The organism is Gluconacetobacter diazotrophicus PA1 5, from assembly GCF_000021325.1.
Taxonomy (GTDB): domain Bacteria; phylum Pseudomonadota; class Alphaproteobacteria; order Acetobacterales; family Acetobacteraceae; genus Gluconacetobacter; species Gluconacetobacter diazotrophicus.
This window is the reverse complement of the sequence record NC_011365.1, coordinates 857347-914299: the sequence shown is the minus strand read 5'-3', so window position 1 is coordinate 914299 and position 56953 is coordinate 857347. Positions and strand designations below refer to the sequence as shown.

Genomic DNA, 56953 nt, shown 5'->3' with positions numbered 1-56953 from the left:
AACTGCGACGCGCCAATCGCGTGGCCGCGGCCCTGACGGTGGTCTTTCCGGCCTGGGCATTCGCGCTGTTTTCCTATGGCGACGCGCTGGAACAGAGCCACGTCGCGTTCTTCCTGGTGATTTCCATCCTGGGCACGATGTTCTGCCTGATCCACCTGCGCTCGGCCGCCCTGATCGTCGCCGCTGTCGCCGGGAGCGCCTTCGTGGTCTTCTTCGCTTCGACGGGACAGCCCGTGTTCATCGGCATGGCGGTCAACGTCGTGTTCGTGATCGGGGCCTCGGTGGTCGTGGTGCTGATCCAGAACCGCGACTTCGTCCGCATGGTCAACGCGTCGATCGCGGCACGGTCCAAGGAACAGGCGCAGAACCGGCTGCTGCGCATGATCGACGACATGCCGGTCGCGGTGATGACGGTCGAACCCGATACGCTGAAGATCAATTACGTCAACGAGACCTCGAAACGCCTGGTCCGGCGGATCGAGCACCTGCTGCCGATCAAGGCCGACGACCTGCCGGGCACCTGTATCGACGTCTTTCACAGGCACCCGCAACACCAGCGCCGGATTCTGGGCGACCCCGCGAACCTTCCGCACAATGCCCGCATCAGCCTCGGTCCCGAGGTCATCGACCTGAAGGTTTCCGCCGTCACGGACACGGACGGGACGTATATCGGCCCCATGCTGACCTGGGCGCTCGTGACCAAGGAGGCGGAGTCCGAACGGCGCATCTTCCAGATGGCCCATTACGACATCCTGACCGGGCTTCCGAACCGCATCACGTTCCACGAGGAACTGGACAAGCGCCTGGGCACGCCCGGGAACCGGGTCGGACTGCTGTTCGTGGATCTGGACGGCTTCAAGCTGGTGAATGATACAAGGGGGCATCGGATCGGCGATATCCTGCTCACCCAGGTGGCAAGCCGCCTGCGCGCGACGTGCAACAGCCCGGCGACCGTCGTCGGACGGCTGGGAGGGGACGAGTTCGCCGTCCTCGTTCCGCACGACAACGCGGAAGAGGCCGCGTTGCTGGCCGCGCGTGTCGTCGCCTTCCTGAGCGAGCCCTATGACCTCGATTACGACCGGAGCATCCAGATCACCGCGTCCGTCGGCATCGCCCTGGCGCCGCTCCATGGCGAGGACGGGGAAACGCTGCTGAGCCGGGCGGATATCGCCCTCCATGTGGCCAAGACCGCCGGAAAGGGAGAGTTCCGGATGTTCCAGCCCGAGATGGAGGCCCGCATCCAGGAGCGTATGCGCCTGGAAGCCAGGCTGCAGGCTACGCTGAAAAGCGAGGAGGGGCTGTTCGTCTTCTACCAGCCGATCATCGGCATCGACAGCGGCACCGTGACGGCCCGCGAAGCCCTGGTGCGGTGGTACCATCCCGAGCGCGGCTGGATTTCGCCCGGCGAGTTCGTGCCGGTGGCCGAGCAAAGCGGCCTGATCGACCAGCTCGGCGGTTTCGTGCTGAATACGGCCTGCCGCGACGCGGCCCGCTGGACCGATGGCGCGCGCGTCGCGGTGAATATTTCCGCCAGCCAGATCGGCAAGGGAACGCTCGTCCCGTCCATCCTCGCAGCCCTGGAGGCCTCCGGCCTGCCGCCCGAGCGGCTGGAAATCGAGGTGACCGAAACGGCCCTTCTCTACGACGAACGGGATACGACCGCCGAACTGCAGCAATTGCGGAACCTGGGCGTCCGGGTGGCGCTCGACGATTTCGGGACGGGCTATTCCTCGCTGGCCCATCTGCGGGCCTTCCCGTTCGACAAGATCAAGATCGACGGCTCGTTCGTGCGCGATGCCGTCGACCGGCCCGACTGCGCCGCCGTGGTTCAGGTGGTGGCCAGCCTGGGCAAGCGTCTGGGCGTGACCACGGTTGCCGAGGGTGTCGAAACCCAGGCCCATCTCGACCGGGTCCGCGAGGAAGGCTGCACCGAGGTCCAGGGCTACCTTTTCGGCCGGCCCAAGCCGGACGAACGGGACGCCCCGCTGGTCGAGGAACTGAACCGGCGGGCGCGCGAAGCCGCGACGGCCTGACCCGGACGATCCCGCGCCAGAAAGACGAGGAACCTCCGCTGTCGGTTGAACCGTTATGCCCGATATCGTCCCCATTCCGGGGGCCGGGTGTATGGGTTCTTCCACGGAGATGCATGTGACGCAGCAGCCCGGTCCGACCGATGCCGATCGTGGCCGGCGCTTTTGGCAGACACGCAATTTCATCCTGTTTTTCGTTGCCACCAGTGCCTCGACGCTGGGATCGGCCATGGTATCGGTCGCGTTGACGTTCGCGGTGCTGTCGCACGGGCATTCGGCATCGATCCTGGGCCTGGTCCTGGCCGCGCAGGCGGCCCCGGTCGTGGTGCTGATGGTTCCGGCGGGGGCGATCGCGGACCGGTGGGTGCGGCGGTCCCTGATGGTGGGCGCGGACCTGCTGCGCTGTGCCAGCCAGGGTCTGACCGCGATCCTGATGGCGGGTGCCCATCCCTCGGTCGCCGTGCTGATCGGCCTGGTCACGCTGGTCGGGGTCGGCAACGCATTCTACGGCCCTGCGGAAAGCGGCCTGATTCCGGTTCTGGCGCGGCCCGAGGATCTGCGCCGCGTCAACAGCCTGCTCAGTCTTTCCGGCTCGATCACCGCGATACTGGGGCCGTCGCTGGGCGGCATGCTGGTTGCGATCGGCAGCGCACCGATCGCGATCGGCTGCGACGCGGTGACCTATGCCATCAGCGCCATCTGCCTGACGGCGATAAGTACCCTGCGCCCGGCGCGCCGGGCGACCGCACCGTTCCAGACCCAGTTGCTGGCCGGCCTGCGCGAGTTCCATCAGCGGCGATGGCTGATCCTTATGACGGCGCAATACGGGTTCCTGAATCTGGCGGCGTTCGCGCCGTTCCTGATCCTCGGCCCCGTCTCACTGGCCCATGTGGTGCGTGGCGCCCAGTCCTGGGGCATCATTTCCTCGGCCATCGGCATCGGCGGCATTTTCGGTGGGGGCGTCAGCCTGTTCTGGCATGTTTCCCGTCCGTTGGTGCTTTATGAAACGGCGGCTGCCGTCCTGGTGATTCCGCTGGTCCTGCTGGCCGCGCAGGCGTCGGTTCCCTACCTGGCCCTGGGCGGCGTCGCCTTTGGCGCGGGGATCGTGATCCTGAACCTGGTCGCGCAGACCACCATTCAACGGCAGGTGCCCGAGGAGGCGTTATCGCGGATCAACGCCCTGTTCGGCCTGGTCGCGCAAGGCCTGACACCGCTGAGCTACGCCATGTGCGGCTTCCTGGCCCGTGCGGTCGGCATAAAGCCTGTTCTGGCGGCCAGCAGCGTCGTGGTCGGGGTCAGCGTCGTGGTCCTGCTGATGCGCAGGGAAACCTGGGACCTGCGGGATGCGCCGGCCGTCGCCGACGGCCGAAGTCAGGATAAGGGGGGCAGGACAAGGGGTCAGGATAACCGGTCCAGCCGGTAGCCGTCATGGTACGCGGTGACGGTCACGGCCAGCCCCCGGTCGCGGCAGCGCGCGACGAAGAGGGCGGCGGCGTCATCGCCGCCGCACGGCGTATCGGTCGGCCCCGTCCAGTTGGCCAGCACGATCGGACCGCCGGGCCGCCGCACGGCGAGAACCCGGTCCGCCAGGCGGCGGATGTCGGCCGGCGAGAGGAAATAGAGCAGCTCCGATATCACCACCAGATCGCAGGAGCCCGGACGCAGGGCCGGAAATTCCGCCGGCAGGAAGGCGCGGTGAAAGGTGATCCGGTTGCAGTCCGCGCAATGGCGTCGGGCGTGGTCCAGGGCCGTGGCGGCCGTGTCCACCGCGACCAGGCGGTCGCATCGTGCGGCAAGGGCGCGGCTCATGATCCCGATCGCGCACCCCAGTTCCAGCGCCAGCCCGAACGGGCCGCGTCCCACATGATCGAGCGTCGTGGCGTATTTCCGCCGCTCGTAGGCCGATGTCGTCACGCGCCAGGGGTCGGGATCGGCCCGGTACAGATCCTCGAACAGGGCCGTGGGCCAGGTTTCGACCATCGCCGGCTTACGCGACCGAACGTCCATGCCCCATCCCCATGACAAGATCGTCTATCATGGCCTGCGCCATGGCGTGTTGCTCGGCCAGATCGCATCGCAGCACCCGCCGCCGGTGCAGCGACGGGCTGCATCGTTCCAGGCTTTCCCATGCCGCGCCGAAGGTGTGCCCGGCCAAGGGGCGTGCCAGGGCATCGGCCGGAATGCGCAGCATGTCCGCAAGCTGCCGCGCCGTATCGGCACGGTCCCGGCCGCATACCGACAGGTCGCGCAGCCTGCGCAGGGCCGCCCGGGCCATGGCACGGCGCAGGCAGTCCGCCGCCGGTTCCAGCGCGTCGTCCAGTCGGCTGTCCTGGCGGATCACGCGCCGGGCCATCGTATCCGCCATACCGCCCCTTGCGCGGCCCGCCAGGCGGCCGGAAACGGTGACGGTCACGCCGGGGGCGTGGCGGATCGGCGCGTCGATCCGGCGCAGGGCCGCCATGAAGCCGCGATCCTCGCCCAGCGGCTGGGGCGGAATGCCGCCCGCCCGGCGCCAGGCCCGCGCCGTGACGGCGATGCTGGCACCCGAATGTTCGGTATGACGCGGCCAGGGATCATGGGGGTCGGGATCGAGCAGGTGATAGAGCCTGTCCAGCAGGGTGCCGTAGGCGATTTCCTCGGCCTCCTGCCGGTGAAGGTACGCCGGTATGGCGCGTGCCTCCTCGGGGTCGATCTCGGCGCGGCCGCAGACGACATCCACACCGGTATCGAAGGCCGCGAAGGTCTGGCTGATCCAGTCCGGGGCGACGACCCCGTCGGCATCCGTCGTCAGCAGGATGCCGTCCGGCCCCGCGATGCGGCCCGCGATCTCCATGGCTTCCCGCCGCGCGGTGCCGACATGGGCGACGGCCGGGGAAAAGATGCGATGGGCGACGGTCAATCCGAAGGGCAGCACGGGGGCCAGGTCGTCCACGCGCGCCGCCGTCCGGTCCGTGCAGTTGTTCAGAAGCAGGACGACATGATCGACGGTCCGCCCCGTCTGCGTGGCCAGGCCGTACAGGCAGGGTGCGATGCGGTCCTCTTCGTCCCGAACCGGTATCGCCACGACGACGGGGCAAGCAGCCGACGCGCTGGACACGGCAGGCTCCGCATTCGATCGACCCCTCATGCCATCATAACACGGGGCGGGGCAGGGGGTTGCGCCGTGCCCGTGGCGGGACCGGCATCCTTTTTCGGCACGATGCGTTTGAATCTGTCGGGCAGACTGTCCTGCGGATGGTTCCGTCCTGCCTTGCGCCATCATCTGCCGTATCGGAGGACGATTCAATGAGACTGATATTACTTGTGATTGTCGTATTGTTGCTGATCGGGGCCCTGCCGACATGGCCATATAGCGGCGGGTGGGGATACTATCCGGCGGGCGGCCTGGGGCTGATCCTGCTGATCCTCGTGATTCTGGCCGTCATGGGCAATATCTGACCCTGCCCCTACAGGTCCGGCGTCAGGAATGTCTCGAAGGCGGTCTCGAACGCCGACAGAAGGTCCGGGGGCAATTGAAAGCCCTGCGGATCGTCGGTGATCAGACCGCCGTACTGGCTGCGATGGGCAAGGATGGCCTGTCGCTTGGCATCGCGATAGGCGCTGATGTCCAGGCGCATTCCGGTGGCCTCCGTGCAGTCCAGCTCGGTATCCGGGGCGATGGTCCAGCCCCATACCGGATAGGCCAGCAGCGCGATGCCCAGGCGCCGGTGCAGGGCTACGCCCATTTTCCAGGTGGCTTCATGATCGCAATGCGGGTCGTGGCGCCACGGGGCCAGGATCGTCGTGCAGCCCTGCCGCCGCGCGATGTCGGCCAGGCGGTCCAGCGCGGCGTCGAAGGCGGGCCCGTCATGGGGGGCCGCCGCGTCCGGCAGGCCGAGAAAGGTCAACCATTCCGCATCCAGCCCCAGTCGCCGCGCGGCCTCCGTGGCCTCGGCCTCGCGCAGGCGTTTCAGGCGCGGCGCGGGCCATGCGCGGGATGCGGGATGCGAGGCGGCGCCGTCGGTGATGATGACGACGGCCGGCGGCCGGCCGGCGGCACAGCACGCGGCGATCAGGCCGCCGCAGCCCAGGCTTTCGTCATCGGGATGCGGTGCCAGGATCAGCGCCCGGCCCGGCACGATGTCCGCCAGTTTCCTGACAGGCAGGCCGCGGAATGCGTGCTGCAGGCGGCCGGCCTTCATGACGGATATCCGGGTTCCGTGCTTTCGGGTTGTGGCGGGTCGCGGTCCGTGAACCATCCGGCTGCGTCGACCAGCGTCTCGTCGGGGGCCGGTTGCCGCAGATAGGTTGCCAGGTCGCGCAGGACGCGCTCGACGGGATTGGTCTGCACGAAAGCCGACAGCCCCAGGCCGCGCTGCACCCGTTCGATGATGTGCAGGGCCGCGTGTTCCACGGCCAGGCGCGCCAGGTTGACCGTCTGCGCGACGTCGCCGGGGTCCATGTCCGGCTCGCCGGCGGCCAGTGCCGCGCGGCGCGTCCAGAAGAAGGCGGTTTCGCGGGCTATCAGGGCTTCGCCGATGCGGGTCCGCTGATGCGGATCGCCGTCGCGGGACCGGGCCACGAGCTGCTGCCGCAACAGGTCCACCAGCCGGTCCATCCCGCCCAGCGCCACGGCCATGCCGCGCCACGCACCGGCGGAAAATTCGGGCTGTCGCAGATAGTCGCCGGCCTGCCCGATCAGCGATGCGGTGGATAGCGTCAGGCCGTCAAGGTCGCACCGGCCGGTTTCGGCGCCCCGCATGCCCGTCAGGCCGCCGATGGACGACACGGCCCGCCGGTCCGCGCCCAACGGGACCAGGATCATGCGGGATACCCCTTCCGGGTCGGTCGCGGTGATCAGCGGGTGGGTGACATGCAGCGCGCCGGAGGTGAAGGATTTTCCGCCCGTCAGGCTGACCCGGTCCCGGTCCACGGTCATGCGGACGGGGACCGGCCCGTCGGACGTCCATACGCCCAGCAGTGCGCCGGCATGGATGGCGGTGGCCAGGCGCCGCGTCTGTTCCGGTCCGCCATACCGCGTGACCAGCCGGACGGCATTCACGTGGCCCTCCAGCAGCCGGCCCAGGGCCAGGCTGGCCCGTCCGGTCAGGCGCAGCAGATGCAGCAGGGCCGGTTCGCCCCCTGCCTCGGTCCCCCACCCCCGTCCACCGGACGACCGGGGCAGCGGCAGGGCCGTCACGCCGAGGCGCGCCAGGGTCGCCATTCCTTCGCCGGGGAACGCGGCGGCCGGGTCGTTGGCCGATGCTTCGGCCTCCAGACAGTCCAGGACGGCTTCCAGGCGGGAGAAGGAAAATGTCGGTTCGCTGATCAAGCCTTCGTGCATGGGGACCCCTCCGGGCGTCGGCGCCCTGGCGGGCCGGGACGAGTTGCCTGTCATGGAACCGCTTTTTGCGGTTCCGGTTCCGGACCAGCAATCGAATCCGGCGCAGGAACTCATGCCCCGACACGTCGTTGACTCCATCCCGGACTGGTCGGTCCGGGACATTTTCCTCGTGAAAAATCCTGATAGGAATTGAGGAAAGACAGAGATCTGCCGATATCGAGGCGATCTCCTGGAGGACCGAAATCATGGCTTACATCATCAAGGCAATCGAAGGCGAACTCGCCTTCGTCCTGGCGCAGGCTGACAAAAGCGGTGGCAGCGGCGCCAAGCACAATCCCGGCAACTTTGCCAATAATCCCCAAAAAGCGTCCGAGGCAGGACACAAGGGCGGCCAGCACAGTTCGGGAAGTTCCGCACGCGAGTCGGACAAATCGTCCGAGACCGGACATAAGGGCGGAACCCAGCACAATGCGGGAAATTTCGCCGAAGATCCGGAACGGGCGGCGGAAGCCGGCCGGAAGGGTGGGCAGCACAGCCACGGCAAGACCTGACATCCGGCAAGGGCGGGACCAAAAGGGTCCCGCCCGCGCGTTAATCTCGCGTACTGGTGATCTCGCAAGGAACCCTTCCGATGGCGTCAAGTTACCGTCGCCCGGCGTCAAGGGGATTACCAAATGGGCAGGACACATTTCCCAGGCCGGGGATTCGGAACATTCTGGCATGGAATGGCTCTATCGGGTCTCGAAAGGGCATGCCTTGCTTCGTTCGCGTCCCGAGGCCATGACGTGACGCTGTTTTCCTTCGGACCCCTTGCCGATCTTCCGGATGGAGTCAGGAACGCCGGCGCCCAATCGATCGTATCGCCTGAACTGTCCTCGCGTTTCTATTATGACGGTGCGCCGCATATGGGACATTTTTCGGATATTTTTCGCTACCGCATGATGAAGACGGGCTTGGCCTGGGTCGACATGGACGTCCTGATGATGTCGGACGACAAGATATTCGACAAGCCGGCCATCGTTCCGCTGGAGGACGACAGGACCATCAACGGTGCGATTCTTTATATCGAAAATGTTCCGATATTGAGACATCTTATAGATGAAACGATGAAGAGCATGGACCGGACGCTGAGATGGGGAGAAACTGGTCCATTGCTTCTGACGCGCATTCTGTTCGAGCAGATGAACCCGTCGGGGTTCACGGACATGGCCGTGTTCTATCCCATTCCCCATTACGATATCTACAAGGTATTGCTGCCGGAATTCCGGGACGAATGCGCCGAGGCCTGCCGGGACGCCATCACGATCCATTTGTTCAATAATGCCATCGTCAGGATGGGATATTGGAAAGACATGGCGCCCCCCATAGGGTCGTTCCTGCATGAAAAGCTGGGAGAAGGCGACCTTCTGAGGTATTTCGACGAGACCTATCCCGTGCAGGTCATGAGGAATATGCTGGATAATTTCCGGCTTCGCATGAGCGGGCAGGCGCTCGGCATCAAGAGCATTGTCCGGGAATTCGTGCCGAGCCTGATGCGGACGTACAGGCATTATCATCCGAAACAAAATTGAGGGGCTGTTTCCGAAGCGCCGCTTGCGGCGATCCCGCGGCGTTTTGAAACAGCCGCTGAGCACCGATCGGCGGAGGGAGACGGGCGATGCGCGGAAAACGGACGAAGAAGCGGGATGCCGGCGGACAACGCTGGTCGGCCGACGTCAACCGGACGAGCGATGCGCTGGACCTGGAGCCGGATATCTTCACATCCGGCGATCCGCATCATATCGCGGAATCCCTGAAACATTCGGCCGAGGCCAGCACCCGTCGCAAGACAGACCCATTTCGCTCGGCCATGTCCATGCTGGTCTTCTACATCAACCGGGCGGGCAGGGCGCTTCCAGCGCCGCGCCGCCGGATCCTGGAACGCGCGAAGGACGAATTGCGCCGGGTCTTCGGGCGGCCATCCTGACTGCCCGAAGACCATCCCGGACGGGCGTCAGCCTCTCGTCTCAATGTGTCTCATGCCGGCGGCGGGTTTCGGCGGCTTTCTGTGCAGAAGCCGACCGGGCCGAGTCCGAGCGGCTGGCCGACGCGGCGCCGCCGGTCCGTCCGCCCTTGCGTGACGGTTCATGCGAGACCGCATGCCCGCGTCCCGAGCCGCTCTTCTTGCCGCCGCCGGTTTTCTTGTTCACGGTCGCCCAGGCCCGGCGTTCGGCTTCCTTTTCGCCGATGCCGCGATCCTCGTAGCCTTCGGCGATATGGTCGGCCTGTCGCTTCTGCTTGTCGGTATAGGTGGATTTGTCCCCGCGTGGCATGGCACATGCTCCCTGCTTGAGCGGCCCGTCCGTCCGACGTTGCGTCTTGCGGCGAGATTGCAAGGGGTCTTAGAAATACCGTTCATAGATTGTGATGACGTCGCCGGGCTGCAGCATGGAATCGCGCTTCACCCGTCCCTCGACCGCATGGCCCCCCGGGTCGCTGCGCACGTCGCCCGCGTAATCGGTGATCGCGCGATAGGTGTATCCGCCGGCGAGCGCCACGGCGCTGAGGGTGGTCATGCCGGGCATGTAGGGATACTGGCCCGGATGCGCGACTTCGCCCAGCACAAAGATGGGACGATACTGTACGATCTCGACCGACACGCTGGGGTGCGTCAGGATGCCGCTGCTGCTCAGCCGCCCTGCGATCGTGGACGCCAGGTCATGCGTCGTCAGCCCGGCGGCGGCGACCGAGCCGATCAGCGGAAAGGCGATCTGCCCGTTATCCCCAACGGTAAACGTATTGCTGAGCTGCAGGTCGTTATAGGTCAGGACCCGCAACTGGTCGCCCGCCCCCAGGCGATAGGCCGTGCTGGCCGGCGGCGGCAGCGGGGCCAGGTCGCTGCCCGGGGCACAGCCGCCCAGGACGGACAGCGCCACCACCAGCATTCCGGCACCCAGACGTGTGCGATGGGGCCGTGCGCGATGGGGGTGCGCGCGACGGCGGATCGCGGGGCGGCAGTCCGTGTGGGGCGGGCGGTGCGTCGGCGCGGTCATCATTATCCTCCGGTCATGGCACGGGTCATTCGGCGAAGCTGACCCCGAGTGCGATATAATTGCTGGCGAAAGTCGATCTCTGGTCGGCAAAGAGCGGGTCGGGCGCAGCACCCCCGTGGGCGTAGTCGTTGACGTGGCTGTAGGACAGGCTGGCCGTGACCGTGCGGTTGACCTTCCAGTTCGCGGAAACGCCGAACTTGAACAGGGTCTGCGTGCGGGACCGGGTTCCCTGGACGGTCTGCCCGGTCTGGCTCATGCCGCCCTCGGCATAGCCGCGCAGGAAGATATTCCGCCGCAATTCGTGATCGACCTGGATGCGCCCGTCCGTCACCGTCTGGTTGCGCGCGAAGGGCGAGGCAGGGTCCAGGATCCGGCGATAGAAGAAGACACTGACCGTATCCAGCCGCGTCGGCGTCCAGATCGTATCGATCTCGAAGGTGGGGGTGGTGACGGACGGTGCCGCGCTGCGGGTGAAATGGCGCGTCTCGCCCCCCGCCAGCAGCCGGTAGCGGACGGGCGAATCCGTATTCAGGTCCAGGCCCGCGAAGGCCGCGCCATCGACGTAGTCGTTGGGGGTGCCGCCCGGGGTCGTGACGAATTGCGCCGTCGATCCGCGCAGGATCATGACCGCCGCATTGCCGGTGGATATTTCGAAGCGCGAGGTCAGCGATCCGGTCTCCAGCCGATGGCTCAGGCTGTCGTAGTTGGTATCGAATCCCCCGCCCGTGGCCCGGCCGAATGAATAGTTCTCGAAGATCGCGGACGGAATCAGGCTGAATCGGCCGAACAGCTTGGTATAGGTCAGGCGCACATCGTCGGCGGCGTAGGGCACCGGGCGCGATACGCCGAAATTGCCCAGGTCCATCGACGACAGGTGCATCAGGTAATGCGTATATCCCAGCGACAGCGTGTCGTTTCCCAGGTTCAGCAACCCGCCCGCCCCGGTCGCCCAGTTTGTGTAGTTGGCGACCGGGATCTGGGGAAAGCGGCGGTCGCTGACGTTGGCGAAGATGCCCAGCGCGTGGCGGGACCAGTTCGAATTGATCTTCAGGCCGCCATCCATCTCGAATTCCGCGCTCTGGGTATGCGGGGTGGCCAGCGTATTGGTGTTGTACCCGGCGTTGAGCGCGGCGGATGGACGCACGATGAAGCTGCCCAGTGGAATTCCCGTCGGCTGCTGGCCCAGCAACTGGCGCATGACGACGGAATCGGCCTGGTCGGACGATGCGTAGCCCGGCAGGTCCGATGGGAAATATTGCGCGATCAACTGGGCCCGGGCCGGATGGCTTCCTGCCGCCATCGTCGCCATCGCCAGCGTGGCCAGTACCGCCGGACGGCGGGAGGAGCGCATATACAAGCGGGCTTTCAGGACAGGGAGCCCCCTTGCGCCGTGTCCAGCGAGATCGGGGGGGCTGGATTCTTGCCGGCGGACATCAGCACCGTCCCGTACATGTCGGTATAGCGGCGGGCGACATCGTTCCAGTCATAATGGGCTGACTCCCTGATCGCGTGCGTGCGCAGGCTGCGCAGTGCCTCGTCGCCGCGCGCATGAAGCGCCAGCATCTCCTCTGCCAGCCCGTCCACGTCATCGGCCGGCCGGATGATGCCCATGCCGGTCTGCCCGACCAGGCGGCGGAAGGGGACGATATCGCTCAGCACCGGGATCAGTCCCGCCGACAGCGCCTCGACCGCCGCCAGGCCGAAACCTTCGTGCCGGGACAGGCACCCGTAATAACTCGCCTGACTGAAAAGGGTTTTCAGTTCGTCGTCGGACGGCGCGATGACGAAGCGCACCGCATCGGCCACGCCGGCGGCGCGGGCGGCGGCGGCCAGGTCGGCCTCCGACTGGTCGGCGGGGCGGCCGGCCACGATCAGCCGCCAGTCCCCGCCGCCCGCGCGCAGGCGCGCCAGCAGCGGAAACAGCAGGTCGATCTGCTTGTGACGCGCGAACCGGCCGAAGCTGACGATCGTCCGGGTGGGATCGACGGCGGCGGCGGCGCGGAATTTTCGCTGGTCGATGCCGTTCTCGATCGTCAGCAGGCGCGTGCCCGCGATGGGCTCGAACATCCGCGCGTCGCTGTGGCTGCATGCCACGATCCGGGCATAGGCGTGAAGGGACGCGCGGGTCACGGTCCGGAACCACATCGTCTTGATCGCGCGTAGCGCGCTGGTATGGAAGAACCCGCCATGGGTCGAGGCCACCAGCGTGCGCCCGTGCAGCCAGCGTGTCGCGGCCAGGAAATCGAAAAAGAAATCGATGGCGTGCACATGCACGATCGTGGCGTCACCCAGGTGGCGCAGCACGCCGGGGGCCAGCGGATAGCGGGTGGACCCGCGCCAGGCGATACGGCGGACCGGCACGCCCTGCACGATGTCGGTCGCGGGCAGCCGGTCCGGGGCGCCGAACACCCGGTCCAGGGTCAGGACCGTGGCGTCGATCCCCAGCAGGTCGCGCTGGATGCGTGCAAGGTTCAGGACTGAATCTTCCAGGCCGCCGACCGACGGGTTGAACTGGCGGACGATATGCAGGACTTTCAATGTGCGTCCCTCAGGAATCGTAATTCAGGGCGATGCGTCGCGTCGTTTCGCCGCGATAATGCGCGCCGGGGAACGCCGAGGCCGAGGCCTCGGCCATCGACACCACGACGCCCGAAACCTGCGCCCCGTAGGACCGCAGCCGCTCGATCGACGACAGGACAGCGCTGCGCGAGGTCCGCAGCCAGCGGCAGACGAAGACGGTCTGGTCCGCGACGGCGCCGTAGACCAGCCCGTCGGGCATGTTCTGCAGTGGCGGGCTGTCGATGATGATCAGGTTGTACGACCGGCTGATATCCTTCAGCAGGGTGCGCAGGCGCGCGATTTCCGCCGTGTCGAACGAAAGCATGCAGGGCGCGCCGGCCGAGATGAAATCGACGCCGGTTTCCGCGTCGTGACGCACCACGTCCGTGACCGACGCCGCGCCGGACAGCAGTTCGGTCAGCCCATGGGGGACGGGCGTGCCGCCGCGGCGGGTTCCCTCGCGATGGTCGCCGTCGATGACCAGGACGGGCTGGCCGCCGGTGCGGGCCAGCACCGCCAGCCAGTAGGCCAGCGAACTCTTGCCGTCGCCGCCCGAAGCCGAGGCGACGGTGATGACCCGCCCCCGCCCGGTCAGGGGGGCGGACAGTGACAATTGCGCCAGAAGGCTGCGTACCGCCTCGCTGGCCGGCGAGAAGGGGGCATCGAGCACGTGGCTGCGGACCGCGCGCCCGTTGCGCGCCGGAATGCGGGGAATGGCGGTCAGCAGCGGCAGGCCGATCGCGGCGCGCAACTGTTCGATTTCCCCGAAACCGGGCGAGAGCAGGTCGCGCAGGAACACCGAGCCCGCCGCCGCCACCACCGACAGGACGATCACGCCCATCAGCAGCTTCTTGCGATTGGGGAAGGTGGGCGCGTCCGGGGCCGTGGCGTGCGAGACGAAGGCGACCGGCGCCTGCAGCAGCGCCACCCGGTCGACCATTTCCTTCGACCGGCCCAGGAAGGCCTCGTACACGTCGCGCGCGCTCTGCGCCTCCTGGTCCAGCATGCGGTATTCGGCCTGCGGCGAGCCCTGGATGCTGGCTTCCTGGCGCAACTGGTCCAGATTGCGGCTCAGTTGCGCGACCTCGGCCCGCGCGGACACCACGTCCTCGTTGATCGAGGCCAGGGCGGCCTGGGTCTCGGTGGCCAGGCTGGCGCGGGTTGCCGCGATCTGCTGGTCCAGGCCCGCCAGGTCGGGGTGATGCGGCCCCATGGCGGCGGCCTTCTGGGTCCGGGTGCTTTCCAGTTGCGCCAGCGTATTGGCGGTGGCCACCAGGATCGGCTGCTGGGTCAGCGCGACCAGGGCGCGGCTTTCGCCCCGCGCGCTGGCGCGGGCCAGGGCGTCGGCCCGGGCCTCGGCGGCGGCCAGGCGGTTCTGCGCCTGCGTCAGGCCGATGGCGGTTTCCGACATCTGCCGGTCGATCAGCGGGCCGTTGCCCGATCCGTCGCCGGTATTGGACAATTTGTGCGCGGCGTTGAACGTGCTGGCCTTGGTCGCGGCCTCCAGCCAGCGCTGGCGCAACTGCCCCGTCCGCCCGTCGACCCAACCCGCCGTGCGGTTCAGGTCGGCGCGCTGCCGGTCCAGGGCGATCTGCTGGTATGCGGTCACGAACATATTGGCCAGGTCGGCCGCGCGCTGTCCGTCGGCGGCGTTGACGCTGATGTTGATGATGCGCGAATGGACGCCCGGCACCACCGTGACGGCGGCCAGAAGCTGGTCCACCTGCGCCTGCCGTGCGTCCTCGGGGCTGATGGGTTTCGCCGGCGCGCACAGCAGGTGGGCGTGGGTACACAGGGCCGCGCGCAGGCTGAAGCCCGGCGGCGCGGGCGGCGGCGGCAGGGCGCGCAGCACGGCCTCGGCCACGTCGCGCGACTGCAGCATGCCGGCCTGCGTCGCCAGTTCGTCATCGTCCAGCCGGTCGTTCGGCTGGGCGTTCTGGTTGACCGGGTCGGTGCTGGCGGGCGACACGACGACGGTCGCGGTGGCCATGTAGGTGCGTTTCAGCATCAGCGTCGCGCCGCTGCCCGCCAGGAACGTCCCCGCGCCCACGGCAAGGAACAGCGTGCGATAGCGACGGATCAGCCGCATGCCATGCAGAAGAATGGCCCGGCCGTCGCGCGGTGGAATCATCGTCGGCAGGGGGTCGCCCATGCTGACGTCGTGGAAGGGAGCATGGTTCATGTCGGCATCGCTCATGGCAGGCACCGGCCGGGGCCAGGTGTCGGTTCTAGCGGTCATCGCGCGGGCTCCGTTCGGGGCTGATCTTCCAGCGCAGGACGTGAAACCCGAAGATCGGCAGGCCGATCAGATAACGACGCCACAGTCGTTTCGGTTCGCGCGATAATCTGACAAGCCATTCCAGTCCCAGGTTGGCCACCCAGCGTGGCGGCCGGCGGACCCGTCCGGCGGCATGATCGACCAGCGCGCCCGCCGTGATGGCGACCGTGGGCGCCAGGCGGTCCCAATTGTCGTACAGCCATCGTTCCTGCCGCGGCATGCCCATGTTGACCAGCAGCAGGTTCGGGCGCGCTGCGTTGATCTGCCGGACGATCTCCTCCGATTCGGCCGAGCCGGGGCGCGCGTCGAAAAACCCGTCGCGTACTCCGGCCGTACGCACGCCGTAACGCTGTTCGTAGGCGCGCGCGGCGGCTTCGGCCACGGACTGCTCGCCCCCCAGCCAGAACAGCGAGGCATCGGGGCCCAGGGCCTCCAGCACCGGTCCGATCCATTCCGGAGGGGTGGTGCGATGGGGACGCCGCCCGATCAGGAACAGCGACGCCAGTTGCACCCCCGCGCCGTCGCAGAAGGTGATGTCGGCGCGGTCGAACAGGTCGCGCAGCCAGTGCTGGCGCTGTGACAGCACGATGCAGTGCGCGTTGGCGTTCACGATCAGCATCTTCGCATGGCGGCGGGTGGCCTGGATGACCTGCCCGGCCAGGTCCTGGCGAGGAATGTCCAGCAGGCGCAGCCCCATTACGCGCAGTTCGTCGGCCTGCGTCGGGGTGAGGGGGGCAGGGGCGAAGGGAGCGATGGCGTCAGAAGGCATGACGGCTGAAGACCTCTCGCACCACGGTCAGCATCAGGATCTTCAGATCGAAGCGCAGCGACCATCTCTGCATGTATTCCAGGTCCAGTTCGACGCGGCGGCGCAGATCGTCCAGCGTGACCAACTGGCCGCGCGCGCCGTTGACCTGCGCCCATCCGGTAATGCCGGGCTTGACCTGGTGGCGGATGACATATTCCGCCAGCGCATCGTCTAGCAGCATGCCGGCCGCGCGGGTGTGCGGCGCGTGCGGGCGGGGACCGACCAGCGACATCTCGCCGCGAAGAACGTTCAGCAATTGCGGCAGCTCGTCGATGCTCAGCTTGCGCAGCCACTTGCCGATGGGGGTCACGCGCGGATCGTCCCGCGCGGTCTGGCGCGCGGCCATCATGTCCGACTTGTCGGTGAACATCGTGCGGAACTTGAAGACCATGAAGGTCCGGTTGTTGAACCCCAGGCGCGGCTGCCGGAAGAAGACGGGACCGGGCGAGGTCGCCTTGATCGTGATCGCGACCGCCGCCATCAGCGGCGCGAGCATCACCAGGGCGATTGCGCCCAGGAAGACGTCCAGGACCGTCTTCTTGACGATCTGCCAGTCCGACAGCGGGCGACGCTGAAGGACCAGCAGCGCGAACGGCCCCAGCCGTTCGATCGGCAGCAGGACGTCGATGCCATGCACGATATTGGGCAGCACATAGACGTCCGCCAGAACGCTGCGCAGCCGCCAGTTGATTTCGGCTACATGGTCGATCGGATCGGTACTGGGGGGAATGGCCAGAATGATCGCATGCAGCGGGGTTTCGCGGCTGCGCTCGATCAGGTCGTCCAGCGTGCCGGTGGTGGCGGTGGGGTCCAGCGCGGTGTCATGGTCGTCGAATACGCCGATCATGCGATAGGTCGATCCGGCCTCCTCCCCGATGCGGGCGGCCAGCCTGATGGCGGCGTCGTCGCTGCCGACGACGGCCACGTTGCGTGCCAGCTGGTTTGCGATTGCCGGCCGGGACAGCAGCACCGTTTCGGTTCCGCGCACCACCGCCAGCACGCCGGTCGAAAAAGCCAGCCACGTCAGCGCCAGTTCGAACGACGGCACGATGGGATGATGCAGCATGTACAGGACGATGACGTGCAGCAGCGCCCCGGCCAGAAGCGGCGGCGTCAGATAGCGGACCTGTGCCGAAAAATCCTGTACCGTAGGGACATGAAGCAAACGGCGGTTCTTGGGGAGCATCAGGAACCCCAGCGCCGACATCAGGTCCGCCAGCGGCTGCGCCACCCGCCAGTCCTGGTGGATGATCGCCGGTTCGACGGAGGCGCCGATGAACGTGGCGGCCAGAATCGCCAGGGTATCTACGCTGGTTATCATCCCGGCCAGAACGGAATGATAATAAGGATAGGTCCCGGGTTCGGCGATCCTGGCCGAAGGCGTCTTGTATGTGATCGGATCGGTCGAAAGACCGATCGAATCCTGCAACTGGCCATACCACTCGCTCATGCGAAGATCTCCATCGGGCAAGCGCTCACTGTCGACCGTTTTACCGTTTCGAAATGTTATGATCTGAAAAAAGTCTTTTTTAAGACGCGTATGTCAAAAAGTTCACGAATTTCTCAATCAGGCCGAAGCCGCCCGGTCTGTACGCGCGGACGTCCACACCGCCTGGGTTCCGTCGCGTCGATCAGACAGGCCGGGCGTGCTCCGCTCGGCGATATCGATCGTAAAAGGCTGATGCGTCGATAAAATGTCTTCCGTGGAGTTCCGGAAACCCCGGTTCGGCATCAAGACATAAACGTGATGCCCAAGGCACACGCGTAAATCCAGGCCCACGAGGGGCCGGGTGGAAAATTTCGAAGCATGTCAAGACTAGAGGCGGAAAGATGGCGGTGTCCAGCGTTTTGTGTAAAATATTTTATAAACTCGTGATGTAGGCAGAAGAAATGAACGATGTCTTGCCTCGGCCCCCCGGTGCCCCGATTTCGCAGGGGCATCGGGGCGCCGTCGTGGCCCGTTATTTCCGCACGGGGCCTTCGATCAGGGGGCGGCCGATTGATTCGTATTGGAAACCATGGTCGCGCATGGCCTTGGGTTCCCAGACATTGCGCAGGTCGACGATGACGTCGCCTTTCATCAGTTCGCGCAGCCGGGCGGGCGACAGGGCGCGGAATTCGTTCCATTCGGTCAGCACCACCAGGGCATCGACCCCCGTCGCGGCGTTCAGCGCGTCATGGCAATAGACGACTTCCTCGGGCAACAGCGGTTGGGCGGCCTCCATTCCCGCCGGGTCGAACGCGCGCAGCGTCGCACCCGCGCCGGCCAGGTGATGCAGGATGGGAATGGACGATGCCGCGCGCATGTCGTCTGTCTCGGGCTTGAAGGTCAGCCCCAGCACCCCGATCGTCAGGCCGGCCACGGACCCGCCGCAGGCCGCGACGATGCGGTGGGCCATGCGGGTCTTGCGCGTATCGTTGATGTCCACCGTCGTTTCGATCAGCCGCATGGGCGAGCCCGCGTCCTGGGCGATGTGGACCAGCGCCAGCGTGTCCTTGGGGAAGCACGAGCCGCCGAAGCCGGGGCCCGGGTGGAGGAACTTGCGGCCGATCCGGTTGTCCAGTCCGATGCCGCGGGCAATGTCGTGGACATCGGCCCCGACCTTTTCGCACAGGTCCGCGATCTCGTTGATGAAGGTGACTTTCATGGCCAGGAAGGAATTGGCGGCATATTTGGCCAGTTCCGCGGTTTCCAGGCTGGTGAACAGGATCGGGGCCTCGATCAGGTACAGCGGGCGGTAGAGCCGGCGCATGATCTCCATCGCACGGTGCGCACCCCCTTCCTTGGTCGTGTCGGTGCCGATGATCACGCGATCGGGGCGCATGAAATCGCCGATGGCGTTGCCCTCGCGCAGGAATTCGGGATTGGAGGCGACGTCGAAATCCAGGTCCGGCCGTACCCGGCGGATCAGGTCGGAAACCTGGCGTCCCGTCCCGACCGGCACCGTCGACTTGGTGACGACGACGGCATAATCCTTCATGCATTTCGCGATCTGTTCCGTCGCGGCATAGACATAGCGCAGGTCGGCATGCCCGTCGCCGCGCCGGGTGGGGGTGCCCACCGCGATGAAGATCGCCTCCGCTCCCTGGACCGCCTGTTCGATATTGTCGCCGAAGGTCAGGCGTCCGGCGGCCACGTTGTCGGCCACCAGCTTGTCCAGGCCCGGTTCGTAAATCGGGATACGGCCCTCGCGCAGCGCCGCCAGGCGGTCCGGGTCGGTTTCGACGATGGCCACGTTGGTGCCGAATTCGGCGAAGCAGGCGCCGGACACCAGTCCGACGTACCCGCCGCCAATCATTGCGATCTGCATGATCCACTCCTCTGCTTCATGATGGGTCCATGGGGGGCGCCGCCGGTCATGCCGAACGCCATTGCGCGACCCGGCGTTGCATCGCGCGCCCGATCTGCCACCCCATGCGCGGTACAAAAGACGGGCGTTTCACGGCCCGCGCCGCCAGGGCGCCGACCGCTCCGCGCCGGATCGCCTGCGAAAAGAAATGGGCGTCATCCAGCCGCCTGAGCCCTTCGGCCCGTGCCAGAAGCATCGCCGTCAGCCGGGGATCCGCACGGATCGCGGGGGCGTCCGCCAGGTCGATCGCCGCCTGCGCCAGCGCGCCGTAGGCGATCGTCGTGCGCGTCATGTCCGACGCCCGACGGCTGATCGTGCCCTCGCGCTGGGTGTAGAGGTAATGCGCCGTGTCCAGGATCCGCATCCGCGCCCCGTGCAGCAGCAGCGTCACCATGAAGGTGAAGTCCTCGCCATGGCGCTGCCCGACGGGATAGCGGATACCCGATCGGACCAGCAGGTCGCGCCGGATGACGGGCTTCAGCAACCCCCAGTCCACGCCCCGCCCGTCGGCCAGGTTATGGGCCAGATAGTCGTCCAGCGTTACCGGTGGCGGCGGCATGGCGCGCGGTCCCATGGCGCGTCCCGTCACCTGCCCGGCCACAGCGTCGTAATAGAGCAGGTCGTCCGCCAGGATGTCGGCCGCCGGGTCCTGCGCCGCCATGTCCGCCATCGCGTCCAGCCGGTCGGACGCATAGGCGTCATCCGCGTCGAGGATCGCGATCCAGTCGCCCGTGGCGTGGGCGATGCCCATATTGCGCGCCGCCGCCGGCCCGCCGTTCCGCGCCATGCGCAGCGGGCGGATGTGGGGGTGGCGCAGCGCCAGGGCCTCGACCACCGCCAGGGTCGTATCGGTCGAACAATCATCGACGACCAGGATTTCCGCCGCCGGCAGGCTCTGCGCCAGGACGGACCCGATGGCCCGTTCGACGAAGCGGGCGGCATTGTAGACCGGGATGATGACGGAAACGGCGATCCGGCCGGTCATGCGCTGGTCCTCGTCATGCGTCGATCCTCGCCAGTTCGTCGTACAGATCCTCCAGTGCCGCCGTGCAGAGCCGGATGTCATGCTTCCGCTGGACGAAGCGCCGGCCGGCGGCGCCCATGCGGTCCGCCAGTCCGTCATCCGCCAGCAGCGCCAGAAGCCGGTCGGTCAGCGCATCGATATCGCGTTCGGCAAAGGCGAAGCCGGTTTCGCCGTCCTCGATCCCCTCGGTCACGCCGCCGCGGGCCGAGGTGACGACGGGCACGCCGCTGGCCTGTGCCTCCAGCAGCACCAACGGCAGGCCCTCGGCGTCGCCGCTGACGGCCGTGACGCTGGGCAGGCAGAAGATGCGGGCCTGGTTCAGAAGGTCCTGCACCCGATCGCGCGATACCGCGCCGGTGAAGGTGACCGTATCCAGCGGCGCGGCCATGTCCTGCAGGGCCGCGCGTTCCGGCCCGTCGCCCGCGATGACCAGGCGGGCCTGCGGCATCCGGTCGCGCACGCGGCGGAAGGCCTCGATCAGGAAACGGCATCCCTTCTTTTCGACCAGCCTGCCCAGGAACAGGATGGTCGGCGCCCGGGCACCGGGGGTGGGCGCGCGTGGGACGAAACGGTCCGGATCGATGCCGATATGGCGGACATGGACCCGCCCGGCCGGCAGGCCCACGGCAATCGCGGCATCGCGGATGTGGCCGGATACCGCGACGAAGCTGACTTCGGGCCGCCGGGCCAGCTTCTGCAGGCGGCTGGGGTAGCTCTTCCACCGCCGTCCCGACCGGCCGGCCGAGAACCATGCCATGTGGGTGGTGATGTCCGACCCGTGCAGCGTCACCAGCAGCGGGACCGACAGCCGCCGCGCCAGATGCCAGGCCTCGACCCCGTCAAAGCCGAAATGGGCGTGGATCAGCGCCGGGCGAACCTGCCGGGCGATGCGGGTCAGGCCGGGCGGCGCGCGATCCAGCGTCCGCGCCACCACGCTGCGCGCGCGCTGCGGCAGGGTGGCGGGTCCGCGATAGGCGGCTTCGGCCGCCAGGCCTTCCAGCGGCAGCCGGTCGACCAGCCGTTCGCCGATCATCACCGGATTCCATCGGCGCAGGGCCAGGGACTGGTCCCGCACGAAGGTTTCGGACAGCGGCAGGATTTCGGTCCGATAGATCCCGACGGTCGGGCGGTCCGTCATACTGTCGGTTCTCTGAAGCATCCGTCCTTCCTTTCCGGCTAAAGCCTTGTGTCGGCATAGGCTTCGGGCGTGATGATGCGATCCACCACCTCGTTCCAGCCCAGCATCTGGGGGCGGATGGGGTCGCTATGGGCCAGGGCGTCGTCGATCGCCTGCCGGATCGATGCCGGGTCGCCCGGCCGGTATCCGTATCGTCCCGGCTGGTCGCCCATGGCGAAGTCGGGACAGATCGCGGGAATGCCGAACAGCCCGAATTGCCGAAGTTTCAAGGAAGTATCGAGCAGATAGCGTGGCGTGTCGCGGTCCAGGTACGGCGCCACCCCGAAGGCCGCGTGCTGCACGAAGGGCAGCGTCTGCTGGAAGGGCATTTCCTGGTGAATAATGATGTTGGGCGCCGACAGGCCGTCCGCGGCCTTGCCCGCGCCGATGACGTGGAAGTCGATATCGGGAAATTCCGCCGCCGCGATCGTGAAAAACGAGGCATCGAACAGCATCGACCCCATCGACACGCAGCTCCGCCGGTTGCCGTAAGGGTTGGGATAGGATCGCTCGGCGATCGTGCGGTCGATACCCTGGGGGATATAGAACGACGTGCGGTCGTGCGGCAGGCCGTCGCGCAGCAGGCGCGAGGGCAGGCGTATGGCATCGATGCTGTCGAAATTGGCCCGAAAGCGTCTCTTTATGGTTTCGGCGCAGCCGATGACGTCCAGATCGTCCGATGCCAGATAGACGATACGGGCCGTTGGATTCAGCCGGCGTGCATCCTCGATGAAAACCGGCGCCATGCCGGATTCGATGAAAATCGTGTCGGCATCGCAAAGCCACTGCCTTGGAATCCTTGGAATCATCCGGCGATAAAGCCAGAACATCGATTCCTCGACCGGTGCCAGGGCCGGGCGGCGGATGTTGAACGGGTGCCAGGCCGTACGCCACAGGAAGCATTCGACGCCATCGACGGTTTCCACACGGTTGGCGCGTGGCGCCAGATCGGCCCGGGTGTCCCCGCGATGTTCCGACAGACGGCTGAGGCCTACGGAAAAGAAGCGGGTTTCCCCACGCTTTGCCAGTTCGGCAGTGATGAAATGCACGCTCGCCTTCCGGCGGGAACGATAATCATGCACCGATATAACCAGTGATCCGGTCATGCGTACGGTCTGCCTCTCTTCGTTACTGATAACGCAGGGAACAGTCGCAATATCGATTTTGGAACGGGGCCAAAAATCCGCGTTCTCCGACGCGTGGCCCCGTCACCTGTAGGGGATCGTTTCGGGGAATGCAAGAAAGGAGAGAGGTCCTTCAATCGAAAAATTCCAGGCGCTATATGCCATCTCTTATCCGGCGACAAATAAGGCGATTCTTTGTCCATACGATGCCATTGGGATGGCGGGGGCAATGCTTGCTCATTCCAGTGGAAAATATCCGAAACATGCAATGTTACGCTTGCAAGTCCCGTCATGCTCTGGGTAAGTGGGGACGACGGCAATGCCGACACGCCCGCCGCCAGGGGCGGATCATGACAAGCGCGTCATCGTCGGCGTTTCGGTCTTGCGTCCTGAATGGAACATTCTGAAAGATCGAGAATCTCGGTCGTAAATCGTCAATTGGTGTGACGCCTGTACTTGCGGATGCATGGCAGCGGGCGAAATTCTCCAGCGGAGGGACGGTTGCATGTCGGACCATCTGTTTGAGGCACGATCGGAAAGATCCTATCTGGGACAATTGACGTCCCTGCGGGGGATCGCCTGCCTGGTCGTTCTGGTCGGTCATGTCATCCAGGTCATCCGTTACGATCCCGTTCCCCGGTCGCCGTGGGGGCGGGCGGTGCACGACATCGTCACCTATGCATTCAATGCCCAGGCGGCGGTTCTGCTGTTCTTCGTGCTCAGCGGCTGCGTGCTGTCGCTGTCGCTGCGTCGGGTGGAGCGGTTCGACTGGTCCGCCCTGACCGGATTCTATATCAAGCGCGTCTTCCGCATCTGTCCGCTCCTGTGGGTGTCGGTTCTCTTCGCCATCGTGGTGACGGTTCGGGTCCGTTCCTCGATGGATATCGGGGTCTTCGTGGACTGGCTGGCGCGCAACCTGGGCTCGCCGGTGTCGGTGCCGCATGTCGGACTGGCGCTGGTCGGCGCGTACACGCGTTATAACGGCCCGATGTGGTCGCTGCGGGTCGAACTGATCTTCTCGGTGCTGTTCCCCTTCATCCTGATCGCGATGCGCCATGTGCGTATACGCCCGTGGGCCCTGGCGGGTTTCCTCGTCCTGGCGCTGGTGCCGATGCCATCGGAAATCGGCCTGAATTTCGGCCTGGCCTTCGCGGTCGGGGCGCTGATCCCGATGCTGCCCCGGGTCGACTGGGCGGCGGCGCCGGCCATTCCCGTCATGGCGGTCGTGGTCCTGCTCTATGATCGCCTCGCCCTGGGCGGTCACGCGGTGCCGGAACAGATCTATGACGTGATCGAAACGTTGGCCGCGTTCGTCATCGTGCGCGACCTGTACGCGTCGGGACGGTCGTCCAGGGTGCTGAACCATCGCGCCGCCGTATGGGTGGGGGAACTGTCCTACAGCGTCTATCTGCTGCACCTGCCGATCCTTCTGGTGCTGTTCGACCTGATGCAGCATCAGGTCGGGCTGCGGCCGCTGCTGGCCGATCCGGACGTGACGCAACTGATGCTGGCATTGCTGACCATCGCCGTGACCCTGGCGGTATCCAGCGTGACCTATCGCCTGGTGGAATTGCCGCTGCACAATGTCGGGCGGGCGCTGGCCCGCCGTCTGCCCGCCAGCGATGGCCGGGCAGCGGCGTGGCGCGGCACTGTCGGGCTGGCAACACCGCTGACGGCCGGGCGCGAGGGCGAGGGATGACCGCCGGAATCATGTCGGCCGGCCGGATCCAGGTCCGCGGCGGCGGCCTGCAGGCGGGGAAATACCTGGTCCTCGCCGGGGCGGTCTTCAACCTGGCGTTGTGCTTCGTTTCGACCCGGCACTGGCTGCATATCGGAAACGCCCAGATCGCCATGGTGGAAATCGCGATCATGGCGGCCGGATTCTACCTGATCCGGCATCAGGTGGACCGGAACGCGCTCTGGATCATGGCCGTGACCTTCGGCTTCCTGGTGGGGGCGAAACTGGTCAATCCGGCCCTCAGCTTCAAGATCGTGCATGATGTCGGCATCATGTATATCTTCTTCGTCCTGGGGCGCATGACGACCGAGCGCGTGGCGTGGTCCACGATCTGGATCCTGACGGCGCTGGTCCTGGCGGTCGGCATGGTCGAACTGATCTTTACCGACATGTACGCCAGCCTTTTCAATATCTGGGATTATTACGTCCAGAAGGGCGTGATTTCCAGCGACACCGTCAATTACAGCAACACCAACCTGTTTCTCAGCGGCAATCGCGGGGCGGGCGCGGGCCGCACGTTCTTCCAGTCGATCTTCGGGCCGCACCGTGTGTCCTCCCTGTTCCTGGAGCCGGATTCGCTGGGGAATTTTTCGGCGGTCCTGTTCGCATGGTGCCTCAGCGTATCGCGCAACCAGCCGGGGCGGCGGTGCGTGCTGCTCTACGGCCTGGCGGTGCTGTGCTTCATCCTGGCGGATTCCCGGTTTGCCTCCGGCTGCTGCATGCTGATGCTGCTGATGCGCATCAGCCCGTTCTGCCGGGTGCCGCTGGTCGCTTTCCTCTGCCCGGTCATCGTGGCGACGGGGCTGACCGTCCTGGGGTCCCTGCACGAACTGCCCGGCGTGCTGCCGGCCATCATCAAGGACGACCTGTCCGGCCGGCTGATCTTCTCCGGCCGCCTGCTGGACTATTGGAATATCGGCCAGTGGTTCGGCCTGGCGCCCTCGCAGGTCTATACCTCCGATACTGGCTATGCCTACGTGCTGAACAATCTCGGCGCGATCCTGACCCTGTTCTATCTGGGGGTATTCGCCTTCCACCGGTCCCGCACGCCGGAAAGCGCGATCATGAAAACCATGATTTCGGTCTATTTCGCGACGTCGCTGTGCATCGGGGCCTCGGTTTTTACGATCAAGACGGCCGCGCTGCTGTGGTTCCTCTATGGCGTCACCGAGGTCATGGGCCCCGCCCGCCAGTCCGTCCGCCCCGTGCGGGCGGCACGCCCGGCCGCGCGCGCCGTTCTGCCGCAGGTGGCCGGGGCCGCCGTCTGATCCGCCATGATGGGAACGATTATGCGCATTATACAATTGCCCATGCGATCGACCGCCCTGGCGCTGCTGCTGCTCGCGGGGGCGATGCCGGCCCGGGCCCAGGACTACAAGGGTGTGAACCTGGCCGGGGCGGCCTATTCGTCGAACAAGATCCCGGGTCGCTACGGCTACGACTATCTGTTTCCCAAGCCGGGCGAGGTCACGTACTTCCATGACCGGGGGATGAATATCTTTCGCCTGTCCGTTCTGTGGGAACGGCTGCAGCCCGCGCCGGGGGTGGCGCTGGATTCCGGTTATATGGGCCGCATCAACGGGTTCGTGGACCAGGTCCACGCGGTGGGCGGCAAGGTCATCCTCGATATCCACGATTATGGCCGCTATCGCGGCACGCTGATCGGCGACGGCCAGGTGACCGCCGCCGATTTTCGCGACCTGTGGACCCGCCTGGGGACCGCGTTCCGCGACCGGCCGGATGTCTGGTTCGGCCTGATGAACGAACCGCAGCAGAAATCGGCCGAGGCGTGGCGCGATATCGAACAGCAGGCGATCCTGGGCATTCGCGCGGCGGGGGCCCGGAACCCGATCCTGGTATCGGGCGTTGGCTGGGACGCCGCCCATGGTTTCGCAACCGTAAATGCTCCGGCCCTGGCCACGCTGAAGGACCCCGACCATTCCCTGGTGTTCGAAGTCCATGAATATTTCGATCCCGACAGTTCGGGCCGCAGCCCGGACTGCATCCCGACCGATCAGGCGGTCGCGCGGCTGGCCTCCTTCACCGCATGGCTGCACCAGACGGGAAACAAGGGCTTCCTGGGCGAATTCGGCGTCGGCCGCAGCGCGGCCTGCCTGGATGTCCTGGACAAGGTCGCATCCTATCTGGCGGCCAACCAGGCGGTCTGGCTCGGCTGGACCTACTGGGCCGCCGGGCCGCTGTGGGGCGAATACATGTATACGCTGGAACCGACCAAGACCGGACAGGACCGGCCGCAGATGCTCGTCCTGGACCGTTACCTGACCCACCGGGGGAGATAAGGTGCAATGGCAGATCCCGTGATCGACATCCTGGTCCCGGCCTATAATGCCGAGCCGACCATCCGCGAGGCGATCGACAGCCTGCGCAACCAGACGGTGCGCAATATCCGCATCGTCGTCGTCGATGACGGGTCGACGGATGCGACCGGCCGCATCCTGGCCGAAATGGCGGCACAGGACGGGCGGATCGTCGTGCTGACCCAGCCCAACGGGGGAATCGTCGCCGCCCTGACATACGGGCTTTCGGTGTGCCGCGCCCCGTTCATCGCCCGGCACGATGCCGACGACCTGGCGGCCCCCGATCGCCTTGAACGCCAGATCCGCCATATGGAAGAGCACCCCGACTGCGTCGCGGTGTCCGGCAGTGGCAGCCATATCGACGCGCAGGGGCGGCCGACGGGCGGCCGGGTACGGCTGGCGCGGATCGACAAGGCCGACCCGTTCTGGATTCCGGCGCGCGAGCCCTACCTGCCGCAGCCCTTCCTGCTGATGCGGCGGGCCGCCTTCGACCTGGCCGGCGGATATCGCAGCCTGGCGGTGGCGGAAGACAGCGACCTGTACTGGCGGCTGGACGATATCGGGACGCTGTCGAACATCGACCGGAATTTCGGGTCCTATCGCGTCCATGCGGGCAGCGTGTCCAGTGCCTCGATCCGCAATGGCCGGTCCATGGCCTTCTGGTCGCAGATGGCCGCGCTGTCGGCGCGCCGCCGTCGCGCGGGCCAGCCGGACCAGGTGTTCAGCCCTGCCGAGCTGCGACGATGCGAAGCGGCGGAAACGCTGGAGGAATTCTTTCGCGCCGGCTGCCCCGGCCTGACCCAGGCCGAACGGTCCTGGCTGGCCCTGGCCCTGGGAATGAAGCTGGTCGCGCTGGCGTTCTACCGGCCCTACGAACTGGATAGCGCGGATTGCGCGTTCATCGGCCGCGCGCTGCGCGACCGGGACGTGGCAATCGACCGTGAAAACCGCGTCGAGATTGCCGAGCACCTGATGGCGACGGCAACCCGCCTGGCCGCGCATGGCCGTTTCGGCGATGCGCTGAAGCTGGTGTCGCCCGCGCGCTATCCCGTGCTGCTGGGCCGGATTTCGTTCCGGCTGGTGCTGCCGTCGGGCCTGCGCGACGTCTTCAAGCGCCTGGCGGGCCGCGCGCAACCGGCGTGACGACACCGGAAAGACGACGAGACCCAGAGGAGGACCGCATGGCGGCAGAAGGACAGGGCGCGCGCGCGGGCGGGCTGGGCAGGGCGGCCACCAGCGGGGTCCTGTGGCTGATGGTGCAGAGCCTGGCGGCGCGGGGAATCGGCTTCGTCTCGCAGCTGGCGCTGGCGTGGCTGCTGACCCCGGCCGATTTCGGGGTCATCGGCCTGGCCTATACCGTGTTCGGGATCGCCAACGCGCTGGTCAGCTTCGGTGTCGACGACGTGCTGCTGCAACGGCAGAAGGTCATGACGCTGTGGTCGGCGCCGGCCTTCTGGGTCTGCCTGTCGCTGGGGCTGCTGGGCATGGTCGGGATGCTGGTCGCCGCCCCGTTCGCCGCGTCCTGGTACCATTCGCCGGAACTGGTGGGGCTGATCGCGGCGCTGGCCATCGCCACGCCGATCAAGACCCTGGCCACCGTGCCTTCGGTGCGCATCCGCGCCGACATGGATTTCCGCTTCCTGGCGGCCTACAACACATTCGAAATCATGGCGCTGCAACTGGGGACGATCCTGCTGGCGTGGCTGGGATGCGGCGCCTACAGCTTCGCGATCCCGATTCCGGTGCTGGCCGTCATCAAGGCCGCCCTGTTCTGGTGGAAGGCCCCGCCGCGCATCGGCCGCGCGATCCGCAAGGTCCAGTTGCAGTACATCCTGGGCAGCAGCAGCACGGTGTTCGCCACGCGGACGATCATCGAAATCGTCAACCAGGGCGACTACATCGTCCTGGGGCTGATCGCGTCGCATTCCGTCGTCGGACTCTATTTCTTCGCCTTCCGCTTCTCGGCGCAGCCGGTGCGGATGCTGGCCGGCAATTTCATCAATGTCCTGCTGCCGGCCTTCGCGCAGTTGCGCAGCGACCCGCACCGCCAGACCGAGGCCGCGCTGAAGGCCTGTCGCCTGCTGGCCTATATCGTCGTGCCGTTCTGCTTCCTGCAGGCCGTCCTGGCCGGACCCGGCCTGCATTTCCTGTTCGGCGAACGCTGGATGCGGGCGGTGCCGTTCGTACAGATCCTCAGCCTGGGCCTGCCGTTCGACGCGGTGTCGTGGATTACCGGCTCGTTGCTCAGCGCGCGGCGCGAATTCCGGCTGGGGCTGATGTTCGCCGTGATCTCGGCGCCGCTCTTCTTCGGGCTGGCGATCGCGGGCGGCCTGGCGGACAGTGCGCTTGGCGTCGCGATGGCGGTGGCGTTCTATTATTTCACCTATCCGCCGCTCTGTTCGCTGCTGATCCTTCGGCGCTGCGGCGTGCCCGTCGGGCGCGTGATGGAGCTCTACGTCATGCCCTTCGTGATCTCGGCGGTGGCGATGGGGCTGGGGTACGCGTCATCGCTCCTGCCAGGCGTCCGCGCCCATGACCTGTCGCGGGTCATCGCGATCGGGACCGTGGGCACCGGCCTCTATCCGGTGCTGCTGTTCATGCTGCGACGCGACGTGTTCGACCAGCTTGCCGGACGGTTCGGCGGCATGCTGGGGAAGTTTCGGCGGGTCAAGGGCGGGGTCGCGCAGGCTGCCTAGAACGGCGCGCCCGCGTTGGGTCCGCCCCCTGCCAGATGACGCAGTCGTTATAGGGTAAGCACGCTATATCGCTTGTATTGCGCCAACACATCTGCTGTCAGTTTAGATAACGCCAGCAAGCCAAAAAGGCATTGCAAAATGACTGGCGAGGGATCGAACGACGCCTGATGGCGAAATCTGTTCGGCAAGAGCGGAGTGTGTTTGGTGAACAATAACAACAAGATTATCAAATGCCGCGCGTCTGTCACGCGTCGGGCAGCCCTTGGCGTGCTCATGGCCAGCGCGTTGTGCGCGATGGTGCCCCATGGGGCCATCGCCAGCGCCGCCCATCCGAAAATCGGTTTTTCCATCGACGACCTTCGCGTGGAACGCTGGACGCATGACCGCGACTATTTTGTCGCTGCTGCGACGAAACTGGGCGCGACCGTCAACGTGCAGTCGGCGAATGCCAGCGAATCCCGCCAGATGGCGCAGATTGAAAACCTGATATCCCGCGGGATGGATGTTATCGTCATCGTGCCGTTCAACGGCAAGGTGCTGGCCAATACGATTGCCGAAGCAAAGCAGGCCGGAATCAAGGTGATTTCCTATGATCGCCTGATCCTGGATTCGGATATCGACGCCTATATCTCGTTCGACAATGTGCGCGTGGGTGAAATGCAGGCCCAGGGCGTCGTGGATGCGGCACCGACCGGAAATTATTATCTGCTGGGCGGCGCGCCGACCGACAACAACGCGAAGTTGCTGCGCGAAGGCCAGATGAAGGTGCTGCAGCCCCTGGTGGACAGCCACAAGATCAAGATCGTGGGCGCCCAGTGGGTCAAGGAATGGAGCCCGACCGAGGCGCTTGCCATCACCGAAAACGCCCTGACCGCCACCGCCAACAAGATCGACGGCATCGTCGCGTCCAATGACACGATCGCGGGGGGTGCGATCCAGGCGCTGGCCGCGCAGGGCCTGGCAGGCAAGACGGCCATTTCCGGGCAGGATGCCGACCTTGCGGCGTTGCAGCGCATCAACAAGGGCACGCAGACCATGACGGTCTACAAGCCGTTGAAGGATATCGCATCCACCGCAGCGCACCTGGCGGTCGACCTGGCAAAGGGGACGACGCCCACTTATACGACCAAGATGAACAATGGGCAGAAGGATGTGAATACCGTTCTGCTGACGCCGATTTCACTGACCAAGGCCAATCTCGATCGCGTCGTGAAGGACGGGTATTTCACGATGGCACAGATCGAAGGACAGTAATCCTTCGCCGTGTGCGCGGGAAGACGGATACTCCTTCCCGCGCATCCCGATTGGAATGGACACGCGATACGCGAGGACACGGGATATGGCCGAATACCTTCTTGAAATGAAGGAGATTACCAAATCGTTTTCGGGCGTTCCGGCCCTGAACGGCATCAATATCCGTGTCCGGGCCGGCGAATGCGTCGGCCTGTGCGGCGAGAACGGCGCGGGTAAATCGACGCTTATGAAGGTTCTGTCGGCCGTGTATCCGTATGGAACGTGGGGCGGCCAGATCCTGTGGGACGGCGCCGAGCTGAAGGCCCGATCGATCCGGGAAACCGAAGATGCCGGTATCGTCATCATCCATCAGGAACTGATGCTGATTCCCCAATTGTCGGTGGCGGAGAACATCTTCCTGGGGCGCGAGCCGTACACGGCGGCTGGCCTGATCAATTTCAACAAGATGTACGAGGACGCGGCACGGCTGTTGGCCGAACTGCATATGGGTCACATCAACGTCGCACTGCCTGTCTCGCGTTATGGCGGGGGAGAGCAGCAACTGATCGAGATCGCCAAGGCGCTGGACAAGAAGGCGCGCCTGCTGATCCTGGACGAGCCGACATCCTCGTTGACCCGGTCCGAAATCCAGACGCTGCTGACGATCGTCAGGGAACTGAAGTCCAAGGGAACGGCCTGCGTCTACATTTCGCACAAGCTCGATGAAATCGAGGAAATCGCCGATACGGTCGTCGTGATCCGGGACGGGCGCTTCGTGGGCGAGGCGGCGATGGCCCAAATCACCACGAACGATATCATCCGCATGATGGTGGGGCGGGAACTGACCGCCCTGTTTCCGCGAGAGGAGCATGCGATCGGCGACGTGATCTTCCAGGCGCGGAACGTGACCTGCCTCGACCCGAACAACACCGCCAGAAAACGTGTCGACAATGTCTCGTTCTCGCTCCGCCAGGGTGAGATACTGGGTATTGCCGGACTTGTCGGTGCGGGGCGGACGGAACTGGTCAGCGCGCTGTTCGGCGCCTACCAGGGCGCATATTCCGCGGAATTCCTGATCAACAACAAGCCGGTCAAAATCAGGAACCCGCGGGACGCGGTCCGTCAGGGTATCTGCATGGTTCCCGAAGACCGCAAGGCCCACGGGATCGTTCCGGCGATGGGGGTGGGGTATAACATCACCCTGTCCGTCATCGGATCGCTGAGCCATCATGGCCTGATCGACGACGGGCATGAGTTTTCCTCGATCGGTGAGGCGATTACGCGCATGCGGATCAAGACCTCCAGCGCGCTGCTGCCGATCGCCAACCTTTCGGGCGGAAACCAGCAGAAAGCGGTCATTTCGAAAATGCTGGAACCGAAACCAAGGATCCTGATCCTCGACGAGCCGACGCGTGGGGTCGATGTCGGCGCCAAGGCCGAGATCTACAAGATCATGTTCGCCTTGGTGAAGGAAGGCATGTCGATCATCATGGTGTCGTCGGAACTGCCGGAAATACTCGGAATCAGCGACCGCGTCCTGGTGATCGGGGAAGGGCAGTTGCGCGGCGAATTCATCAACGACGCAACATTGACGCAAGAACGCATCCTGACGGCCGCCATCACGCCGATCGCGCAAGCCGCGTGAATTGAGACGTATCATGACCATACCCAATACCCCCGTGTCCAGCCCGCCGCATTTCACCGCCGGTATGGCCCAACGGGTCAAGCTGCTGGACACGGCGCACATCAGGCGCGCCTTTGCGCGATACAAGACGCTGGCGCTTCTGATCGCCATCGCGATCCTGTGGGGCGTGTTTTCCCACTTCACCGATGGCGATTTCCTGACGGCACGCAATTTCTCGAATCTGCTGCGGCAGATGTCCATTACGGGGATGCTCGCCTGCGGGATGGTGTTCGTGATCATTTCCGGGGAAATCGATCTGTCGGTCGGCTCCATGCTCGGGTTGCTCGGCGGTCTTGCGGCGATCCTGGATGTATCCTTTCATATGCCGCTGGTGTTGAATGTCCTGATCATCATCGTCGCGGGGGCGGCGATCGGGGCCTTCAACGGATATTGGGTTGCGTATCTGCGCATACCCTCCTTCATCGTCACCCTGGCCGGGTTGCTGGCGCTGCGCGGCATCCTGCTCGGGATTACCGGTGGCGCGACGATCGCCCCGGTATCGCCGCACCTGGTGGCGGTGGCGCAGGATTACCTGCCCCCGCTGTTCGGCCGGGGGCTGGAGATCGTCATTCTGGGCATCCTTGCCGCCTCGGCCTTCCAGTCCCGGGCCAACAGGACGCGCTACAATCTCGCGACGGCGCCCCTGTGGCTCGACATCGTCAAGCTGGCGGGGTCGGCGGCGGCGATTGTCGCGTTGTTCGCGGCGCTCGATGCCTATCGGGGCGTGCCGCTGCCGGTTCTCGCCATGTTGTTCTTCCTAGCGATTTTTACCGTCCTGGCGCAGCGGACGACCTTCGGCCGCCGCATCTATGCGATCGGTGGCAACCTGGAAGCCACACGCCTGTCCGGTGTGAACGTGAAGCTGGTCAAGCTGTCGGTCTTCAGCCTGATGGGCGTGATGGCCGCACTGGCCGGAATCAGTACGACGGCCCGGCTGGCGGCGGGCTCGCCTTCCGCCGGATCGCTCCAGGAACTCGACGCGATCGCCGCATGCATTATCGGCGGCACGTCCATGCGGGGCGGCGCGGGAACGGTCTTCGGGGCGCTGATTGGCGCGCTGATGATGGCGACGCTCGATAACGGCATGTCGATGCTGGGGGTCGAGGCATACTGGCAGATGATCGTGAAGGGCACGATCCTGTTGGCGGCGGTCTGGCTGGATGTCGTGACGAATACGAAGGAGTGAGAGCGGGTGGGCCTTCCACAATCAGGCACTGTTCCGGCGCGCCGCACGCCGGATCTTCTGCAGCAGTCTCACGCCCTGGGGGGGCAGGACGTTATGCAGCGTCGTCTGCAGGCGCGCGCTCGCGGACTGGCCGGGGCGTGGCATATAAACCGTTGTGTTCCGGCCCGATGCCGCATCGTTCGTATAGAAATAGGCAATCACGGCCTTGCGCTCCAGCCCCGGCCTGACCTGCTCGGGGTGGCCGTGCGCCGCGATCGCGGATTGTTCCATCAGGACCGTGCGCCCGAAATGCGGAATGATCGTGACGGCGCGCCGGGCGGGACGCATGGTCCACAGCTCCAGGCTGCCTCCACAGGTGCTGTCCCAGCCGTCATTCAGGTAGGTCAGAACCGCCAGCCGGTTGCTCAGATTCGTGGTTGGATGTTTCTGAAAATCGATATGCATGTCGAAATGACCGCTGCCCGAAACGACATGCAGCCCGCCGCCATATAATGTCGGGTCCGGCAGCAGGGCCTCGATTCCCGTCAGTTGCGTCAGCAGGCGCAGGAAGGGGCCGGAATTGATGAAGTCGAAATAACGCTGGATGCCAGGGGGAAGATCGGAATCGGGCTCTGTTCCCTTCTTTTTCTGCAGGGCGGTATTGTAGGATTTCCAGTGCCGGACGGCGCCTGTGTCGTAATCGTCCAGGACCGCGCGCAGCCAGGGTGCGGGAAACAGGTTGTCGATGATCAGGTGGGGAAACGGATGGGCCGCCAGGTAGCGTGCCTTCATCTGCTCCGCCGGTTCCGCCAACGTCAGGTCCCCGACCGAGAACGGCGCGGGCAGGGGGGGTGAAGGCCATGTCGCGTGCTGTGTCATCGGAAACCGCTCTGTCGTTCGCCACCGCCGTGAACAGGCAGGTGTTTCTCGAACGAGGATAGCGGCACATTGTTTCCAGACAACAGGAATAGGCCCCGGACGGCGAAGGGGCGACCGCCATGGCCGCCCCTGGCAGGATCAGGCCTGTGCGGGCAGTGTCGCCATGTCGATCACGAAGCGATATTTCACGTCGGATCGCAGCATGCGCGCATAGGCGGTCTCGATTTCATCCATGCGGATCATTTCGATGTCGGCGGTGATGCCGTGTTCGCCGCAGAAATCGAGCATTTCCTGGGTCTCGGGAATGCCGCCGATCAGCGAACCCGCGAAATTGCGCCGCTTCATCAGCAGGCTGAATACCGAGACGGGCAGCGGATTTTCCGGCGCCCCTACCTGGACCAGCGTGCCGTCGCGCTTCAGCAGGTTCAGGTAGGCGTTGATGTCGTGGTCGGCCGCGACGGCATCCAGGATGAAATCGAAGCGCCCGGCCTCGCGCGCCATGGCATCGGGGTCGCGCGACAGCACGACCTCATGCGCGCCCAGGCGCAGCCCGTCCTCGATCTTGCTGGCCGACGTGGTGAACAGCACGACCTCGGCCCCGAAGGCACGGGCGAACTTCACGCCCATATGGCCCAGGCCGCCCAGTCCCACGATGCCCACGCGCTGCCCGGGCCCGACCTTCCAGTGGCGCAGCGGGGACCAGGTCGTGATTCCGGCGCACAGCAGGGGCGCCACGGCCGCCAGGTCCAGGGTTTCGGGCACGTTCAGGACGAAGGCCTGGTCGACCACGATGGCACGGGAATAGCCGCCGAAGGTGATGCCGCGCCCGTGCCGGTCCTGGCCGTTATAGGTGCCGACGAAGCCGTTTTCGCAATATTGCTCGTACCCGTCGCGGCAGCTTTGGCATTCGCGGCAGGAATCGACCAGGCAGCCCACGCCCACCAGGTCCCCCGCGCGGAATTTTGTGACACCGGTGCCGACCTCGGCCACCCGGCCGACGATTTCATGCCCGGGAACGCAGGGGTAGATCGTGTTGTGCCATTCGTTGCGGGCCTGGTGCAGGTCGGAATGGCAGACGCCGCAATAATGGATGTCGATCCGCACGTCCTCCGGCCCGGTATCGCGACGTTCGAAGGCGAACGGGGCCAGCCGCGCGTCGGCGGCGGTGGCCGCATATCCTGTGCATGCGAACATGATGTGTGATCCTTCTGAAAATGTCGGGGCAGGATATCCTTGGCGAACATGCCATGCCGCTCCCGCCGGCTGAATGCGGAATGCTGTCTGGTTCTTGCACGATCCTGCCGAAGATCCGGCCCCATGGCTTGCCAGATGCCGGTCCAGCGGCCACATCGGTGGGCGGAGGGAACGGCATGCGGCAATCGATCGAGGCATTGCGCCACCATATTGACAGGCATTGCAAGGCGGGTCGCGTCGAAACCGTGGTGCCCGGCCTGTCGCTGATGCGCGCCGACGCGCCGACGCTGCCGGTCAGTTGCGTGTACCAGCCCACGCTTTGCCTGATCGTGCAGGGCAGCAAGCAGGTGGTGTTGGGCGATCGGATCTTCGCCTATGACGCGCGGAACTACCTGATCGCCACGGTGGACCTGCCGGTGACGGGCGGCGTCACGCAGGCGACGCCCGATTATCCCTATCTGGCGCTGAGCCTGGCGCTGGACCCGTCGCGGATTGCCGCCCTGCTGCTGGACGTGCCCGCCGTGCTGGCCGAAACCAGGCCGGCGGCGGGCCTGGCCGTCAGCACGGTGACCGACACGCTGCTCGACCCCGTGGCGCGGCTGGTCGGGTTGCTGGACCGGCCGGAGGACATCCCGGTGCTGGCGCCCCTGTTCGAGCAGGAGATCCTCTACCGGCTGCTGCAGGGCGACCAGGGCGGGATACTGCGACAGGTTGCCCGCGCCGACAGCTATCTGTCCCATGTCCGCCGGGCGGTCGCCTGGATACGCGATCATTACGCCGAGCCGTTCAGTATCGGTGACCTGGCGGCCCAAACGGGCATGAGTGCTTCGTCCTTCCACCGTCATTTCAAGGCGGTGACGATGATGAGCCCCCTGCAATACCGCACGCGCATCCGCCTGCAGGAGGCACGGCGCATGTTGCTGGCCGACGGGCAGGACGCCGCCGGCATCGGCTTCGTGGTGGGCTATGACAGCCCGTCGCAATTCAGCCGGGAATATCGCCGGATGTTCGGCGTTCCACCCGCGCGTGACGCCGCGCGCCTGCGCCGGACGGACGGCGAGGCACGCGGCCTGGCCTATCCGCCCTGATTCCGCCGGTCGCGCGGGGCAGGCGGCGCAGCCGGAGGGCAGCCCCCAGCGCCCCGGCCAGCAGGATCAGGGTGAAGGCGGCGACCCCGTTCCACCCCAGGCCCGACCACCACCAGCCGCCGACCGATCCCGCGATGCTGGACCCCAGGTAATAGGCCAGCAGGTAGAGCGACGTCGCATGGCCCCTGTCGGCCAGCGCCAGCCGCCCGACCCAGCCGCTGGCCACCGCATGGGTGGTGAAGAAGCCGACCGTCAGCAGCACGATCCCCGCGACGATGGCCGGCAGCGCGCCAGCCAGGGTCAGCAGGATGCCGGCGGCCATGATCGCGATTCCGGCCGTCATGACCCGGCCGCGCCCCATGCGGTCGGACAGTCCCCCCGCGATGGACGAGGACGCGATGCCGAACACATAGACCGAAAACAGCAGCCCCAGCCTGGTCTGGTCCAGGTCGTAGGGCGGTGCCATCAGGCGATAGCCGGCATAGTTGAAGATGGTGACGAAGGTGCCCATCACCGCGAAGCCGACCCCGTACAGCGCCGGCAGCGCCGGGTCATGCAGGTGCCGCCCCCACGCATCGAAATGATGCCGCGCGCCCAGGCCGTGCCGCCGGGTGAAATTGCGCGAGGGCGGCAGCAGCGCCAGGAAGCCCAGCGCCGCGATCAGGCCGGCCGCCCCGACGATCGCCATGGCCGGGCGCCAGGACAGGGCGTCGGTCAGGATGCCCGTGCCCACGCGTCCGATCATGCCGCCGAAGGCGGTGCCGGAGACGTACAACCCCATGGCCAGTCCCAGTTCCCGGGGATGGATTTCCTCGGCCAGATAGGTCATCGCCACCGCCGGCACCCCGCCCAGGGCGAAGCCTTCCGCCATGCGGGCCAGCAGCAGCAACGGCCAGGTGGGCGCCCAGGCCGCCGCGATGTTCAGCAGGGCCGAGACGACCATCGACATGGCCATCAGTTCCCGGCGCCCCGCCCGTTCGGACAGGGCGGCGGCCACCAGGATGGCAATGGCCAGCGCCCCGGTCGACAGCGACAGGGACAGCGAACTGGCGGCGGCCCCGATGCCGAACTGGCGGGACAGCACCGGCAGCAGTGGCTGCACGCAATAGAGCAGCGAAAACGTGGCGAACCCCGCCAGGAACAGCGCCATGCCCGCGCGGCGATAGGCCGGGCTGGCGCGGGTGATGAAAGTGCCGGCCTTCGCAGGGGCGACAGGCATGGTCCGGTCCGAAAATATCTGATGGAATTCCAGTATCTTCGGTATGTCATCGTGGCGGATGGCGGAATTCAACTTCACGCGATCCCGCCAGCCGCGCCCTTTTTCCCCTTACTGGTATTCCTCGGATGGCGGGGCGGCGGCGATGGGCTGCCGGTCGCGGACCTGTCGGGCGGGACGGCGCAGCACCCACATCGCGGCGCCCGATATGCAGAAGAAGGCCAGGGCCAGGCCGGTGACGAATATGGCGGCCCGCCACAGCGGGGCGAACCATGACGACGGGGCCAGCTTCGCCTCGTGCAGCGTATGCATCCACTGGAAGAACACCTCGCCCGTCTTCTGCGCGCCCGGGTCGCGTACCATCACCAGACTGTCGCTGGCGGCATCCAGGCGCAGCGTCGCCGGGCGATTGGGGCCATAGGCGGGAAGGGCGACCTGCACCTGCTGGGCGTCCGGCGTGCGGCCAAGCGTCACGTCCATCGGCACCGCGTCGGGCAAGGTGGCCCGCAGGCGGTCCAGCATATGGTCAAGTCCGGCCTCGCCCGGCACCCCGCCGCCGGAACCCGGCATCTGGCCCCCGCCATGGGCGTGGTGCGCGGCGGCCGGGGCCGGACGATGCACACCCAGAACGGTACGGGCGAAGGGCAGGGCGAGGATCGTCCCGCTGCTGGCCAGGAACGCCAGCATCAGGGCGGTCCAGAATCCGAAACTCTGATGGGTCTCGCGCCAGAAGCGATAGCCGCGCGCGCGCCGCGAGATCGTGATGGTCCTGCGCCATTTGCCCGACAGCCAGAGGTCCGGACGCGGCCACCACAGGATGATGCCCGTGATGGCCATGCCCAGCAGCAGCAGCCCCATGATGCCGGTGGCTGTCTCGCCGTACGGGACGAGAAACAGGTCGGCGTGCAGCCGGTGCAGGAAGAAGAATGACGCGGGGATGGTGTGCGTGCCGGTGATCGTGGCGGTGGCGGGATCGACCATCACCTGGAAGGCTGGATGACGCTCGCCCGGCGGTCCGAAGCTGACGCACGTGCTGTCACCCGCCCAGCGCGGCGGCGAGACGCGCAGGGGGATGGTACCCGCCGGCGCCGCCGGGCGCGCGGCGGCGATCTGTGCCTCCATGGGGCGGGGGATGCCCGTGGCGTGGGTCTGCGGGCGTCCGGATGTCAGCAGCGGGATCAGGATCAGAAGCGTGCCGGTTATCCCCTGCAGTGCCAGGGGCAGAGCCAGGATCAGTCCGATCCATCGATGTATTTTGCGAAGCACGCCCGTTTAACCCTGATAGTAAGAATTATTCGCATACATTACCGAATCGCGGATGACAAGGGACGATCGCCCGGCGAAACGACCGGTGTCGAGCGGTCTACGATATGATATTTCTCAGGATGGTGTCGTTGTATTTCCGAAGACGACAAACTGTGATGAAGAGCCCGGGGCGGAATCTGCAACAGGTTGAACTATTCCACGATGCCGCCGCCGGGGCGGTGGATCAGCCGATCACCCGCATTTGCCCGACATCGACCAGTCCGTGATCGGTGATCTTCAGATGCGGCACGACCGGCAGCGGCAGGAAGGCCAGTTGCAGGAACGGTTCTTCCAGCGTCACGCCCATGGCGCGGGTTGCCGCGCGCAGGGTCTCCAACTGGTCGCGCACGGTCTCGAACGGTGCATCGCTCATCAGCCCGGCGATCGGCAGGGGCAGTTCCGCGCGCACCTGCCCGTCCTGGACGATCACGAAGCCGCCGCCGATTTCGGCCAGGCGATTGACCGCGACGGCCATGTCGCCGTCATCGGCGCCGACGACGCAGATATTATGGGCATCGTGCCCGACCGAGGACGCCAGCGCCCCGCGCCGCAATCCGAAGCCCCGGACGAAGCCCCGGCCGATATTCCCGTTCAGCCCATGCCGCGCCACCACGGCAACCTTGGCCACGTCCCGGTCGCAATCGGCTTCGACCCTGCCGTGCCGCGCCGACAGGTCCAGGGTCAGGAAATCGGTGATGATCTGGCCCGGGATGATGCCCATGACCGGGTGACCGGTCCCGGACCCCGAAACCGTGAAATCCTCCGCCGTGACCGGGCGCCGCAGGATCACGCTGTCGCGCCCCGGCGCCGGAATCGTCCGGCGCTGCTCCAGGGCCGGACCGATCGGCCGGCCGCCGGCCAGAACGTCCGAGACCTGGCAGGTTTCCAGGTCGTCCAGGAACACGATGTCGGCGCGCCGGCCCGGGGCCAGCATGCCGCGATCGGCCAGCCCGAAGGCGCGCGCCGCCGTCAGGCTGGCGGCGCGATAGGCCGCCAGCGGCGGAACGCCGCGCGCGATCGCGCTGCGGATCAGGAAATCGATATGCCCCTCATGCGCGATTTCCAGCGGATTGCGGTCGTCGGTACAGAAGGCCAGGAAGGGCGACGTCTCGACCGTCAGCAGCGGGGCCAGCGCCGCCAGATCCTTGCAGACCGATCCCTCGCGGATCAGCACGGTCATGCCCTTGCGGATCTTTTCCAGCGCCTCGTCGGCGCGGGTGGCTTCGTGGTCGGTGGAAATACCGGCCGCCAGGTAGCCGTTCAGCGCGCGGCCGCGCATCAGCGGCGCATGCCCGTCGATATGCCGGCCCGAGAATGCCGCCAGCTTGGCCAGGCAATCCGGATCGCCGGCCAGTACGCCGGGCATGTTCATGAATTCCGCCAGTCCGATGACCTTGGGGTGGTCCATCAGGGGCGTCAGGTCATCGGCGCCCAGGTTCGCGCCCGAGGTCTCGACCGAGGAGGACGGCACGCAACTGGACAGGTTGACCCGCAGGTCCATGACCATGCGCGTCGCGGCATCCAGGAAATAGCGCAATGCGTCGGTGCCCAGCACGTTGGCCATTTCGTGCGGGTCGCAGATCGCGGTCGTTACCCCGTGCGGCAGCACGCAGCGTTCGAATTCGAATGGCGTGACCAGCGACGATTCGACATGCAGGTGGGTGTCGATGAAACCGGGAACGACGACGCGCCCGTTCCCCTCGATCACGTTCGGTCCCTGGTAGCGGTCCAGCATGCCGACGATGGTATCGCCGCAGATCGCGATGTCGGTCGGGATCAGGTCGCCGGTGACCAGGTCGAACAGGCGGACGTCGCGGACCACCAGGTCAGGCGGTTCCTGTCCACTTCCCTGGCGGATGCGGCGGGCGATGATGTCGGGCGATGTCCTGCTCATGGTATTTTTATGCATGGAAGGGGGATTCCCGTCCATGGCACGTCCGCGTCAGGTCCCGTTTCGCGCCGGGCATGGCCCACAGCGCGGCACCCCCTGCCAGCGCCGTCCCGATCACATACAGCGCGGGCGCCTGCGGGTCATGCCCCACCAGGGCCGACACGCAGGCCGGGGTCAGCCCGCCGAAGACGGCGTATGACAGGTTGTAGGAAAAGGACAGCCCGGAAAACCGCACGGCAGCGGGAAAGGCCCGCACCATCGCGATCGGCACGAGGCTGACGTATCCCGCGCCGATACCCGCCAGCGCGGCCAGCGGCAGGAACCAGCCGGGATGGGCGGGGGCCAGCGCATACAGCCCCCATGCCCCCGCGATCAGCAGCCCGACCACCGGGGGGATCATTCCGCGCAGGCCCCACCGGTCGGTGGCCGCGCCGATCACGACCGAAGCGACGGTGACGGACAAGGTCGCGACCAGGCTGGCATCCATGGTGCGGGCGGGGGAAAAACCGTACAGCGTCTGCAGCAGCGACGGCATCATCAGCAGCAGCACGACGATCGCGGCCGTCAGCGTCCAGGTGCCGATGATGGACAGGATGACCGCCCGGCGGCAGGTGCGCAGCACCGCGACCAGCGGCGTCTGCCGCGCCAGCGCATCCCGCGCGTGCATCTCGGTAAAGACCGGCGTTTCCTCCAGCCAGCGGCGCAGTTTCATGGCGATCAGGCCGAAGATGCCGCCCAGGATGAAGGGCAGGCGCCATCCCCATGCGACGATCGCGGCGGGCGGCAGGGCCAGGTTCAGGCCCAGCGCCACCAGCGAGCCGATCAGCATCCCGGCCGTCAGTCCGCCGGTCAGCAGCCCGCAGGCCAGTCCGGTGCGTCCGGCGCTGGCATGTTCGGCCACGAAGACCCAGCCGCCCGGCGCCTCGCCGCCGATCGCGGCCCCCTGTGCCATGCGCAGCAGCAGCAGGGCCAGCGGGGCGCCGATGCCCAGCGTGCCGAAACCGGGCAGAAGCCCCATCAGCAGGGTGGGGGCCGCCATCAGCAGGACGCTGAAGGCGAACATTTTCTTGCGCCCGTGCCTGTCGCCGAAATGCGCCATGACCACCCCGCCCAGCGGCCGGGCCAGGTATCCTGCCCCGAACAGGCCGAACGTCTCGGTCTGGCGCAGCCAGTCGGGCTGGATCGCGGGGAAGAAATGCTGGGCGATGATTTTCGCGAAATAGGCGAAGATCACGAAATCATAGAATTCCAGCGCCCCGCCCAGCGCGGCGAGGGCCAGGGTGCGCAATTCCCCCCAGGTCAGGCTGCCCGTTTGCGGGGGAGGGAATTCAGGCATGGCGGGCGCGATCCGGGCTTGGGAAAGGGTCGGGCGGGCAGAACGGCCCGCCTTGCGCCTGCCTTGTCAAGGAGAAAGGGCAGGGCTGTCCGGAATCCTGGTTGCGCCGACTATGACAAAAGATAAAGAATGGGTTGCATCAGAAGGCGGATGCAACTGAAAATGGGACCGGGCCCGAAGCCGGCCCGATCGGCGCGCATAATAAAAACAAGAACGCGAGCAGAACATATGGGTGAGACAGGTCTGACCCGGTCCGAGGAGCGGTTTATTCGCTGGTCCTTCGGAACCTATTCCGGGCACAATCCATCGTTGTCGGACGGGATTATCCTGCCGATCTGGAAAAGCGGGCCCTGCTGCGGGCGCCCCCGTATCCCGGCCTCGATCCGCGGCCTGGTGGCGCGTGGGCTGTTGCAGGTGTCGGAGGACGAACCGCCGCCGCGGGCCTATTTCACGCCCACGGGGATACGGGCGGTACGGCGCATGTTCATCAAGCCCCGCTTCGACACCGGGCAGTACATTCATCTGTGGCGCGAAGTGGAAAGCCGCGTCGAGATGGAATAGCCCTCAGCCGCGCAGGAGCGACCGGCGGCGCAGCGGCATCGTCATGCAATGGATGCTGCCGCCCCCCTGGGAAAACTGGTCCAGTTCCGGGTCCAGCACCGTCAGGCCTTCCGCGCGGAGCATCGCGTTGACGCGGGTGGAATGGCGCGGGCTGACCACCCGTCCGTCGCCCAGCGCCAGCACGTTGCAGGCCATGTCGCGCATCGCTTCCTTGTACGTGACGGGCAGCAGGCGGATGCCCTGGTCGCGGAACCAGTCCAGGTCCGCGTCGGCCAGGGCGTCGGGTGCCACCAGGGCCAGGTTTTCCGCGACCATCGTAAACACCACGTCCAGATGCAGGAAATGGTCCGAGAACCGGATCATCCGCGTCTGCCATCCGGCCTCGTCGAACCAGCCGGTGAATTCGCGGGCGCCCGCCGTGTCGGTGCGCGTGCCGGTGACGCCCACCGCCAGCAGGCCGGGGCGGATGACATGGATGTCGCCGCCTTCGACATGACCCCCGGCGGTGCCCTTCCCGGCGGTCTTCCAGATCTCGCCCGCGCCGTAGAAGGCTTCGATCTGCGCCTTCTCGTCCTTGCGCTCGTGGCGGAACAGGCTGGTGACGACGGTGCCGAAGGGGGTCGTCTGCGAACTGTCGCGGGTATAGACCTGATAAGGCAGGCCGGGTTGCGGCGTCAGGAAATGGCAGGTCACGCCGGCGCTGCGCAGGCAGTCGACCATTTCGTCGAACTGCTTCTGTACGGCGTGATGCTCGGGCTTCAGGCCATTTTCCAGGCTCAGGACCGCGATGTCGTTGCTGGGAATCCAGTCGTAATAGGTCGGCGGGCACAGCAGGACGTCGTCCAGGTGTCCGGTTTCGCTATCGATGAACCAGCGGTTGGCCGTCATGTCCCGTATCCTCGTCCCAAAGCCCGATCCTGTCCGCTACCATAAGGGAGCGGGGCGGCCTATCCGATAGCGGACCCCGCAAGTGAAGTTTGCGATCCGTTCAATCATCCGGACGCTCGCCCGTGTCGGGCGGGGCTTCTCATCGGCCGTCGCGCTCTATATGGGCTGAAACCGGACGGGGAGGTTCTGTTGCGTATTCTCATGACCGGCACGGCGGGATTCATCGGTTTCCATGTGGCATGCCGGCTGCTGGATGACGGGCATGAGGTCACGGGCATCGACGGGATCACCGCCTATTACGACGTGGCGCTGAAGCGCGAGCGTCACGACCGCCTTGCCATGCGGCCCGGTTTCACCCGCCACGAATTCATGCTGGAGGATGCGGTCCGGCTGGCGGAAACCTGCCGCGAGGCGCGCCCGGACATCGTCATTCACCTCGCCGCCCAAGCCGGGGTGCGGTACAGCCTGGAAAATCCCGGCGCCTATATCAGCGCCAACATCGTGGGCACCCATAACCTGCTGGAAGCGATCAAGACGCTGGGCGTGCGGCATTTCGTCCTGGCCTCGACCTCGTCGGTCTACGGGGCCAGCGCCGAGAGCCCGTTTACCGAGGACCAGGCCTGCAATCACCCGCTCAGCCTCTACGGCGCGACCAAGAAGGCGTGCGAGGAGATCGGTCATTCCCATGCCCACCTGTACGGGCTGCCGATCACCGCCTGCCGGTTCTTCACCGTCTACGGCCCATGGGGGCGGCCGGACATGGCGCTGTTCCGCTTCACCAGCAACATCCTCGGCGGCCGCCCGATCGACGTCTACAATAACGCGCAGATGGAACGGGACTTCACCTATATCGACGACGTGGTCGAGGCGCTCTGCCGCCTGCTGCCGCACGCGCCGGCGGTGACGACCCCCACCCGGCGGGGCGTCAGCCCGGTCGCACCGTTCCGCGTGGTGAATGTCGGCCATGGCCAGCCCGTCGCCCTGGGCGATTTCATCGGCGCCATCGAACGGGCGACGGGGCGGACGGCCATCCGTCACAACCTGCCGATGCAGCCCGGCGACGTGCCCCGGACCTGGGCCGACTGCACGATCCTGGAACATCTGACCGGCTATCGTCCCGCCACCGCGCTGCAGGACGGGATCGACGCCTTCGTCGCCTGGTACCGCGACTGGTACGACGCCGCCTGACGATTCAGAACGACCCGGTCAGGCTGACATTGAACGACCGGCCCATGCCCTTCAGCGGGCCGAGAACGCCCGTCGCGTCGTAGTCGCCCAGCGACAATCCCCCAAGCGGCAGATAATATTTCTGGTTCATGACATTATCGATGCCGGCGTTGAGCGCCAGGTAGCGCCAGCGATAGCTTCCCCCCAGGCCCAGCAGCGCATAGCCCGGCGTGCGCGGCTCGTTGCGCAGCCGGTCGACGGTGTCCTTCGATTTCACGAACGTCATCTCGACGCGGCCGGTCCAGTTTCCGACCGTCTCGTGCACACCGACCATGCCGTTGGCCGGCATCTGGTGGTACAGGCCGGAACGGGTCACCAGATCCTGCCCGCGCACCCAGTCGACGGTGCCGACCAGGTCGCCCTGGCCATACCGGACCGTGTTCCACAGACGGTACGAGCCGGAGGCATTGATGCCGTAGCTCTGGGCGTCATGGTTGACGAATTCCAGCCGCGACGTGCCGTTGCTGTACTGCGCCAGGCGCACGACGTTCACATAGTGATGCGTGTAGGTGTAGTAGGGCTGGATCTTCAGGTCCCATGCCTGTCCGTGCGGGTCGTGCCAGTCGATCGTGATGCTGGCGGTATTGGCGATTTCGGGCGTCAGGTTCGGGTTGCCGACATAGCCGTTGCCGTCGCCGAACCAGCCGATCATCTTCGTTGCCATGGCGCCCCGGCCCCACGCATAGCGTTCATAGAGGTTGGGCGAGCGCGTCTTGCGGGCATAGCCGCCTTCGATCGTCAGGCTGTCCAGCGCCTGCCAGCGCGTCAGGGCCGTGACGTCGAAATTGACGTCGGTACGGCCCCTGTCCATCGCGTTGAACGCCCGGGCGGCCGTGGCGTCCGCCGCCGCCATCATGCCGGTCCAGGAATAGGGCGAGACCGGTCCGGTATTCATCATGACGAGGTCGTTGCGGAACCCGAGCAGGGTGGACAGGCGGGGCGTCCAGCGTGCTTCCCATTCCGCGTAGTGCCCCAGCCGGTCGCGGTGGCCGTTATTGACGTTATGGAACGTTCCCGGTCCCATCATCATGCTGCCCTGCAACGGCGGCCACCAGTCGTTCAGCCCGTCATGATCGAACGAACTGCCGAGCCGGAGCGTGTCGCGCGGCCCCAGCGGGATGGTCGCCTTGAGCGTATAGCCCGCCATCCGGGAATCGGTGTTCATGGGCATGCCGGTGGTGGGGGAATGGCCCCCCTTGTCGCCCAGCATGTCCATGACGTGATCGACCCGTTGCCAGTAGCCCCGGACCTCAAGGTCGCCCCAGTCGAAACTGCCGTCGTACTTGCCGTTCACGTAGGTCGACCGGTTGTTGGTCATGTCCATGTACTGGTTGGGAAAGCCCTCGTAGGGGGTATCCTGCTGGCCTGCCGTCAGGGCCAGCAGATGGTTGCCCTTGTGCATGCCCAGGGTCACGGCATGGTTGAAGGTCAGGTAATCGGTCGAGCGCACCACGCCCCCGTCGCCGCCCGCGTGATAATCGCCGGCATGGGCGTAGGAAGCCGTGTAGCGCAGGCTGAACGTGTCGTCCGCCAGCGTGACGGTGCCCGACGCCCCGGACCCGCCGCCATTGCTGCGGTAATTGCCGGTGACATGGCCGGTGACCAGGACCTGGCCCTTCCGGGCGAATTGGGGGTCGCGCCGCTCGACATCGACCGTGCCGGCGGTACTGTCGCCGCCCAGGCTGACCGGCGTGATCCCGGCGATCGCGGTCGCGGTCTGCACGCTGTCCGGGTCGATATAGGACATGGCGGGGTTCATGTGATTGGGGCACCCCGCGCTGATCCGCACTCCGTCGACGACGGTCGCCACCCGGTCGTCCGCCATGCCGTTCAGCACCGGAAGCGACGAGATCCCGCCGGCCGAATAGGCGCTGAAGCCGGGCGTGTCGTGGAACAGGGCGACGGCGTCGGGGCTGCCGAGTTGCGCGGCCGCGCGGTCGCTGGCGCCGGGCGAGGAGGCGGAAAGCGGACTGTCCGCCAGCGATGGAAGATCCGTGGCCTCGATCGAGAGCGAAGGCAGGGTAACTACCGGATCGCCGGCGCGGGCCGGGGCGGCATGGGCGCAGAAGGCGACGATGCAGCCGCAGAGTGCCGCCTCGGCAGGCGAGGGGGCTGCGGGAAAACGTGACATGGATGGGCTGTCCTGAACTGACGGGATGTCAGCCGGCGGCGTCATGCCCGCCTGTCCGCATGGGCCACGCGGCATGGTGCGGGCACCAGGGCGCGGGCGTGGTCTGGGCATTCGGGTGGCGTGGGCCGTCGGCGCTACGGGTCAGGCAGCGGCAGGGGGCCCCCGTGACGGCGGTAGTCCGCAGCCGCGCACGGGCGGGGCCCGTGGCTGGGCGGGGCGGCTGCGCGGCCGTGCCCACACCATTGGCGGCAACGGCAGGAACGCCAGCGTCGTCAGCGTCACGACCGGCAGATGCAGCAGCGGGCAGAGCGGGCACGAATCGCCGTGGTCCGGAGCGGCAGGGTGATGGCCGTCGGGTGTCACCTGCGGCGCCCCGTCCATCCGCATGCCTGCCATGCCGTCGTCATGGGGGCGCGCCGGCATCGTGCACGCGATATCGATGCCCGTCAGGCGTTCGATCGTGGCGCGCGGCATCTCGTCGGGCAGTGCGCGGCTCTGGATCAGCAACTGGCTCAGCAGGCCGATCAGGGTCAGCGCGACGATCAGCCAGCGGCCGCAAATCGGCCGTGTCGCAGGAAGGGCGGCGCGCGTCATGGAGCGGACGGATATGCCTCTTTACGGATCGCCGCTCTTGTCGCCCCCGGCGGCGGTGGTTGTCAAATTGCCGTGTTCGGCCTTTTCTGGCGACCATGAGTGACGGAGCCGACACCGTGATGCGCGCGGCCGCTGTCCCGGACCGGGGGCGGCGCGACCGCCTGATGCGCCAGGCCGCGCCCGCGTCGCGCGGCCTGGTCCCGGCGGTGATGGTCGCGGCGCTGCTGCTCCATGGCCTTTTCGGGCTGGTCGTCTTCCCGTGGGGGCGGCCGATTCCGGTGCCGTCCATGGCGCGCGTGGTGGAAATGTATTTCCTGCCCCCCGTCGCCGCGCCAAAGCCGCCCCCACCCACACCGGCGGCCACGCCGCCGGAGCCGCCGCCGCCCGGGCCCCGGCCCGACACCCCGCCTTCGCGGCCCGTGATGCCGGCGGACCGGGATGCCGACCGGATCGTACCCCGTCCCAGAGCGATGCCGTCCCACGCGCCGCGCGTGGCGAGGCAGCAGGCGACCGTACCGGTCCCCGCCCCGGCAAAGCCCGCCCCGCTTTCCCCGCCGGAGCCGGCTGCTGCCCCCGTGAAGCCGGTGGCCCCGGCACCCCCGGCGGCACCGGTCTGCGACCGGCCGGCCGGCCGGTACCCGCCCATGGCGCGGCGACTGCATGAAGAAGGGGAGGCCGAACTGTCGTTGCAGCTCGGCCCCGACGGGGCCGTCGCCCATGCTGAACTGGCGCGCAGTACCGGCTATGACGATCTGGACGAAGCGGCCCTGGCGGCCGGCCGGACGGTGCATTGCACCGTTCTGTCGGGGCGCATGCCGGCGTCGGCGCGTATCACGGTCATGTTTCACCTGAAAATGACCTGAATCGATTTTGGAGGGGCAGACGGTATGGACACGGTGGACATGGACGGGATTCCGGTCACCTTCGCTGTTTCGGTCCCGCCGGATCGCCATGCCGACGTCCGTGCCGCGCCGCATTTCCGGCGCTGGCTGCTGCAGGCCGCGTCGCGGTTCGACCTGCGCGCCGTGGCGGTGCGGGACGTCGTCTTCTTCGGACACAGGGTGGGCTTCATTCTGGTGGAGGCCGACGCCTGGCATGCCGGGCGGCAGGTCCCGGGCGCGGCCCTGCTGCGGGGGGATTCGGTGTCGGTGCTGGTGGTGCTGCATTGTCCCGGCCATCCCCCGCGGACCATCCTGACGTGCGAGCCGCGCCTGCCGGTGGCCTGCCCCGACCTGCTGGCGCTGCCGGCCGGCATGCTGGACGGCGGCCAGCTTGTCAGCACCGCCCTGCGCGAACTGGCCGAGGAAGTCGGCACCGACCTGACCGTGCGGGCCGACATGCTGGTCGAACTGACCACCGTCTGGCTGTCGCCCGGCGGATGCGACGAGGCGATCACGCTCTACGCCGTCGATCTGGATATCGACGCGCAGGCCATGCGGGCGCTGGACGGGCGACGGACCGGCAATGCCTGCGAGCATGAAACGATCCATCTGCGGATCATCGACCTGGATGCGATCCCCGGGATCGGCCGCACCGACGCGAAGACCCTGCTGTCCTATCACCTGTACCGGAACCTGAAGGACCGGAGCCCGGGCCCGGCGGATATGGTTTCCAAAACGGAATAAACCGGCTTGACCGCGACCGGGCGGGTACGGATCATGCCGTGATGATCGATGATCCGCCCGCGGATGCCGCACCCGTCATCCTGCCGAACGGACCGTCGCCCGTGCTGCCGCGATGGCGGCTGGCCGTCGGGATCGGTATCCCGTTCTGCGCCGTGGATCTGGCTCTGCCGTGGCTGGACCGGGTGCGGGGCACGATCCTGGGCTTCCCGGTCGTGACGGCCTGGCTGTTCGCGTGGTTCGTCCTGACCTCCGCCTGCCTGGGCACGGTATGGGTCCTGCATGACCGCCATCTCGGCGATGACGACTGACATCCCATGTCAAGTGTGACGTTCTGCCTCGTGATCCTGCTGTCGCTGGGGATCGCGCTTTATTCCCGGCGAGGGCACCATCACCAGGGAACGCGGGATTTCTTCGTCGCCTCGGGGCAGTTCGGCGGTGCGCTGCTGTTCTTCCTGGCGGTGGGCGAGACGTACAGCATCGGCACCGTGCTGGGCTTTCCCGCCGGCACGGTCAGCCACGGCACGGCGTTCGTACTCTGGTTCCTCAGCTACATCGTGCTGGCCTTTCCGGTGGGGTATTTCCTCAATCCCAGGATCTGGCAGGCCGGACAGGCCTGCAATGCCCTGACCCTGGCGGACCTGTTCCGCCACCATGTCGGCAGCCGGGCGGTCGAAATCGCCATGGCGCTGAATGCCATCCTGTTCCTGTTGCCGTTCGGCGACATGCAGTTCGTCGGCCTGCTGACGGTGCTGCAGGGCTTCGGCTGGCAGGTGCCCAGCATCCTGCTGACGACGCTGGCGGCGGTGATGGCGTTCTTCTGGGTCGCGCTGTCGGGGATACGCGCCCCGGCCTATGTCTCGATCCTGAAGGATGTGCTGATGATCGTCGCGGTGGTGGCGGTCGGCGGCGCGGCCCTGCTGGCCATGGGCCACCTGCCGGACCCGCACCAGGCCGGGCGGGCGGTCGGGCAGGACATCGCGGATATCCGTCCCACCGGGCGGGACGAGGCCTTCGCCATGTCCACCGTCATCCTGCAGTCGATCGGCTTCTGCGTCGCGCCGCAGACGGTGGCGTTCCTGTTCACCGGGCGCTCGCGGCGGATCGTCCGGCGCAACCAGGTCCTGATGCCGCTCTATATGCTGATGTTCCCGTTCCTGTACCTGGTCGCCGAGTATGCGCGCCGGTCGGGCATGGCGCTGCCCACGCCGAACGATGCGTTCATGACCGTGTCGCTGGCGCTGCTGCCCGGCTGGATGGACGGGCTGGTGGCCGCGGCCTGCACCCTGTCGGCGCTGGTGGTCCTGGCCGGAATGTGCCTGGCGATCGGTTCGCTGGTATCGCACAACCTGCTGCATGGCCTGTCGGATCGCCAGCAGCGCTACGGCGCGCAGGTCGTGATCGCGCTCTATCTGCTGTTTTCGGTCGTCAGCGCGGCACACGCGTCCGGCGTCCTGGTCAAGCTGAACACCATGTATTATTTTGGCGTGACGCAGGCGGCGCCCGGCCTGTTCGCTATCCTGCTTGCCCGGCCGGTCAGACCGGCGGCGCTGGTCGCCGGATTGCTGGCCGGGGACGGGCTTTCGGTCGGACTGTATCTGGGCGGTGTCGATCTGGGCGGGATCAATCCCGGACTTGTGGGGCTGGTGGCCAACGCCGCCATCCTGTGGGCCGGCAGTTACATGCCGCGGCGCCGCTGACACGCCGGCATCGTGGCGGAATTCCGTCGCGGGCGGGAAACTTTCATCGCCGGAAGATGTTGCTTTCGCGGTCGCATCAATGATCCGCGTGCCGAATGATGGCGACCCGTCGGGTTCGGCGAATACAAGTTCATAAAAGTATAGAAATTTAAATAACGTCTAATATTATTTTCCGAATTTTTACGCATAAATTTAATATATATATTGGGGCGAGAGATGGATTCCTCATTATTGCTGGATCATGACACCCAATATCCATTGGTCGTGGATCTGGATGGCACATTGATCGCCTCGGATCTGCTGATCGAATCGTTTTTCGCCTGTATCGGTCAGGAATTCGCCAGCCTTCCGCATCTGTGTTCCTCCCTGGCCAAGGGGAAGGCGCACCTGAAGCATGCGCTGGCCTCGCGGGTCGAAATCGATGCCATGACGCTACCCTACCAGGACGCGGTTCTGGACCTGATCGACCAGGCGCGGGCCCAGGGGCGGCCGATCTTCCTGGCCACGGCTTCGAACGAACGCTACGCGCGGGCCGTGACCCAGCATCTGGGCGGGTTCGATGGAATATTCGCCAGCGACACGCACAACAACCTGTCGGGCGCGAACAAGGCCCGCGTCCTCGTCGAAGCCTTCGGAGAAAAAGGCTTCGATTATGTCGGCAATCATCGTGACGACCTGGAAATCTGGCGCCACGCGCGGCGATGTCACGCGATCGGGCTGGATGGCGGGTCGCGGCGCAAGCTGCACGCATCGGGCCCAGACCGCGTCGAAATCCTGGACAAGCCGCCCCAGTCGCTGAAGACATGGGCGCGCGCCCTGCGTGTCCATCAATATGCGAAAAACGTCCTGGTCTTTCTGCCGGCCCTGGCCGCCCATGCGTTCAGCCTGACGGTCCTGCTGCAAAGCTGCGCCGCCTTCCTGGCCTTCTGCGCCTCGGCATCGGCCATCTATCTGGTGAACGACCTGGTGGATCTGCGTGACGACCGGTCGCATCCCACCAAGAAAAGGCGCCCGCTGGCCAGCGGCAGGGTGTCGATCCACGCGGCGCTGGCCGCGATCCCGATACTGGGACTGTGCGCCATCGCGCTCTGCCTGTTCCTGCCATTGATCTTCAGCGTCACGCTGTTCGGCTACGTCGTGCTGACGACGGGCTATTCCTTCTGGCTGAAGCGCAAGAAACTGGGGGACGTGGTGGGGCTTGCGCTGCTGTACACGGCCCGGCTGGTCGGGGGCGCGGCGGCGACGGGGATCGTCCTGTCGGAATGGATCCTGGCATTTTCGCTGTTCGTGTTCACGTCCCTGGCCCTTATCAAGCGCTATACGGAATTGCTGACCCGGCTGGATGCGAACCTGCCGGATTCCAGCAGCCGGGACTACAAGAAGGACGACCTGGTGGTACTGGCGTCCCTGGCGGCGGCGTCCGGGACCAACGCGGTGACGGTCTTTTCGCTGTATATCGCATCGGATTCGGTCAAGGCGACGTACCGGCACCCCGATATGCTGTGGCTGCTGTCACCGATCCTGCTCTTCCTGCTGGGCCGGGTGCTGATCGTCGCCCATCGGCGGCACATGCATGACGACCCGGTCATCTGGGCGTTGCGCGACCGCACGAGCTGCGTTGCCGTCGCATGCTCGATCATGATCTTCCTGGCGGCGTCGTGACATGACGATTTCTCTGCCGATGCATCATGAGGCGGCCCTGGAGACGCACAGGGCGTCGGACTGGCGCGTCACGCTCGGGATCGTCCTCTGGGGGACCCTGCTGTCCCTGATCTCGTCCCAATATGCCGGCGGGCAGGTGAACAATTTCTACCACCTTCCCATTCTGGCGGGGCTTTACAATGAACCCCAGTTCGCGGACGACCTGTTCATTCAAAGCCTGCGCTTCTACTCCTCCGGTTTCTGGCAAATTCTGTCCGGGACCATCAACGGCCCCCAGGTCTTCGGAATCCTGTTCTTTTTCCTGATCCTGTCACGCATGCTTCTGTTCGCGGGCATGCTGGCCTGGGCCAGCCTGCTGGGTTTCGACAGCGTCAGGGAACGGATCGTGTTCACGACGCTCGTCGCGTTCGCGTCGATCCTTCAGGGCTATGCCGAAGCAGGGGCGGGGGGGCTTCTGATCGACAGTTTCACGCAATCGGAGGTCGCGAACGCGACGACGCTGATCGCGCTGGCCTGGGCGGCACGGCGGCGGATCGGTGCCGCGTTCGCCATCAACGGCGTGACGTTTTTCCTCAATGCCTTTGTGGCCGTCTGGACCGCCGTTCCCCTGGCCTTCATCCTCTGGCGCCAATGGCGGCGGAAGGACTGGACCCTGCGGACGCTTGGGATTCAGGCGGCGCCCGGCCTGGCGTGTTTCGTCGTCCTGGCCGTCCCGGTCGTTCGCAACATGCTGGCCAATCCCTATGTCACGGTCACGCCGCCCTTCGATTACATCGCCTTCCTGGAAGCGTTCTTCCCCTATCATTTCCTGGTCTGGGACATCTCCATCCGGGACAAGGTTATCTTCCCCGCAATGTTCTGCAGCGGAATGCTCGCCGCCATGATGCTGCGCCGACCCAATGCCTTTCTGACGACCGCCCTGTGGGGGGCGATCGCGGTCTGGGTGACGGGTGCCGTCCTGCCCTTCGCAACGCATTCCCGCATGCTGCTGAACCTGCACCTCCTGCGGTCGGGTACCACCGTGTACATGCTCGCGGCGATTGCCGTCGCCGCGCTGACGACCCGGTGGGTGTTCTCGCGCAATACCATGGACCGCACCCTGTGGGCGCCGGCCCTCATGCTGGCGTCCTGCACCCTCAAGATCCTGGCGCCGTTCATGCTGCTGGTTCTGCTGCTGCGGCGCCGGCCGTGGCGCTTCCTGTCCAATCCGCGGCTTTCCGTCATGGCACCGGTTCTGCTGCTGATGACGATCCTGTTCTGCGGGGTGCGCATCTACCATACCATGGCGTTCGACCACACTTTCCTGGCGAAGCGGGCCGACTGGCAGGCCCTGGGCACCTGGGCGCGGATACAGACGCCGGTGCGCGCGATGTTCCTGATCCCGATCGACCTGCTGCCGGAGGCGAGCCTGCTTCCCAAGGGTGACGCCGGCCAGAACGAACTGGCGATCGGGAACACCGTTTTTTCCTATTTTTCGCATCGTAGAGCCTGGGTGTTCCCGCGTGCCGGTGCGAACGTGCTGTGGGCGCCCGCCTATTACCCGGAATGGCATGACAGGATGGTGGATGTCCGCCGGCTGAAGAGCCTGCCCGACCGTCTGCGCTATGCCGATCGGCACGGCATGTCCTACGTGGTCGATGGCTGCGGCCAATCCGATTCGCCGGTACCGGTCGCCCAATTCAGCCGGCTGTGCGTCTTCGCCGTTCCGCAACATTCCGCAGCATGACGGAAGCCACGTCCCTGGGCGGCTGGAGCGACCTGACATGAACCTGTCCGATACCTTCCCGCCCCTGGAAGCGCCAGCCCCGGCGGCCGTGCGCCCCTGGTCGTTTCCCGACCATGCCAGGCCCGTGCCCGACCGGCGCGCGACGTTCGCCGTCATGTTGGTCGGAACGCTGCTTTCGCTGGCCCTGTCGGGATACGCCGCCGGGGAGGAGAACAATTACTATCAGATGCCGATCCTGGCGGGCCTGTATCACGAGCCGCAATTCGCGACCGACCCGTTCATACAGAGCCTGCGCTTCTACGCATCCGGCTTCTGGCAGATGCTGTCCGGAAGCGCGAACGGGCCCCATGTCTATACGATCCTGTTCGCCTTCCAGATTCTGTCGCGCATGATCCTGGTGTTCAGCATCATGGAATGGGCGACCCTTCTGGAATGCGGATCCGTGATGGAGGTGGCGACATTCACGGCCCTCGTCCTGCTTTCATCGACGATCCGGGGATTTTCCAATGCCGGCGTGGGTGGCCTGCTGATCAGCAGTTTCACGCACTCCGAAATGGCAAACGGCACGATGCTCCTGGCGCTGGTCTGGGCCGGACGGGGACGGATCACCGCTTCGCTGGCCGTGAACGGGGTGACGTTCTTCCTGAATGCGTTCGTCGGTGTCTGGACCCTGGTGCCACTCGTCTTCATCATCTGGTCGCACTGGCGGCACCACGGAGTGGCCGGGCGTACGCTCGCGCGTCAGGCGGCCTGGGGGGTCGGGATCCTTGCGGCGTTCGCCGCTCCGGTTGTCCATAACATCCTGGCCAACCCCTATACGCGGGAGGCACCTTCCTTCGACTATGTCGGCTTCCTGCAGTCGTTCTTCCCGTACCATTTCCTGATCTGGAGCACGAGCCACCGGGAACAGGGCCTGCTTGCGGTCATTTTCTGCTGCGGCCTTGCGACCGCGTCGATGCTGCCGACATCGCGCGCCGCCCTGAAGGCCGCGTTGTGGGGGGCGGCCTCCGTCTGGATCGCGGGTGTGTTTCTTCCGTTCCTCAGCCATTCCCGCCTGCTGCTGAACCTGCATCTGCTGCGCTCGGGCAGCACGGTTCACATGTTGTCGGCCATCGCCGTCGCCGCACTGGCGACCAGGTGGGTCTTTTCCGGCACGGCGTCGGATCGCCTCGTGTGGGCCCCCTTGCTCTTTGTGCTGTCCTGCACGCTCAAGATCTTCATGCCGCTGGTCCTCGTGCTTCTGGTGGTGCGGCGGTGGCGGCCGGCGGTGGCGGTCGGCCTGCGCCGTTACGCGGCGCCGGCGCTCCTGCTGGCCGGGGTCGCCTTCAACGTGGCACTGATCTATCGCGCCGCCGTTTCAAGCCGGGTCGCCGTCCAGAAGCGCGACGACTGGCAGGCCCTGGGCACATGGGCGCGGGCTCATACGGCCGTGGACGCCCTGTTCCTCAACCCGCCCGGGATATCATGGGGAATGGGCATGTCGGCGAAGAACGACGCGTTTCAGGACGGGCTTTCAGAGGGGGCGCCCGTCTTCACCTATTTTTCCCATCGGCAGTCATGGGTCTCGTCCCCCGCGGGGGCGGCGGTGATGTGGGCGCCCGCCTATTACCCCACGTGGCACGCCAGAATCACCGAAGTCCGGGCACTGAAGACCCTGCCGGACCGTCTGGATTACGCGGCCCGGAACGGCATCGCCTATGTCGTCGATGGCTGCGCCCGGACCGACCCGCGACCGCCCCTCGCCCGTTTCGGACGGCTTTGCCTCTTTTCCTCCAGGAGCACCCAATCATGAAATTCGGGACGGTTTCTCTCGTGCTGTTCAGCGTTCTATTGTCGTCCTCGGCCCAGATCCTGCTGAAGATGGGGATGTCCGCCCCGTCGGTGCAGGCCGTGATCGCCACCCGGTCCGACCTGCGACAGGTCTTCGCGGCGGTGGCGCTGAATCCGTCGATCGTGCTGGGATTGCTGGCCTTCGGTTCCAGCGCCGTCGTGTGGCTTCTGGTCCTGGCGCGTATCGACGTCTCCCAGGCCTATCCTTGCGTTGCGCTGGGCATCGTCATGACCGTGGGGGCGGGCATCGTCCTGCTGGGCGAGCAGATCCACCCCACGCGAATCATCGGCCTGCTGGTGATTCTGTCCGGCGTCGTCATCATGGCACGCGCGCAATAGCGCGGCTCCAGATGAGGGGATCGCCCCTCATCTCGATCGCCCCGCGAAGCCGGAGACCCCGTCAGAAGCGCGACAGCGCCATGGTGTCCTCGGTCTTCCGCGTGCTGATACCATCAGGAATACGTGCTGTCGATCGTGCGAGCAGGCCGCTGCGGCACAACGCGATCAGGAAGAGCACCGCACCGATCAGCCATGCCGATGCAAGCGTGCGTGTGGCGAGGAACC

General features: G+C 66.1%; 50 protein-coding genes (2 of these 50 running past the window's edge). 25 read left to right on the top strand and 25 right to left on the bottom strand.

Going from position 1 to position 56953, the window contains the following annotated elements; genetic code table 11:
- Positions 1-2033: the 3' portion of a putative bifunctional diguanylate cyclase/phosphodiesterase gene (locus GDIA_RS03945; protein ID WP_012553360.1), read on the top strand. The gene continues 286 nt to the left of window position 1, outside the view; 2033 of the gene's 2319 nt are visible here — the last part of the coding sequence; the start codon falls outside the window, past its left edge; it ends in the stop codon at positions 2031-2033.
- Positions 2034-2142: 109 nt separating this feature from the next.
- Positions 2143-3453, top strand: coding sequence for an MFS transporter (locus GDIA_RS03940; protein WP_144880067.1), 1311 nt, complete (start codon positions 2143-2145; stop codon positions 3451-3453).
- Here GDIA_RS03940 and GDIA_RS03935 read toward each other — a convergent pair.
- A complete protein-coding gene (locus GDIA_RS03935; RefSeq protein WP_012553358.1) occupies positions 3429-4037 on the bottom strand; it encodes a class I SAM-dependent methyltransferase in 609 nt (202 codons plus the stop codon). The two genes, GDIA_RS03940 and GDIA_RS03935, sit on opposite strands and share 25 nt — an antisense overlap.
- The gene (locus GDIA_RS03930; RefSeq protein ID WP_012553357.1) at positions 4018-5127 is read right to left on the bottom strand and encodes a glycosyltransferase family 2 protein; all 1110 of its coding nucleotides are present in this window, start codon (positions 5125-5127) and stop codon (positions 4018-4020) included. The genes GDIA_RS03935 and GDIA_RS03930 overlap by 20 nt, the downstream gene beginning before the upstream one ends.
- Before the next feature lie 188 nt (positions 5128-5315).
- Between GDIA_RS03930 and GDIA_RS18325 the strand changes: the two genes are divergently transcribed.
- Positions 5316-5468, top strand: coding sequence for a DUF3309 family protein (locus GDIA_RS18325; RefSeq protein WP_012553356.1), 153 nt, complete (start codon positions 5316-5318; stop codon positions 5466-5468).
- An 8-nt stretch (positions 5469-5476) separates the two neighbouring features.
- Here GDIA_RS18325 and GDIA_RS03925 read toward each other — a convergent pair whose 3' ends face one another.
- Both GDIA_RS03925 and GDIA_RS03920 read right to left on the bottom strand, forming a co-directional pair.
- Complete coding sequence (locus GDIA_RS03925) at positions 5477-6211, bottom strand: PIG-L deacetylase family protein (protein WP_012553355.1); 735 nt, start codon at positions 6209-6211, stop codon at positions 5477-5479.
- The gene (locus GDIA_RS03920) at positions 6208-7353 is read right to left on the bottom strand and encodes an acyl-CoA dehydrogenase family protein (RefSeq protein WP_012553354.1); all 1146 of its coding nucleotides are present in this window, start codon (positions 7351-7353) and stop codon (positions 6208-6210) included. The genes GDIA_RS03925 and GDIA_RS03920 overlap by 4 nt, the downstream gene beginning before the upstream one ends.
- Before the next feature lie 245 nt (positions 7354-7598).
- Here GDIA_RS03920 and GDIA_RS03910 point away from each other — a divergent pair, with 245 nt between their 5' ends.
- The 3 genes from GDIA_RS03910 to GDIA_RS03900 all read left to right on the top strand — a co-directional run bounded on the left by GDIA_RS03910 (position 7599) and on the right by GDIA_RS03900 (position 9319).
- Complete coding sequence (locus GDIA_RS03910) at positions 7599-7904, top strand: con-10 family general stress protein (protein ID WP_012553353.1); 306 nt, start codon at positions 7599-7601, stop codon at positions 7902-7904.
- A 234-nt stretch (positions 7905-8138) separates the two neighbouring features.
- On the top strand, positions 8139-8924 hold the full coding sequence (locus GDIA_RS03905; protein ID WP_012553352.1) for a hypothetical protein: 786 nt from the start codon (positions 8139-8141) through the stop codon (positions 8922-8924).
- Positions 8925-9010: 86 nt separating this feature from the next.
- Positions 9011-9319 (top strand): DUF3175 domain-containing protein, encoded by a 309-nt coding sequence (locus GDIA_RS03900; RefSeq protein WP_012226572.1) that lies wholly within the window; start codon positions 9011-9013, stop codon positions 9317-9319.
- A gap of 40 nt (positions 9320-9359) precedes the next feature.
- Here GDIA_RS03900 and GDIA_RS03895 read toward each other — a convergent pair whose 3' ends face one another.
- The 11 genes from GDIA_RS03895 to GDIA_RS03845 all read right to left on the bottom strand — a co-directional run bounded on the left by GDIA_RS03895 (position 9360) and on the right by GDIA_RS03845 (position 22630).
- Positions 9360-9665, bottom strand: a complete 306-nt coding sequence (locus tag GDIA_RS03895; protein WP_012553351.1) for a hypothetical protein — start codon at positions 9663-9665, stop codon at positions 9360-9362.
- A 69-nt stretch (positions 9666-9734) separates the two neighbouring features.
- Entirely contained in the window at positions 9735-10388 is a 654-nt protein-coding gene (locus GDIA_RS03890) for a polysaccharide biosynthesis/export family protein (RefSeq protein WP_012226570.1), read from the bottom strand.
- Positions 10389-10410: 22 nt separating this feature from the next.
- Complete coding sequence (locus tag GDIA_RS03885) at positions 10411-11736, bottom strand: outer membrane beta-barrel protein (RefSeq protein WP_012553349.1); 1326 nt, start codon at positions 11734-11736, stop codon at positions 10411-10413.
- A 14-nt stretch (positions 11737-11750) separates the two neighbouring features.
- Positions 11751-12923 (bottom strand): glycosyltransferase family 4 protein, encoded by a 1173-nt coding sequence (locus tag GDIA_RS03880; RefSeq protein ID WP_012553348.1) that lies wholly within the window; start codon positions 12921-12923, stop codon positions 11751-11753.
- A 10-nt stretch (positions 12924-12933) separates the two neighbouring features.
- A complete protein-coding gene (locus GDIA_RS03875) occupies positions 12934-15183 on the bottom strand; it encodes a GumC family protein (RefSeq protein ID WP_012553347.1) in 2250 nt (749 codons plus the stop codon).
- On the bottom strand, positions 15173-15991 hold the full coding sequence (locus GDIA_RS03870) for a WecB/TagA/CpsF family glycosyltransferase (protein ID WP_012553346.1): 819 nt from the start codon (positions 15989-15991) through the stop codon (positions 15173-15175). Before GDIA_RS03870 ends, GDIA_RS03875 begins: the two co-directional genes overlap by 11 nt.
- Positions 15981-17480, bottom strand: a complete 1500-nt coding sequence (locus GDIA_RS03865) for an exopolysaccharide biosynthesis polyprenyl glycosylphosphotransferase (RefSeq protein ID WP_231854108.1) — start codon at positions 17478-17480, stop codon at positions 15981-15983. The genes GDIA_RS03870 and GDIA_RS03865 overlap by 11 nt, the downstream gene beginning before the upstream one ends.
- A gap of 511 nt (positions 17481-17991) precedes the next feature.
- Positions 17992-19341: a UDP-glucose dehydrogenase family protein gene (locus tag GDIA_RS03860; RefSeq protein WP_012553345.1), complete on the bottom strand. Its 1350-nt coding sequence runs from the start codon at positions 19339-19341 to the stop codon at positions 17992-17994.
- A 46-nt stretch (positions 19342-19387) separates the two neighbouring features.
- On the bottom strand, positions 19388-20365 hold the full coding sequence (locus tag GDIA_RS03855; protein WP_012553344.1) for a glycosyltransferase family 2 protein: 978 nt from the start codon (positions 20363-20365) through the stop codon (positions 19388-19390).
- 13 nt (positions 20366-20378) lie between these two features.
- Entirely contained in the window at positions 20379-21563 is a 1185-nt protein-coding gene (locus tag GDIA_RS03850) for a glycosyltransferase (RefSeq protein ID WP_012226561.1), read from the bottom strand.
- 17 nt (positions 21564-21580) lie between these two features.
- Complete coding sequence (locus tag GDIA_RS03845) at positions 21581-22630, bottom strand: GumK N-terminal domain-containing glycosyltransferase (protein WP_244455096.1); 1050 nt, start codon at positions 22628-22630, stop codon at positions 21581-21583.
- A gap of 580 nt (positions 22631-23210) precedes the next feature.
- On the opposite strand from GDIA_RS03845, the gene GDIA_RS03840 reads away from it, so the two are divergent.
- The 8 genes from GDIA_RS03840 (at position 23211) to GDIA_RS03805 (ending at position 33560) form a co-directional block, all read left to right on the top strand.
- Positions 23211-24404, top strand: coding sequence for an acyltransferase family protein (locus tag GDIA_RS03840; RefSeq protein ID WP_012553342.1), 1194 nt, complete (start codon positions 23211-23213; stop codon positions 24402-24404).
- A gap of 11 nt (positions 24405-24415) precedes the next feature.
- Entirely contained in the window at positions 24416-25711 is a 1296-nt protein-coding gene (locus GDIA_RS03835; protein ID WP_244455095.1) for a polysaccharide polymerase, read from the top strand.
- Between the two features lie 42 nt (positions 25712-25753).
- Positions 25754-26743 (top strand): glycoside hydrolase family 5 protein, encoded by a 990-nt coding sequence (locus tag GDIA_RS03830; RefSeq protein WP_041249424.1) that lies wholly within the window; start codon positions 25754-25756, stop codon positions 26741-26743.
- A 6-nt stretch (positions 26744-26749) separates the two neighbouring features.
- On the top strand, positions 26750-27904 hold the full coding sequence (locus tag GDIA_RS03825; RefSeq protein ID WP_012553339.1) for a glycosyltransferase family 2 protein: 1155 nt from the start codon (positions 26750-26752) through the stop codon (positions 27902-27904).
- Positions 27905-27942: 38 nt separating this feature from the next.
- Positions 27943-29457, top strand: a complete 1515-nt coding sequence (locus GDIA_RS03820; protein WP_012553338.1) for a lipopolysaccharide biosynthesis protein — start codon at positions 27943-27945, stop codon at positions 29455-29457.
- Positions 29458-29730: 273 nt separating this feature from the next.
- Positions 29731-30711, top strand: coding sequence for a D-xylose ABC transporter substrate-binding protein (xylF, locus tag GDIA_RS03815; protein WP_173363377.1), 981 nt, complete (start codon positions 29731-29733; stop codon positions 30709-30711).
- Positions 30712-30796: 85 nt separating this feature from the next.
- Positions 30797-32335 (top strand): xylose ABC transporter ATP-binding protein, encoded by a 1539-nt coding sequence (locus GDIA_RS03810; protein WP_012553337.1) that lies wholly within the window; start codon positions 30797-30799, stop codon positions 32333-32335.
- 13 nt (positions 32336-32348) lie between these two features.
- Positions 32349-33560, top strand: a complete 1212-nt coding sequence (locus GDIA_RS03805) for a sugar ABC transporter permease (RefSeq protein ID WP_012553336.1) — start codon at positions 32349-32351, stop codon at positions 33558-33560.
- Between the two features lie 21 nt (positions 33561-33581).
- Here GDIA_RS03805 and GDIA_RS03800 read toward each other — a convergent pair whose 3' ends face one another.
- Positions 33582-34418 (bottom strand): 2OG-Fe(II) oxygenase, encoded by an 837-nt coding sequence (locus GDIA_RS03800; protein ID WP_012226549.1) that lies wholly within the window; start codon positions 34416-34418, stop codon positions 33582-33584.
- Between the two features lie 138 nt (positions 34419-34556).
- The gene (locus tag GDIA_RS03795; protein WP_012226548.1) at positions 34557-35612 is read right to left on the bottom strand and encodes an NAD(P)-dependent alcohol dehydrogenase; all 1056 of its coding nucleotides are present in this window, start codon (positions 35610-35612) and stop codon (positions 34557-34559) included.
- Positions 35613-35788: 176 nt separating this feature from the next.
- Here GDIA_RS03795 and GDIA_RS18320 point away from each other — a divergent pair, with 176 nt between their 5' ends.
- The gene (locus GDIA_RS18320) at positions 35789-36700 is read left to right on the top strand and encodes an AraC family transcriptional regulator (RefSeq protein WP_012226547.1); all 912 of its coding nucleotides are present in this window, start codon (positions 35789-35791) and stop codon (positions 36698-36700) included.
- Here GDIA_RS18320 and GDIA_RS03790 read toward each other — a convergent pair.
- From GDIA_RS03790 to GDIA_RS03775, 4 genes are all read right to left on the bottom strand, one after another.
- Positions 36597-37919, bottom strand: a complete 1323-nt coding sequence (locus GDIA_RS03790) for an MFS transporter (RefSeq protein WP_012553335.1) — start codon at positions 37917-37919, stop codon at positions 36597-36599. The two genes, GDIA_RS18320 and GDIA_RS03790, sit on opposite strands and share 104 nt — an antisense overlap.
- Positions 37920-38027: 108 nt before the next feature.
- Entirely contained in the window at positions 38028-39182 is a 1155-nt protein-coding gene (locus GDIA_RS03785; protein ID WP_012226545.1) for a PepSY-associated TM helix domain-containing protein, read from the bottom strand.
- Positions 39183-39405: 223 nt separating this feature from the next.
- On the bottom strand, positions 39406-41115 hold the full coding sequence (gene ade / locus GDIA_RS03780) for an adenine deaminase (protein WP_043458670.1): 1710 nt from the start codon (positions 41113-41115) through the stop codon (positions 39406-39408).
- A 7-nt stretch (positions 41116-41122) separates the two neighbouring features.
- On the bottom strand, positions 41123-42448 hold the full coding sequence (locus GDIA_RS03775; RefSeq protein ID WP_012226543.1) for an MFS transporter: 1326 nt from the start codon (positions 42446-42448) through the stop codon (positions 41123-41125).
- Positions 42449-42676: 228 nt separating this feature from the next.
- Here GDIA_RS03775 and GDIA_RS03770 point away from each other — a divergent pair, with 228 nt between their 5' ends.
- Positions 42677-43009 carry a hypothetical protein gene (locus tag GDIA_RS03770; RefSeq protein WP_012226542.1) on the top strand — a complete coding sequence of 111 codons (333 nt, stop codon included), beginning with the start codon at positions 42677-42679 and terminating at the stop codon, positions 43007-43009.
- 3 nt (positions 43010-43012) lie between these two features.
- Here the strand turns inward: GDIA_RS03770 and GDIA_RS03765 are convergent, their stop codons facing one another.
- Entirely contained in the window at positions 43013-43897 is an 885-nt protein-coding gene (locus tag GDIA_RS03765; protein WP_012226541.1) for a dimethylarginine dimethylaminohydrolase family protein, read from the bottom strand.
- 189 nt (positions 43898-44086) lie between these two features.
- Here GDIA_RS03765 and GDIA_RS03760 point away from each other — a divergent pair, with 189 nt between their 5' ends.
- Positions 44087-45085, top strand: coding sequence for an NAD-dependent epimerase/dehydratase family protein (locus tag GDIA_RS03760; RefSeq protein WP_012226540.1), 999 nt, complete (start codon positions 44087-44089; stop codon positions 45083-45085).
- Between the two features lie 4 nt (positions 45086-45089).
- Here GDIA_RS03760 and GDIA_RS03755 read toward each other — a convergent pair whose 3' ends face one another.
- Positions 45090-47255 carry a TonB-dependent receptor gene (locus tag GDIA_RS03755; protein ID WP_012553333.1) on the bottom strand — a complete coding sequence of 722 codons (2166 nt, stop codon included), beginning with the start codon at positions 47253-47255 and terminating at the stop codon, positions 45090-45092.
- A gap of 141 nt (positions 47256-47396) precedes the next feature.
- Positions 47397-47849 (bottom strand): DUF2946 family protein, encoded by a 453-nt coding sequence (locus tag GDIA_RS03750; protein ID WP_012226529.1) that lies wholly within the window; start codon positions 47847-47849, stop codon positions 47397-47399.
- A gap of 95 nt (positions 47850-47944) precedes the next feature.
- Between GDIA_RS03750 and GDIA_RS18065 the strand changes: the two genes are divergently transcribed.
- The 8 genes from GDIA_RS18065 (at position 47945) to GDIA_RS03710 (ending at position 56728) form a co-directional block, all read left to right on the top strand.
- Positions 47945-48712 carry an energy transducer TonB gene (locus GDIA_RS18065; RefSeq protein WP_081434697.1) on the top strand — a complete coding sequence of 256 codons (768 nt, stop codon included), beginning with the start codon at positions 47945-47947 and terminating at the stop codon, positions 48710-48712.
- A gap of 24 nt (positions 48713-48736) precedes the next feature.
- Positions 48737-49474 (top strand): NUDIX domain-containing protein, encoded by a 738-nt coding sequence (locus tag GDIA_RS03740; protein WP_012553331.1) that lies wholly within the window; start codon positions 48737-48739, stop codon positions 49472-49474.
- 41 nt (positions 49475-49515) lie between these two features.
- Positions 49516-49782 (top strand): DUF3311 domain-containing protein, encoded by a 267-nt coding sequence (locus GDIA_RS03735; protein ID WP_012553330.1) that lies wholly within the window; start codon positions 49516-49518, stop codon positions 49780-49782.
- A gap of 6 nt (positions 49783-49788) precedes the next feature.
- Complete coding sequence (locus GDIA_RS03730; RefSeq protein WP_012553329.1) at positions 49789-51171, top strand: sodium:solute symporter family protein; 1383 nt, start codon at positions 49789-49791, stop codon at positions 51169-51171.
- A gap of 282 nt (positions 51172-51453) precedes the next feature.
- Positions 51454-52833: a UbiA family prenyltransferase gene (locus GDIA_RS03725; RefSeq protein WP_244455094.1), complete on the top strand. Its 1380-nt coding sequence runs from the start codon at positions 51454-51456 to the stop codon at positions 52831-52833.
- Between the two features lies 1 nt (position 52834).
- The gene (locus GDIA_RS03720) at positions 52835-54559 is read left to right on the top strand and encodes a hypothetical protein (RefSeq protein WP_012226522.1); all 1725 of its coding nucleotides are present in this window, start codon (positions 52835-52837) and stop codon (positions 54557-54559) included.
- Positions 54560-54596: 37 nt separating this feature from the next.
- Entirely contained in the window at positions 54597-56351 is a 1755-nt protein-coding gene (locus GDIA_RS03715; protein WP_012553327.1) for a hypothetical protein, read from the top strand.
- Entirely contained in the window at positions 56348-56728 is a 381-nt protein-coding gene (locus GDIA_RS03710) for a DMT family transporter (RefSeq protein WP_012553326.1), read from the top strand. The genes GDIA_RS03715 and GDIA_RS03710 overlap by 4 nt, the downstream gene beginning before the upstream one ends.
- Positions 56729-56789: 61 nt before the next feature.
- Here the strand turns inward: GDIA_RS03710 and GDIA_RS03705 are convergent, their stop codons facing one another.
- Positions 56790-56953, bottom strand: the end of a protein-coding gene (locus tag GDIA_RS03705; RefSeq protein WP_043458668.1) for a glycosyltransferase family 87 protein. It continues 1312 nt past the right edge of the window; the window shows 164 of its 1476 coding nt (coding positions 1313-1476); the start codon falls outside the window, past its right edge; it ends in the stop codon at positions 56790-56792.

What these genes read in the sequence shown, in the direction of transcription:
- GDIA_RS03920 (WP_012553354.1), bottom strand. Translation starts at nt 7,353, where the DNA reads ATGCACGAAGGCTTGATCAGCGAACCGACATTTTCCTTCTCCCGCCTG.
- GDIA_RS03765 (WP_012226541.1), bottom strand. Translation starts at nt 43,897, where the DNA reads ATGACGGCCAACCGCTGGTTCATCGATAGCGAAACCGGACACCTGGAC.
- GDIA_RS03735 (WP_012553330.1), top strand. Translation starts at nt 49,516, where the DNA reads ATGATCGATGATCCGCCCGCGGATGCCGCACCCGTCATCCTGCCGAAC.
- GDIA_RS03825 (WP_012553339.1), top strand. Translation starts at nt 26,750, where the DNA reads ATGGCAGATCCCGTGATCGACATCCTGGTCCCGGCCTATAATGCCGAG.
- GDIA_RS03850 (WP_012226561.1), bottom strand. Translation starts at nt 21,563, where the DNA reads ATGCTTCAGAGAACCGACAGTATGACGGACCGCCCGACCGTCGGGATC.
- GDIA_RS03835 (WP_244455095.1), top strand. Translation starts at nt 24,416, where the DNA reads ATGTCGGCCGGCCGGATCCAGGTCCGCGGCGGCGGCCTGCAGGCGGGG.
- GDIA_RS03740 (WP_012553331.1), top strand. Translation starts at nt 48,737, where the DNA reads ATGGACACGGTGGACATGGACGGGATTCCGGTCACCTTCGCTGTTTCG.
- GDIA_RS03715 (WP_012553327.1), top strand. Translation starts at nt 54,597, where the DNA reads ATGAACCTGTCCGATACCTTCCCGCCCCTGGAAGCGCCAGCCCCGGCG.
- GDIA_RS03790 (WP_012553335.1), bottom strand. Translation starts at nt 37,919, where the DNA reads ATGCCTGTCGCCCCTGCGAAGGCCGGCACTTTCATCACCCGCGCCAGC.
- GDIA_RS03910 (WP_012553353.1), top strand. Translation starts at nt 7,599, where the DNA reads ATGGCTTACATCATCAAGGCAATCGAAGGCGAACTCGCCTTCGTCCTG.
- ade (WP_043458670.1), bottom strand. Translation starts at nt 41,115, where the DNA reads ATGAGCAGGACATCGCCCGACATCATCGCCCGCCGCATCCGCCAGGGA.
- GDIA_RS03830 (WP_041249424.1), top strand. Translation starts at nt 25,754, where the DNA reads ATGCGATCGACCGCCCTGGCGCTGCTGCTGCTCGCGGGGGCGATGCCG.
- GDIA_RS03720 (WP_012226522.1), top strand. Translation starts at nt 52,835, where the DNA reads ATGACGATTTCTCTGCCGATGCATCATGAGGCGGCCCTGGAGACGCAC.
- GDIA_RS03940 (WP_144880067.1), top strand. Translation starts at nt 2,143, where the DNA reads ATGCATGTGACGCAGCAGCCCGGTCCGACCGATGCCGATCGTGGCCGG.
- xylF (WP_173363377.1), top strand. Translation starts at nt 29,731, where the DNA reads ATGGCCAGCGCGTTGTGCGCGATGGTGCCCCATGGGGCCATCGCCAGC.
- GDIA_RS18325 (WP_012553356.1), top strand. Translation starts at nt 5,316, where the DNA reads ATGAGACTGATATTACTTGTGATTGTCGTATTGTTGCTGATCGGGGCC.
- GDIA_RS18320 (WP_012226547.1), top strand. Translation starts at nt 35,789, where the DNA reads ATGCGGCAATCGATCGAGGCATTGCGCCACCATATTGACAGGCATTGC.
- GDIA_RS03800 (WP_012226549.1), bottom strand. Translation starts at nt 34,418, where the DNA reads ATGACACAGCACGCGACATGGCCTTCACCCCCCCTGCCCGCGCCGTTC.
- GDIA_RS03805 (WP_012553336.1), top strand. Translation starts at nt 32,349, where the DNA reads ATGACCATACCCAATACCCCCGTGTCCAGCCCGCCGCATTTCACCGCC.
- GDIA_RS03870 (WP_012553346.1), bottom strand. Translation starts at nt 15,991, where the DNA reads ATGCCTTCTGACGCCATCGCTCCCTTCGCCCCTGCCCCCCTCACCCCG.
- GDIA_RS03775 (WP_012226543.1), bottom strand. Translation starts at nt 42,448, where the DNA reads ATGCCTGAATTCCCTCCCCCGCAAACGGGCAGCCTGACCTGGGGGGAA.
- GDIA_RS03795 (WP_012226548.1), bottom strand. Translation starts at nt 35,612, where the DNA reads ATGTTCGCATGCACAGGATATGCGGCCACCGCCGCCGACGCGCGGCTG.
- GDIA_RS03750 (WP_012226529.1), bottom strand. Translation starts at nt 47,849, where the DNA reads ATGACGCGCGCCGCCCTTCCTGCGACACGGCCGATTTGCGGCCGCTGG.
- GDIA_RS18065 (WP_081434697.1), top strand. Translation starts at nt 47,945, where the DNA reads ATGAGTGACGGAGCCGACACCGTGATGCGCGCGGCCGCTGTCCCGGAC.
- GDIA_RS03810 (WP_012553337.1), top strand. Translation starts at nt 30,797, where the DNA reads ATGGCCGAATACCTTCTTGAAATGAAGGAGATTACCAAATCGTTTTCG.
- GDIA_RS03820 (WP_012553338.1), top strand. Translation starts at nt 27,943, where the DNA reads ATGGCGGCAGAAGGACAGGGCGCGCGCGCGGGCGGGCTGGGCAGGGCG.
- GDIA_RS03855 (WP_012553344.1), bottom strand. Translation starts at nt 20,365, where the DNA reads ATGACCGGCCGGATCGCCGTTTCCGTCATCATCCCGGTCTACAATGCC.
- GDIA_RS03755 (WP_012553333.1), bottom strand. Translation starts at nt 47,255, where the DNA reads ATGTCACGTTTTCCCGCAGCCCCCTCGCCTGCCGAGGCGGCACTCTGC.
- GDIA_RS03935 (WP_012553358.1), bottom strand. Translation starts at nt 4,037, where the DNA reads ATGGACGTTCGGTCGCGTAAGCCGGCGATGGTCGAAACCTGGCCCACG.
- GDIA_RS03840 (WP_012553342.1), top strand. Translation starts at nt 23,211, where the DNA reads ATGTCGGACCATCTGTTTGAGGCACGATCGGAAAGATCCTATCTGGGA.
- GDIA_RS03925 (WP_012553355.1), bottom strand. Translation starts at nt 6,211, where the DNA reads ATGAAGGCCGGCCGCCTGCAGCACGCATTCCGCGGCCTGCCTGTCAGG.
- GDIA_RS03900 (WP_012226572.1), top strand. Translation starts at nt 9,011, where the DNA reads ATGCGCGGAAAACGGACGAAGAAGCGGGATGCCGGCGGACAACGCTGG.
- GDIA_RS03875 (WP_012553347.1), bottom strand. Translation starts at nt 15,183, where the DNA reads ATGACCGCTAGAACCGACACCTGGCCCCGGCCGGTGCCTGCCATGAGC.
- GDIA_RS03730 (WP_012553329.1), top strand. Translation starts at nt 49,789, where the DNA reads ATGTCAAGTGTGACGTTCTGCCTCGTGATCCTGCTGTCGCTGGGGATC.
- GDIA_RS03770 (WP_012226542.1), top strand. Translation starts at nt 42,677, where the DNA reads ATGGGTGAGACAGGTCTGACCCGGTCCGAGGAGCGGTTTATTCGCTGG.
- GDIA_RS03860 (WP_012553345.1), bottom strand. Translation starts at nt 19,341, where the DNA reads ATGCAGATCGCAATGATTGGCGGCGGGTACGTCGGACTGGTGTCCGGC.
- GDIA_RS03890 (WP_012226570.1), bottom strand. Translation starts at nt 10,388, where the DNA reads ATGATGACCGCGCCGACGCACCGCCCGCCCCACACGGACTGCCGCCCC.
- GDIA_RS03865 (WP_231854108.1), bottom strand. Translation starts at nt 17,480, where the DNA reads ATGAGCGAGTGGTATGGCCAGTTGCAGGATTCGATCGGTCTTTCGACC.
- GDIA_RS03885 (WP_012553349.1), bottom strand. Translation starts at nt 11,736, where the DNA reads ATGCGCTCCTCCCGCCGTCCGGCGGTACTGGCCACGCTGGCGATGGCG.
- GDIA_RS03710 (WP_012553326.1), top strand. Translation starts at nt 56,348, where the DNA reads ATGAAATTCGGGACGGTTTCTCTCGTGCTGTTCAGCGTTCTATTGTCG.
- GDIA_RS03895 (WP_012553351.1), bottom strand. Translation starts at nt 9,665, where the DNA reads ATGCCACGCGGGGACAAATCCACCTATACCGACAAGCAGAAGCGACAG.